The sequence below is a fragment of the Arminella tubonensis genome, assembly GCF_003240585.1.
Lineage (GTDB): Bacteria > Pseudomonadota > Alphaproteobacteria > Rhizobiales > Rhizobiaceae > Rhizobium > Rhizobium tubonense.
The window spans coordinates 54620-111238 of sequence record NZ_PCDP01000061.1 but is presented as its reverse complement, the minus strand read 5'-3'; the positions used below and the strand labels follow the sequence as shown (position 1 = coordinate 111238).

The following is a 56619-nucleotide window of genomic DNA, read 5'->3' as shown; positions in this document are numbered from 1 at the left end:
GCCGATCGCTTCGTCAAGGACCCGCACGAGGTGGTCAAGGCCGGTGACGTGGTGAAAGTCCGTGTCGTCGAGATCGATGCCAAGCGAAAGCGGATCGCCCTGACCATGCGCAAGGACGGCGATGCCGCGACGCCGCCGCCGCCACGTGAACAGCGCGACGCTGCTGCCATGCGCAATGTCGCGCCCAGACGCGAAAGCCAGCCGAAGCCCCAGTCTCAGGGAAGTTTCGGCGCGGCGCTGGCGGATGCCCTTAAACGAAAATAAATACTTAGCATTGGTGATTGCAAGAATGTCACACTCCGGCAAACTTGTTGCCAGCGTACCATTTGGTACCATTTCGTAAGCTTGCCAGCAAACAAGGAGGCGCTAAAGTCCCGTTACAGTCATGTCATCATATGCGAGGCGTCCATGGCGTCGGCACTCTATACAATCGTCAAAAAAATCGTCCGGACGGGTTCGCTGAAGCTGACCCTTGCATCTGGCGACACCCACGTCTTCGGCGACGGTTCGGGGCCGCTGGTGGCGGTACGCGTGGCCGATCAGCAGGCGGAGGACGCGATCGGGCGCGATCCGACCTTGAAGCTCGGCGAAATGTATATGGATGGACGGTTTATCCTTGAGGAGGGGGACATCTATGATTTCCTCTCGCTGGTAAAGCGGAACACCACCAACGAAATCTTCGATGTCCGCATGGCCGCCTTGCTGGTCGGCCGCATCGCCATCCAGCAGCTGAAGAGCCGGATGCCGATCAACCGCAACAAGCACAACGTTGCCCATCACTACGACCTGTCCGCCAAGCTCTTCGACCTCTTTCTCGACGAGGACTGGCAGTATTCCTGCGCCTATTTCGTGCCGCCTGGCATCGGCCTCGATGAGGCACAACTGGCCAAGAAGCGTCACATCGCGGCCAAACTGCAGGTGGAGCCGGGACAGAAGGTGCTGGAAATCGGCTCCGGCTGGGGCGGTATGGGCATGTACCTGGCCGAGTCGGAGCCGAGCATCGACTTCACCGGCATCACGCTCAGCGAAGAACAGCTGAAGATCTCCCGCGAACGCGCCGCCAAGCGCGGGCTGTCCGATCGCGTCCGTTTCGAGCTGCAGGACTACCGCTACATGACCGGTCAGAAGTTCGACCGCATCGTCTCGGTCGGCATGTTCGAGCATGTCGGTATCGGCAACTACGACAAGTTCTTCCGCAAGGTGGCCGAACTGCTCGACGATAACGGCGTCATGGTGCTGCATTCGATCGGCCGCCCGAAGCCGAGCTTCGCGACCAACGCCTTCATCGAGAAGTATATTTTCCCGGGCGGCTACATTCCCTCGGTCGGCGAGACACTGCCGCCGCTGGAGAAAGCCGGGCTCCTGGTCAAGGACGTCGAGATCCTGCCGATGCACTATGCGCATACGCTCCGCCACTGGCGCCAGCGCTTTGTCGCTCGCAAGGAAGAGGCGGTCGCGCTTTACGACGAGCGCTTCTTCCGCATGTGGGAATTCTATCTCGCCGGCTCCGAAATGGGCTTCCGCTGGGACGAGCTTTTCATTTTCCAGATACAGCTATCGAAGAACCAGTTCGCCGTTCCCGACCACCGAAACTACATCGAGGAGCGGGAAGCCAAGCTGAAGGAATTCGAAGCGACCAGGACGCCGCTTGAGAAGATCCTCTTCTGAGAAATTGGACCAATCCGGAAAGTGACCATGACCATGACAAAACTGACGCAGCCGGTCATCACAAGCGCCGCCGAGCGGCCGCGGGAAGAGTGGAATGATCCGGTGCACGGCAGCGTTTCGTGGCACACGCTCTTCAGCAGCGACATAACCCCGACGGACAGCATGAGCGCCGGCATTGCCGAACTCGCGCCCGGCGGCGGCGCGCTGCAAATGCATCGGCATGCCGAGCCTGAGATCTATTTCATCACCGAAGGCACCGGCATCATGATGCTCGAGGGAAGCGAGACGGTTGTGACCGCCGGCTCTGCGGTATTCATACCCGGCAATGCCGAGCATGGATTGCGCAACGAGGGAACGGTCGCTCTCAAGCTTTTCTACGTTTTCCCGACAGGCTGCTTCGCCGACGTGGTCTATCATTTCCCTGAATAGCGCGCGCCAGGGTCGCTCGTTGGATAAATGCCCCGCCGCTGCTCGGATTCGCAAAACATTGGACGTGCTCTTAATCCTTTGTTTTCGATTTCCGAACATTTTGAGCACCTGTCCAGATTATCCGTCACAGGGTTAGCAAACCAATTACGTCTGAAGGATCGGACAGGTGAGTTGCGGGCAGGCGCCATCGCTCATGGCGGCTCTTTTGTATTGCGTATTGTGGGGTATTATCCGTGTTTTCGAAGTCCTCTTCGTTTCTTTCTCTCAGTCTCCTGTTGGCCTCCGCGACGATGGCCAGCGCCCAGCAGAGCCACTCATGGTGGTCGGGCGATTGGTATCTAAGCGTCGGCGCCGCCGGTTTCTCCGGGCCGAAGTTCGAGGGCAGCAAGCATAACAAGCTGCAGTTCGCCCCGCTGATCTCCTTCGGCAAACAGGGGGCAGGACCGCGCTTCACCTCTCGAAATGACAACCCGTCCTTTTCGCTGCTCGACACCGGCGCGATCCGGGCCGGCATCGTCGGCAAATTCGTGCCTAGCCGCGATTCCGGCGACGGTCATGAGCTGAAAGGCCTGAAGCCCGTCAAATGGGGCGCGGAAGTCGGCGGTTTCGTTGAAGTCTACCCGACCGATTGGCTGCGCGCCCGTGCCGAACTCCGCCAGGGCATTCGGGCCCATAGCGGCCTGGTCGCGGACACGGCGATCGATGCATTCACCGATATCGCGCCCAACCTGCGCCTGTCGGGCGGCCCGCGCGCCACATGGGCGACGAGCGATTATTTCGACACCTATTACGGCGTCAACGCCAGCGAATCGGCGGCAAGCGGTCTCAGCCGCTATAATCCGGGCGGCGGCCTGAAGTCTCTCGGCGTCGGCGGAGCGCTCACCTGGCAGGCGACGCAAAACCTCAGCGCCAGCTCGTTTATCGAATATAGCCGACTGCAGGGCCCGGCCGCCGACAGCAGCCTCGTCAAGCAGCGGGGCGATCGCAACCAGCTGCTCGTCGGTGTCTCGGCCACCTACAAGTTCAATTTCACGCTGAATTGAGAAATCGGCGGCGCGTCGGCGCCGCCGCTTGACCTTTGCCGGTGGCGCTCGCTACTACTTGCCCATGCAAAACACTGGCGATATCAATGGCCGCGTCGCCGACGCGCCTTCCGGAAACTGGGTCTACCGCGTGCTTCCCCCCGGTCTCTGGCCCTATGCGCAGCTAGCCCGCTGGGACCGGCCGATCGGATGGCAGCTGTTGATGTGGCCCTGCTTCTGGTCGGCAACCCTTGCCGCGGACGCGGCATCGCAGGCCGGCCTCTTCGTCGGCCAGCTGCTCGTCTATCACCTCCTGCTCTATTTCGTCGGCGCCGTCGCCATGCGTGGCGCCGGATGCACCTATAACGACATCGTCGATTACAAAATCGATATGGAGGTGGCGCGGACACGGTCCCGCCCGCTCCCTTCCGGCCGGGTCAGCCGCCGTCAGGCCAAGATATTCGTCGGCCTCCAGGCGCTGGTCGGGCTCTTTGTCCTGCTGCAGTTCAACTGGTTCACGGTCATCCTCGGCGTGTTGTCCCTTGGCATCGTCGCTCTCTATCCCTTTGCCAAGCGCTTCACCGATTGGCCGCAGTTTTTCCTCGGCCTTGCTTTTTCCTGGGGCGCGCTGATGGGCTGGGCTGGCATCTTCGGTCGTCTTTCGCTGGCCGCCGTGGTGCTTTACGCAGCATCCATCCTCTGGACCATCGGCTACGACACCATTTACGCCCATCAGGACAAGGAGGACGACGAACTCATCGGCGTTCGCTCGACGGCACGGCTATTTGGCGACAAGACCCGCATCTGGCTGGTCGGTCTCTACGGCGTCACGCTCATATTGATGCTGATTGCCTTTGCAATGGCGGGGGCAGGGGTCTTCGCCTATCTCGGTCTTCTGATCGCCGGCGGCATGTTCGCCTACCAGATCCTGGTGCTCGACATCAATGACGGCGCGCAATGCCTGACTTTGTTCAAATCGAACAATAAAGTCGGCGCGTTTATCTTCGGCGGCCTCTTTCTATCGCTGCTGCTTGCTGTTCCCGGATAGCTTTGGACATCCCATGATGAAACACGAAACCCGGCGCTCTCGCGCCGGGTTTTCCAAATCTGGCTGTCTCGTTTCTGAAGTTCAGTTGCGCGCGATGATTTCGCGGCCCTGAATTTTCATCTTTACGCCAAGCTTGCCGGTGGTGCGGCGTACCAAAAAGCGCGGGCGGCGATTGGCGAAGAATGAATGACGCCGGCGCTGCTTTGCTTCGTTGGTGCGCACGCCGCCGAGATGGTCTTCGAGCGGACGTGCCACGCCATCGGCCTCCACCATCATCATCGGGATGTGGAAAGCTTCCGACCAGGACCGCCAGTCCGCTGCAATGTCGCTGAGGTCATGGGCGACGAGAAGCGGGATGCAGAGGTCCGGATCGTCGTGGTGCAGTTCAAGCGTCACGGTGACTTCGCCGTCGCCGTGATCGATGGCTCGTGCCGCGACGCCCTTGAAGGCGCGCTTCGGCAGGGCGATCGACAGCGGCAATCCGCTTGACGGAAGGATCTTGCGCAGCACGGCGCCGCGAGCGTCTATTGTGATGGTGACATCGCCGGTTGCGCCACGCATGGCGTAGCTGACCTGCTGCGGAAAGCGCGTCGGATCGAGCCGCAGTGTGGTTCCTGCCCAATGGGGCTTGAGGACGGTATTTGTCATCTATTTTCTACCCTTGTCTTACCTGAGAGCCGGTTTTCCGGTCTTCTTACGGAGAACTTTTCGTCCTCTCGATGTGGCAAGATTAGGCGGCCGCCCTTCCAGACAGCTTAAAAATTGCGGTTAAGAAAAGTTTGCGTCGTCAGATGGTTAGCAAAAAAGAACCTGTCACGGTTTCCATAATATGAATAAACGAGAATATGCTCCGTCCCGATAAGGCACACGCAAGGCGCGAAGGATTGTAAGTCTCAGGTAAGGTTTAGCTGAGATAATATGGCACAGATTCGCGCGCGCACTTAAGGACTTGCTGAAGGGTCCCCTCAATGATCTCGACTTACCTTGGCTATACGATCGCGTCCCGGGACATGACGACGACGCTCGGCAACATCGCGGCTCAATCCGAGACGAAGCGGCAGGCCGACTACTACAATGCCAATATCGGCAAGGTGAAGACGGTCGACGACCTGCTCGGCAACTACCAGCTCTATAGCTATGCGATGAAGGCCTACGGCCTTGAGGACATGACCTATGCCAAGGGGATGATGAAGGAGGTGCTGACCAGCGACCTCAGCGATTCAAGCAGCTTTGCCAACAAGCTGACCGATCCTCGCTACAAGGCGTTTGCCGCTGCATTCAATTTCGGCGCCACCACGGATGTCCCGCAGACGTCGGACCAGGAGGACGACATGCTCGGCCTCTACACCCAGTCCTTTACCGATGAGGAAACGGCGGCAAAGACCGCGAGCGACGCCTACGCCGCCGGGATGGACACCATCACCAACGTCGACCAGCTACTCAGCAATACCAAGCTGAGGTCGTACGTGCTGAGTGCCTACGGCCTCGATCCGACCGTGACGTCCAACAGCTTCCTGAAGTCCGTATTGACGAGCGACCTCAGCGATCCCAACAGCTTTGTCAATTTGAACGGCAGCGCCACCGACAAGAAGATCGCGGCGCAGTTCAATTTCAACACTGACGGAACGGTGAAGACATCGACCCCGGACGCCGACATCGCCTATTACCAGAGCCAGATCAGCTCGATCACGTCCGTGAAGGACCTGACGTCCAATACGCAGCTGTTCGACTACATCAAGACCGCCTATGGGATATCGAACATCTCGGCGGCCGCATTCAATGCGTCGGCCCGCAGCCCTTCGCTGGCCGCAAGCAACGGCCTGACCGACGTCATGGCGCAGTTCAATTTTCAGCCCGACGGCACCGTCGCTTCCGGCGACGTGGCCCAGAACGCTACGCAGCTGGCAACGGGGGCCGCGGACTATACGGCAAACTTCGTGTCGCATGCGCAGACCGAAACGCAAAAAGCCGCAGTGATGGACCAATACAACACCACGGTCCCATCCTTCATGACCGCAGTGGGCGCAGCCGACAGCGACGCTTATTACAAGGCCACGATCGGGTCGATCACCTCGATTACCGACCTCACCTCGGATACGCAGCTCTTCAACTACGTCAAGACCGCTTATGGCCTCGACTCCAACATGTCGGCGACCGAGTTCCGGTTGGGAATGAGGAACTCGACCAATGCGGCGCTATTTGGCCTCAGCAACGTCATAACGCAGTTCAATTTTCAGTCGGATGGCACCGTTGCCTCGGGTGATCAGGCCCAGACGTCAACCGAGATCGCAGCTGCATCCACCGCGTTCAAGACCAACTACGCGAAGGCCCAGACCGCACTGGTGACCAGCGCCCAGACCAATTACAAGACCAGGATCGCTGATGTCACCGACATCAAGTCGTTCTTCCTCAGCAACGCCGATGCGGATACGGACAAGAGCAACGACAGCCTGCCGGAACTGTATCAGGTCGCTCTGCGCGCCTATGGCATCAGTCCTGACGAAATGTCGACGACGCAGATGAAGAAGGTGCTGGAAAGCGACCCCTATGATCCAAAGAGCTATGTCAGCTCGCTCAAGGACGCTCGTTTCACGAACCTTGCCAAAGCCTTCAACTTCGGCAGCGACGGTAAACTCGAGACCGCCGTTCAGGCGTTGTCCCAGGCCGACATCAATAACTACGTCAACGAATATACCAGCCGTTCCAAGATCGGGCTGACGGGGGCGGCCCTCACGAAGGCAACCACCGATATCAAGACCGCCGCGACCTATTTCGCCACCAACATCACCGGCGTCCACAGCGTCACCGACCTGTTGGCTGATACCAAGCTCACGAACTTCATCCTCACTGCCAGTGGCATCGATCCGAAGAAGGTCACGACCGACACGCTGAAGAAGGCGTTCGCCGCCGATCCATCCGATCCCAAGAGCTTCGTCAACACCGATGCCGGCGCCCAGTTCAAGAATATCGTCGAGGCCTTCAATTTCGATGCCAAAGGCAACCTGACCAACACCAAGCTCGGCACCGCGCAGAATGCAGGCGCAGTTGCCAACACCGACGATCTCTATCTCCACCAGACCCTCGAGAGCCAGCAGGGGGAGACCAGCGACGGCGTTCGCCTGGCGCTCTACTTCCAGCGCAAGGCACCCGATATCTCGTCGATTTACGATATCATGTCGGACAGCGCCCTTTACCAGGTCATCACCACGACCTTCAGCCTGCCGAGCTCGATCTCCAACATGGATGTCGACCAGCAGGCCAAGATGCTCAACAATCTTGTCGACATCAGCGATCTGCAGGACCCTGACAAGGTGACAAAGCTCCTGCAGCGCTTTTCGGCCATGTATGATCTGCAGAACACCTCGACGTCTTCGCCCGCGCTGAGCATCCTTCAGGGCTCCGGCACGGTCGGCATCAGCGCCGATATGCTATTGTCGATCGCGACATTGAAGACCAGCTGATCTCGCCTTCGATAGTCTCTCCATCCATGATGCCCGCCTGCCGCCGACCAAGCGGCAGGCGATTTCATTCCGGTGGCGGCACGCCAGTTTTTCCCACATTTTTTCTCCGTTTGCGAGACGCCCGGAAAGGCCCGGCGCGCCTCGAAACAAGCCCACCGCCACCCTCTCTGCCGTGCGATTTTTGGTCATCGAGGGCGTCTTAACGACCCGTCGGAAGGAACTTGTTAACCGTCCTTGCCCTATCGATTGGGAAAGCTATCGGCATTATTCAATGAGTGGATTGCAGGCCTCATGCGTTTTCCCAGAACAAACTTCTCCAACATGGCAATGGGCTTCCAGCAGGAGGATCAGGGCGACAGGGAGCGGTCGGAAGCAGAGGCCCGCAAGGCCGCTGAAACGGCAGAGCGCCGGGCCTACCTCGAGCAGAAACTGGCAGAGGCCCGCGAAGCCAAGCGCAAGGCCCAGCTGGCCGCCGCCTCTCAGGCTTCGTCGGCAAAGGCCGCGTCCGCACCGCAGCTGAAGCCGCCGCTGGCAAGTGCCGCCGCACGGCCGCAAAAGCCGGCAGCCATGGCGATTTTCCCGGTTCCGGTCGATGCCAACGGATCTCCCATCTGGCAAACAGCCTTTTCGCTGGCGCCGAACGTGCGCTTTACCCGCACGCCCGAGAGCACGCTGACCAAACGCCGTCCGTCCTCGCCGGAAGAGGCGGAGGCGGAGGAGGCGCAGCAGGCCGCGGATGCTACGGAACCCACCCCGGCACCCACAGAGCGGCCTGTCGAGGCGCTTCAATCGATGGTCGAGACCGCCGTAAAATCCATGCAGGCAGCCGCCGAGGAACGCCCTGTTTCCACGAGACCATTGACCTTCAGCCAGCGCGCCGAACGCACGGCAATGGCCGACGCGGAAGCGGCCAACATTGCCTGGGCACGAGCCCAAGGCATAACCGTCGCCCCGGACGCTTCGGCAGCCTCGACTTCGTCAAGCGATGTCGGCACTCTTCCCTCGGTGGACGCCCGGCTGGCAAATGTCTCCGACTTCGCCTTCTGGGACGTCATGCCGTTCGATGGCGACCTCACCACGGTCGCCGGTCCGGTTTTCGTACCGCTCGCCAATGTGATTCGTTCGCGCCCGTGGATTGGCCCCGAATCGATTGCCTCGCTGTTCCGTGTTGTAGAATGCCGTCCGGTCGCCATGGCCGCTAGCCAGCAGATGATTGCCGCCCGGCTGCCGACGCCCCCCGCGGCGCCAGCCGTCCTGCAGCCGATCGCTGTGAAGCAAGTCGAGCCGAAGCCGCTGGTCATCAAGGCTCCGCCCGTCGTCGCACCTCAGCCTGCGCCGGTCGCCGTTACTGCCGCTCCTCTGCCGATCGTCATCCCCGAGCCGCCGAAGGCGACGGCTGTTGCCAAGGCCGTCCGCCCGGCCGTCGAGACGAAAGCCGCCCGGATGATCGATCTGAGGCCGCAGGCCTCTCGCCTTCGCGACAATGCTGTGAGCCCGGCTCCGGTCGAATGGCGCCAGGCGATGAACGGTGAAGTCGAGTACGAGTTTCCGTCGCGCGAACTGCTGCAGGAGCCGGCGGAACGGGTCGGCGTCGTCATGACGCAGGAGACGCTGGAACAGAACGCCGGCCTGCTCGAGAGCGTGCTGGAGGACTTCGGCGTCAAGGGCGAGATCATCCACGTCCGGCCAGGCCCGGTAGTGACCCTCTACGAATTCGAACCGGCTCCCGGCGTCAAGTCATCGCGCGTCATCGGCCTCGCCGACGATATCGCCCGTTCGATGTCGGCACTGTCGGCCCGTGTCGCCGTTGTCCCCGGCCGCAACGTCATCGGCATCGAGTTGCCGAACGTCGTGCGCGAGACGGTGTACTTCCGCGAATTGATCGAGGCGCAGAGCTTCGAGAACACCGATTTCAAACTGGCGCTCTGCCTCGGCAAGAATATCGGCGGCGAACCCATCATCGCCGAGCTCGCCAAGATGCCGCATCTGCTGGTGGCCGGCACCACAGGCTCCGGCAAGTCGGTCGCCATCAACACCATGATCCTGTCGCTGCTCTACAGGCTGACGCCCGAGCAATGCCGCCTGATCATGGTCGATCCGAAGATGCTCGAACTCTCCGTCTATGACGGTATTCCGCATCTCCTGACCCCGGTCGTTACCGACCCGAAGAAGGCGGTTCTGGCGCTCAAATGGGCGGTGCGCGAGATGGAGGATCGCTACCGCAAGATGTCGCGGCTCGGCGTCCGCAATATCGACGGCTATAACGCCCGCACGGCGATCGCCCGCGAAAAGGGCGAAACGATCATGGCCGTCGTCCAGACCGGCTTTGACAAGGGCACCGGCGCTCCGATCGAAGAGAGCCAGGAGATGGACCTGACGCCGATGCCTTATATCGTCGTCATCGTCGACGAGATGGCCGACCTGATGATGGTCGCCGGCAAGGAAATCGAAGGCGCGATCCAGCGGCTGGCGCAGATGGCCCGCGCGGCAGGCATTCACCTGATCATGGCGACGCAGCGTCCCTCCGTCGACGTCATCACCGGCACGATCAAGGCAAACTTCCCCACCCGCATTTCCTTCCAGGTAACGTCGAAGATCGACAGCCGCACGATCCTCGGCGAGCAGGGTGCCGAACAGCTCCTCGGCCAGGGCGACATGCTGCACATGGCCGGCGGCGGCCGCATTTCCCGCGTTCACGGCCCCTTCGTTTCAGACGAGGAAGTCGAGAAGGTCGTCGCCCATCTGAAGACACAGGGCCGCCCCGAATACCTCGACACGGTCACATCAGGCGAGGATGACGAGGAAGAAGAAGAGGACGGCGGCGCCGTCTTCGACAAGGGCGCGATGGCAGCGGAAGACGGAGACGATCACTACGAGCAGGCGATCAAGGTTGTCATGCGCGACAAGAAGTGCTCGACCTCCTACATCCAGCGCCGCCTCGGCATCGGCTACAACCGGGCAGCATCCCTCGTGGAGCGCATGGAAAAGGATGGCCTCGTCGGCCCCGCCAACCATGTCGGCAAACGTGAGATCATCAGCGGCAACCGCGATGCGTCACATCAGGCCCGGCACGAGGACATGGATTAGGAGCCGTCTCGTCGCCCGTTAACTGATCGCGGTCACCACGTGGGCCGTGATCCTGCCCTCGATGACACCGGTTCCAAATCGCTTTCGCAATATCTCGGCGACCTTCCAGGTCGTCGCCTCCAGGCCGGACGGATTGCGCTCCTCGATCTCGTTCCTGAGCGGGGTCCCCTGGCAATAGGTGACGGCGGCTTGCTCCGCGGAGGTCGCTTTGCTCTCGCGTTCCAGGGTCTCTATCGCAATCGAGCGGAAGCCGGCCTCATCCAGTTGCGCCCGGATGATCTCCGTGTCCGAGTAGCCGTGCGGTGTCCTTGCCATGAAACGCGGCGGATCGTTGGGGAAGATATCGGCCAATGTCTCGGTAATCACGCGGGCAAAATCGTTGGTGGCAAGCCCATCCCAGACATTGAAGAAGTAATGTCCTCCCGTCTTCAGGACGCGGAGAGCCTCCCTATACGCTTGGACCTTATCCGGAAAGAACATCACGCCGAACTGGCACGTCACGACATCGAACGCCTGCGCATCGAAGGGGAGGGCCAGGGCATCCGCCTGCTGCCAGGCGATCCGATCGTCCCTTCCCTGCTTTATCATTGCCACATCGAGCATCGGCTGGTTCAGGTCGGACACGACGATCCTCGCGTTTTCATCGAGAAGGGGTGCGGTCGCCCGCGTCAGAGAGCCGGTACCGGCCGCAATTTCCAGCAGGGATTGCGGCTTGAGCCCGGCTGCGCGCGCGGCAAGGTCGCTCGCATATTCCCGAAATATGAGCGGAACCAGCAGTCGATCGTAGAGATCAGGGATTGCACCTGTGAAATGCTTGTCCGATTCCACCACCGTTTCCTCCCGTCAGTCATCCACGGCGTCTGCCCGGTCGCCTCGAAGAAAAGCCGCAAGGAGGCATTGGCCGAACGCCCCAATGATACGCGCTTATGGATAGACGCGATAGCACGCCCTCATGAGCATGGGATGGGGAGGGGCAACGCCGGGCAATGAAACACTGATGCTGGCCAGCAAACGAAGCGCTCCACGACCGGTTTGTTGACTCCCACGGATGATTGAAAGATGCTCGCGATATGGTTGGCGTGTCATGTTCGAGGAATTGCCGCGCCTCTTATTTCGTGCGTTCCGCTTTCACGGAGCCACGTCGCCAGACAGGAAGGAGCCTGCGGCTTATGTTCGATCACATGTCGATTGGCGTGAAGGAATTGGCGCGTGCGCGCAGCTTTTATGACGCTGCTCTGGGGGCTCTCGGATACGAGCGGCTGACCAGCTTCGGCAACATGATGGGATACGGCTCTGAGCGCGCAAGGTTCTGGGTCGGCGAGGTGGAGAAGCCCGTGCCGCCGGACCGGCAGTCCGGCCTGCATTTTTGCTTCGTCGCGCCGAACCAGGCTTCGGTAGATGCGTTCTATGCCGCGGGCCTGGCAAACGGCGGCGAAGACAACGGCGCGCCGGGGATCCGGCCGGAATACGGACAGTTCTACTACGCCGCATTCATCATCGACCCCGACGGCTATCGTCTCGAGGCGTTTTTTCACGTAGGCGAATGAGGGCTGCGCTCCACGGGCAACGAGTTACGAAGCGACCGCGGCAACGATCGTCAGCGCTTGAAGAAAATCAGGCTCGACGGCGATGGCGGCAGGGGTCGGGTGGATATCCCGCCGAAGCCGGCGCGCCGGGCCATTTCTGCGAGGTCTTTCTCCGTATACGCGTCACCCCTCGGGGTACATGCCAGCATCTCAAACGAAAAGGCGGCCGGAAATGGCGGTGAAACGCGGTCCTCATTCGGTATGAACTCGACGGCGATGACGTTGCCTGTTTCGCTCAGGCTGGCGCGGATCTTCTGCAGCAGCGTCACGCAGGTATCGATATCGAAATGATGCAGAAAGTTCGGGAGGAGCACCAGGTCGTAATCGCTGCCCCAATCGACCTCGAAAGCGCTTCCCGGCAAAATCCGATACCTGTCCGCGACGCCGGCGTTCCGGGCATTCGCTTCAGCCAGTTCGAGCACCGATCGCCAGTCGACGGCGACGATTTCCGCTTTCGGAAACGCCTTTGCGACTTCAATGCCAAAGAGGCCATGTCCCGCTGCTATGTCGAGAACGCGCTTCGGTGCCGTTGGCCAACGGGCGACTTCCGCCGCAAGGCTTTCGGCGCTGCTCGCAACAAACGAACCCATGCCGCGGGCGAACCGGACCCAGACAGGATTGTCGGCGGAGACATTCGCCAATCCCACCGATCCGCCGTTGCGAACATAGGCCGAAGGGTCGTCGAGGAACAATCGCGCCATTTCCGGTGCCGCGACAAAGTCGATAGCCGAGCCCAGATAAGCCGGGGATTGACGGTCGAGAAACACCCGACTGGACGGCGTCAGCCCATAGCGATCGCCGGTCTTGGTCAGGAAGCCGCCGACGACCAGATAGTCGCAGAGGATGCGCATGCCGCGCTCGGAAGCCTTTGTGGCCGAGGCGAGGGAAGCCGCGGTGCCTCCGCTACCGCCGATCGCCGTGAAAACATCGAGCTCTATGGCAGCCTTGATCGCGGCCGTCTTCCGGAAGCCGAACATGGCGTCAACCAAAAGCGCCGGTGATATCTCGCCGGAAACCGTTTCGTCTGCATTCAAGGACATGACAACCTCCCCTGGTCAATCGAACAGATCAGCCGTCCGCTCAATTCAGCCTTCGGCAGGATCAATCGCGATCGGACAATACACCACCTCGCCAGACGTTCTGAGCAATCTTTTGGGGTATCTTGCGCGGATACCACTATCGAGGTGCGCCACCGCAACCCAAGTCTTTCGAATTGTCTAAATTAGTATATTGTACAATAATCACGCTGAAGAAATATCTGGGTAACCATTATTCACGGTGGAGGCAGCTATGACTCTTGCAATCAATGATACCGCACCGGATTTCGTGGCAGTAACGACCGAAGGCAAGATCCGGTTCTACGACTGGATCGGCAACTCCTGGGCCGTCCTGTTCTCGCACCCGAAGGATTTCACGCCGGTGTGCACCACCGAACTCGGCTACATGGCCAAGATCAAACCCGAATTCGACAAGCGTGGAGTGAAGCTCATCGGTCTTTCGGTCGATCCGCTCGATCGCCATTCCGGTTGGGCAAGCGACATCAAGGAGACACAGGGCGTTGCGCCGAACTTCCCGATGATTGCCGATGTCGATTTCAACGTATCGAAGCTCTATGGCATGCTGCCGGCAGCAGTATCGGGCGATCCGACCAAGCGCACGCCGAGCGACAATCAGACCGTGCGAAACGTCTTTGTTGTCGGGCCCGACAAGAAGATCAAGTTGATCATGGTCTATCCAATGACCACGGGCCGCAATTTCGATGAAGTTTTGCGCGTGATCGACTCGCTCCAGCTTACCGCCAGACACAGGGTCGCAACCCCGGTGAACTGGAAGCAGGGCGAGAAAGTGATCATCGCCGGTTCGGTGAGCGACGACGAGGCCAGGGCTTTATATCCGAATGGGTGGGACGCACCGAAGCCGTACATCCGGATCGTTCCGCAGCCAAAGGCGTAACAACGACGTCCCCTTGTCAGGGGCAATATTTGCGCAAGGCAGTAGCCGATGATCTTCCGTCAGCTCTTCGACAGCGTGTCCGGAACCTACACCTACCTCATCGCCAGCCGGCAGGGCGGCGAGGCGCTCATCATCGATCCCGTGCTCGAGAAGGTGGATCGCTATCTCAAGCTGGTGGAAGAACTTGATCTCAAGCTGGTCAAGGCCGTGGATACCCATTTGCACGCCGACCACGTCACCGGATTGGCCGCCCTGCGCGATCGCACCCACTGCATCACTGTCATGGGAGAACAGACCCTTGCAGACGTCGTCTCCATGCGGGTGGCGGAGGGCGATCGTGTCGCGATCGAGGGGCTGAGCCTCGATGTGCTCTATACGCCGGGCCATACGGACGATTCCTATTCTTTTCTCATGGGTGGGCGCGTCTTCACAGGCGACACCCTGCTCATTCGCGGCACCGGGCGCACCGATTTTCAAAATGGCAACCCGCACCAGCAATATGATTCGATCTTCAATAAGCTGCTCAAACTGCCTGATGAGACCCTGGTCTATCCGGCCCACGATTACAAAGGCGACACCGTCTCCACCATCGGCGAGGAGAAGCTGTTCAATCCGCGACTGAAGGTTCGGTCTGCGGACGAGTACGCCGACATCATGAACAACCTCAATCTTCCCAACCCGAAGATGATGGACGTGGCGGTGCCGGCCAATGTGCATGTCGGTCTTCATCAGGACGAGATTGCGCGCAAAGGCTGGGCGGTCTCGGCGGCGCAGGCATTGGCACTGCGCGGCCGCGCCGACATTGCGCTTGTCGACCTGCGGGAGAAGAGCGAATGCGAAAAGCATGGAAAGATACCGGGCTCGCTGCACGCCCCCTATACGGATCTGCAGGAAAACATCAGCGCCGGCGGCATGTTGCGTGAGCTAGCCGCGGCAACAGGCAAACGGATCGTGTTCTACTGCGCCTTCGGCGAACGCTCGGCAATGGCGGTGGAGGCCGCGCAGGATGCCGGCCTGATCAGCGCTTGCCATATCGAGGGTGGTATCGACGCCTGGAAGAAGGCGAACGGACCAGTGGTTCGATAGCGGTCCACGCCGACACGGGAGCCAGATCACCGCGGCCGCGCCCAGGCCCCAGGTTGTGCCGAAAACCACTTGCCGGTCTTTTGCGCCGATGGCATGGATGTCGGATGGCAAAGCAATTCACGCATCTTGAACCTCATCATCATCGTTTCATCGCTGAACAGCACATGTTCTTCACCGCGTCGGCGGCAGCCACCGGGCGCGTCAACATCTCGCCGCGCAGCACCGACATGTTTCGTATCCTCGGCGACAATGCGGTGATGTATCTGGACAGGACCGGAAGCGGAAACGAAACCGCCGCGCACATCAAGGCTGATGGTCGCTTGACCATCATGTTCTGCGCCGTTTCGGGACCGCCTCTGATCATGCGCCTTTACGGCCAAGGCCGCGTCATTCGTCGCGACAGCGATGAATTCGCCGACAGGCTACGAGACCTTTTCGATGACCGGGCGCCGCTCGGAGCCCGTCAAATGGTCCATCTCGATTTCGATCTGGTGCAAACCTCGTGTGGTTACGGCGTCCCGCTGTTCGAATACACAGAAGAGCGGCCCCAGATGGATGCATGGGCCAGGGCCAAGGGCGTCGACGGGCTCGAAGCCTATTGGCAGGAGAAGAACCAGGTCAGCATCGACGGTTTCCCGACCGGCTTCTTCGAACAAGCAGCACCGCCTACGGCCTGATTTCCGTATGCCGGCTTCGAACTGGATTACAGCTGACCCTCGATCGCCGCCTTGTCTATGACGGACCAGACCTGATCGATCTTTCCATCCCGAAATTCGTAAAACACATTCTCCGAAAACGAGATCCTTCGCCCGTTCACATCAAGGCCGAGAAACTTGCCCTTCGGTCTGCAATCGAAATCAAGCCGGCTCGCGATAAATGGCGGATCGGCCACCAGCAATCGAATGTTGAAATGTAGGTCCGGGATTTCCCGGAAATCCCGCTCCAGCATTTCGCGGTAGCCGGAAAGCCCGAATTGCCGGCCGTTGTGGCACGCCTCGTCATGAACGAACCGCCCGAGCCTCGCCCAATCCTGCTCGTTCAGGCAGGCGATATAGGCGCGATAGATGCCGGCGAGTTCGCTTTCAATCACGGCATTTGCTCCCTGCTAAACCAGCACGACCTTACCAGGATTCATGATACCTGCCGGATCGAACGACCGCTTGATCCTTTTCATCAATTCGATCTCGATCCCCGGTCTGATCTCCGCCAGTTCATCGCGCTTCAATTGGCCAATCCCATGTTCGGCGGAGATCGACCCTTCATGCTTCAGAACGAGCCCGTGGACGATATGGTTCATTTCCCGCCAGCGGCCGATGAATTGAGCTTTGTCGGCTCCAACCGGCTGGGAGATGTTGTAGTGGATATTGCCGTCGCCCATGTGACCGAAGGCACAGATGCGGGCGCCGGGCATGGCCGCCATCACGGCCTTTTCCGCCTCGTGCATGAATTGCGGTATCTGCGACACCGGCACCGACACGTCATGCTTGATCGATCCGCCCTCCGGCTTCTGAGCATCCGACATGCTCTCGCGCATGTGCCATAGCGCCTGCCGCTGCGCCTCGGAGCTGGCGATCGTCGCGTCCTGCACCAGACCCGCCTCGAAACCCTGCTCCAACAGTGTCGTCATCATCCGCTCGGCAGTCTCGGCTGTGTCAGATGTGGAAATGTCGATCAGCACGTACCACGGATGCGGGGACGCCAGCGGATCACGCACACCTTCGATATTGCGGGCGGTGAATTCGACGCCAATGCGCGGCATCAACTCGAAGCCGGTCAGCGCCCCGGCGCAGAGGCTGGAGGCGTTCTTGAACAGCGTCAGCGCATCCTCGACCGATGCAATTCCGGCAAAGGCCACTTGATGGCCGAGCGGTTGCGGGAAGAGTTTCAGGACCGCACCGGTGATGACGCCGAGCGTGCCTTCCGCGCCGATGAAGAGATCGCGCAGGTCGTAGCCGGTATTGTCCTTCTTCAGGCGTCGCAACCCGTTCCAGATTTCGCCGGTCGGCAACACGACCTCGAGCCCGAGGCAGAGCTGGCGGATGTTGCCATAGGCCAGAACCGCCGTTCCACCGGCATTGGTCGAAAGGTTGCCGCCGATCCGGCAGGAACCTTCGGAGCCGAGCGACAGCGGAAACAAGCGCCCACGCTGCTCGGCCGCCCTCTGCACATCGGCAAGGATGCAGCCGCCATCAACGACGATGACATTGGCGACCGGGTCGATATCGCGGATGCGGTTCATTCGCTCCAGCGACAGGATGATGTCGGAGCCGCCCTCACGCGGCGTCTGGCCACCGACAAGGCCGGTATTGCCCGTCTGCGGCACGATCGCCGTTCCTGTTTCGGTCGCGAGCTTGAGGATTGCCGAGACCTCCTCAACGGTAGCAGGCTTCAGCACCATCGGCGACGCGCCGTGATAAAGCCCCCGGTTCTCGACGAGCCGCGGCGCGATATCGGCGGCCTCCCGCAACACATGCGCCTCGCCGACGATCGATGCGAAGCGGTCGAGAAGGGCAGGGGCGAGGAGAACTGGTGACGATGCGGAACTGCTCATGGCGGGTCCTTGTGATTGACTATTCGCGGGGAGCCGCGGCGCGGCGCAGCCGGTCGTTGATGGCTTCGCCAAGACCTTCGTCGGGAATGGCGGAAAAGGCGATGGTCGATGCACCGCTGGCGTCGGCACGCTTCATGAAATCGAACAGGTTTGCCGCAGCCTCGGACAAATCGCCGGAAGCACTGAGGTCGAGCACAATGGTCGCATTCTTCTCGCCTTCGATTTCAGGCGCGCCGAAACGAATAAGCGCTTCGCCCGAGGAGACATTGTGCGCATCGAGGCGAACTGCAGCGCCGGGTGCATAATGCGAGGCCAGCATGCCGGGCGCCTCGATTGCCGGTGTGGCGCCGGCCTTTCGCTGGAGCGGCTGGCCGGCGACGCGCTCGATATCCTCGGCCGAAAGCCCGCCCGGCCTCAAAAGCCTGACCTCGCCGTCCTCTATCTTGACGATGGTCGATTCCACGCCGACCGCACAGGAGCCGGCATCGAGGATAAGCTCGATCCTGTCGCCGAGATCGGCTTCGACGTGATCGGCGCTTGTGGCGCTGATCTTGCCCGAGGTATTGGCGCTCGGGGCGGCAAGCGGCCGTCCGAAGGCGCGTATCAGATCTCCGGCAAATCCCTTCGGCACCCGGATGCCGACGCTGTCGAGCCCGGCGGTCGCAAGCGGATGGATGGTGCTCCCTGCCTTCAGCGGCAAGACCAGCGTCAGAGGTCCCGGCCAGAACGCCTCCGCCAGCTTGCGCGAGATCGGATCGAACACCGCGTGCCGCTCTGCCATGGCGAGATCGCTCATATGGCAGATCAGCGGGTTGAATTGCGGCCGACCCTTCGTCTCGTAGATCCGCGCGATGGCCTTGGGGTTGGTGGCATCGGCAGCAAGACCGTAGACCGTCTCCGTCGGCAGTGCGACCGGCAGCCCTTGCGAGAGGATCGCCGTTGCCTCCCGGATGCCGCCTTCGGGGTCGCTTAGAATGTCGATATGTCTTGCCATGGCCTGACCGGTTTCAGTTCAGGCTGTCATTATGCCTTTCGGCACGTTCGATCAATGCGGGGAAGCGATCTAAAGCTGGCGGATGATGTCGCGGAGTTGTTCGTTGCGGGCGCCGAGCAGCAGCACGTTGCGGATCGCCACCTGCGGGTCGTGGGTCTGGAACAGCACGCCATTGCCACGGACATTGCGGTTGATCGTCAGCTTGCTGTCTTCCGATTGCGCGTCCGTCTTTACCGCGACGGCAAAATACATCCGGGATGCCCTGCCGTCGATCTCCTCGAAGAAGCTGTCGTTTTCGCCGATCTTCGCAAAGAAGTTGGCGATATAGAAAGCCCAGCTGACCGTCTCGTATTTGGCAAATTGCGTCCGCGAAGCCGTGACGTGGCAATAGCCGAGATGCGGGCTGTCAGCGAGCGTCCGGTGAAAGATCAGCTTCGGAAATTTGATCGAACTGTGGAAGTTGCTCAGCCGACCATGCGTCTGCTCGCCGGCCGCCTGAAGCTTGCGTGCCGTTTTCTCGGCGACTTCATCATAGGAAAGGTAGCGACGCTCGTCCGCCAGCCAATTGGCCGTGCTGTTGCGGATGATGCGGCCCGTCCGCAGGAATTCGCTGTGGACCGCCGCGGGACGCGCAGGCTCGACCGCATTGTTCGGCCTCGCGTCGTAATATCTAAGCTTTGCCATGCGTCGCGCCCTCGGGCCTTGTGATTGTTGGGCGAGAATATGAAACTATGCTTAACCTCCTCTTAAGGCACCCGGTCAAACTGCGGAGGCGTGAAACGACCACCCCCGGAGATTATGTCGCAAACGGGATCGACGACATGCAACGCTTTGCTGCAGCATAGCAAAAGCGCCGTTCTGCACGGCTTTGTGTTCACCTAAATCACTGACGAATATTGACAATGAGCAACGGTCGCCGGCTTATTGCAGTTGCGAGATGGGCTGTCGTCATTTTCGAACTGGATGTCGCATTGTAGCCAAACAGCGGCCCTGCGCGGTGGTTATATGGAGCCGATCTCAAGGTGCCGCCTGCTAGGGGGTGGATAATTGGGAAGCCGGTCAAATTCCGGCGCTGCCCCCGCAACGGTGGTGGAGTTTAAGCATGGCAATAAGACCACTGGGTCGCAAGCCTGGGAAGGTGCCATGTAGTCCCCTTGGGGACGGCTCCAGAGCCCGGAAACCAGCCATTGGGAACATGGTTTTGAACTGGTCGCGGCGGGCGGCCGGAGGCTGCTCGGCATCGGCATTTAGCCGCCACGCCGGCTGTTTCCTTATGCCCCGGACAACGAATTTCGCATGAGGATATGCAGATGGATATTCGCAACAACGTTCTCCGGCAGCTGAAGAACCGCCGCCCGGGTTTCAGCCTGGAACAGCCGTTCTACATCGACCAGGATTACTTCAAGCTCGATATGGAAATGATCTACTATCGCGACTGGCTGTTCATCGGCCATGATTGCGAAGTGCCGCGCGCCGGCAACTACATCACCGTCCAGGTCGGCGAATATCCCGTCGTCATCGTCCGCGGACGCGACCAGGTCATCCGCGCCTTCCACAACAGCTGTCGCCATCGCGGCTCCCGCGTCTGCACGTCGGAGCGCGGATCGTCCGCCAAGCTCGTCTGCCCCTATCACCAGTGGACCTACGAACTCGACGGTTCGCTGCTCTTCGCCCGCCAGATGGCCGAGGATTTCGACAAGACCCAGTTCAACCTGAAGCCGGTCCATTGCGAAAGCGTCGGCGGTTACATCTTCATCTGTCTCGCAAAGACCGCGCCGGATTTCGCAGCCGTCCGCGACATGATCGCGCCATACATGCTGCCGCACCGCATGAGCGAGGCCAAGGTCGCCTTCCAGAGCACCATCATCGAGAAGGGCAACTGGAAGCTGGTCTGGGAAAACAACCGCGAATGCTACCATTGCGCCGCTAACCATCCCGAGCTTTGCCGGACTTTCTCTGAAGCCCCGACGGTCAGCGGCATCCAGGGCGCGATGAACGACCCGGTCATCCAGGCGCATTGGCAGCATTGCGAGGCAGCAGGCCTGCCGAGCAAGTTCCAGCTCTCGGCCGACGGCCAGTACCGCGCCGCCCGCATGCCCCTGATCGAAGGCGCCGAAAGCTACACCATGTCCGGCCAGAATGCCGTCAGGCGTCCGCTATCGGATGACGTTAAAGTCGGGGGCATCGGCACGATGCTGCTGTTCCACTATCCGACCACCTGGAACCACCTGCTGGGAGACCACGCGATCTCGTTCCGCGTACTGCCTCTCAACGCCGAGGAAACCGCTGTCACCACAAAGTGGCTGGTCCACAAGGACGCCGTCGAGGGCGTCGATTACAACCTCGAGGAGCTGACCCACGTCTGGACCGAGACCAACGACCAGGACCGTCGCATCGTCGAGGAAAATGCATTCGGCATCCATTCCCCTGCCTACGAGCCCGGTCCTTATTCGGAACTCCACGAAGGCGGCGTCATGCAGTTCGTCGAATGGTATTCGAACTTCATGGTCAACCGGCTGCAGGGCGAGCAGGGCAAGCTCTCGGCTGTGGCATGAACATGAACATGACGGTCCCTCAGCGCCACCAGCACCTCGACCAGATGCAGCCCTGGAGCGACAGGCAGCATCTGCTTGAATGCCTATCGGTGACACCGGAGGCGCCCGACGTGATGACCTTCACCTTCCGGTCCGACAGGGACAACTGGTTCCGCTATCTGCCGGGCCAGTTCGTCACGCTGGAGCTGCCCGTCGGCCCCGAGCCCGTCATGCGCACCTATACGCTGTCCTCGACGCCATCGCGGCCCTTCTCGGTCGCGGTGACCGTCAAGGCGCAGAAGGACAGCATCGGCACGCGCTGGATGTTCGAGAACCTGAAGCCCGGCATGCGCATCCGCGCCTTCGGCCCGCTCGGCGATTTCACCCATATCCGCCATCCCGGCGAAAAATACCTGTTCATCTCGGCCGGCTCCGGCATCACGCCGATGATGTCGATGACGCGCTACATGAGCGACATCGCGCCGCTCGCCGACATCACCTTCGTCAACTGTTCGCGCGGCCCCTCGGAGATCGTCTTCCGCTCCGAGCTCGAATATCTCGCCCGCTTCATGCCCAATCTCAATCTCGGCTTCATCGTCGAGCAATGCGGGCGCACCGAGCTGTGGTCGGGCCTCAAAGGCCGCATCGACAAGGCCAAGATCGCACTCCTCGCCCACGACTTCCTCGACCGCACGGTGTTCTGCTGCGGCCCCGATATCTTCATGGAGTTCGTCCGCTCGACGCTGGAAGCAAGCGGCTTCGACATGTCGCGCTATCACCAGGAAAGCTTCCGCCCCGCCTCGGCCGAGCTCGTCCCCGAGCCGTCTCCGAACGAGGACGGCGAGGTCGCCACCTCGATCCGCTTCACCATGGCCGGCAAGGACGTCGCCTGCTCTCCAGGCCAGACCGTCCTGCAAGCCGCCCGCAGCGCCGGCGTCCGCATCGGCGCCGCCTGCGAATCCGGCCTCTGCGGCACCTGCAAGGTCATGAAGCTCTCGGGCGACGTCGAAATGAACCACAACGGCGGCATCCTCGACGACGAAATCGACGAAGGCTACATCCTGGCCTGCTGCTCCCGCCCGAAGACGGACGTGCAGATCGAGGCTTGATGCCGGGAGCTTCTCGTCAAAAATCCTGATAATTCAGCGCCGTAATCTCAACCTTCCCCCGCGTCTGCGGCTCCGATTGTGGCGCTGCGGCGATTAGCGACGGCGGCTCCAGCCTTGGTGGCAGCAGGTCGCCCTGCGGCCAGGTCTTGGCAAGCTGCGTCTTGGTCATCGGCGCCAGGTTGACATCGATATCGGTGAGCGTTCCCGGAACGCGGTAGGGGCAACGGCGCAGCGAGCAGTTGTCGGCGGAGGAGAACTGCCACATCGCATAGCCGGTCCAGTTGCCCAATGGGAAAATGCCGTCGACATCGGGCTTGTAGCGGGCATACCAGAGCGGCAGGCGCGACAGGACGGGATAGTCGTTGCCGTGGTCGGCGATATATTTGGCGACGTTATGGTTGGCATAGAGGATCGGATAGCGGCCCGTCCTCTCCTTGATGTGGCCGACGAAGATCTGTGCATCGTCGAGCGATATGAATTGCGTCGGGTCGATGCCGTCTATGTCGAGGATCATCAATTCGTCGGGCTGAGGATCGGCATAGTCGAGGAAGTGGTTGGCCTGGTCGATCGGGTTTCCGGGGCGGCCGAGGTGGTAGGCGCCCCAGAGCAGCCCATTCGCCTTTGCCAGCATCCGGCGGGTGCGGAAAAGCTCGCGGCTGACGGCATATTTGCGCCACATCGTCTTGCAGTGCGCGACGCTGTCGCCCTCGCCGTCGGTGCAGCTGAAGCTTTCAGGCAACCCGTCGGAGGCCTTGGAAACGAAGGCCGCGATGCGCTTGTCCTTGACGAGGAGGTCCCAGTCGATCGTGTTCAGCTCGTAGGCATCGACGATCAGGGCATAGTCGGGATCGTTCCAGGGTTGCCGTTCGCCGGCCGAAACCCTGTTCGCCTGTCCGGTGAGAGCCAGGACGAGCAAGAAACTACAAATCAGCGTGAGAACCTGCCGATATCCCTTCATGGGACGAAAGTAAGGAACCATGGTTAATCCCGCGTTAAGCTTGCGCTCTTTATGAATTAACAGTGAGTTTTCTTAGCCCTCGGACGTCCCCGGAACCTTTGTCAGACCGGAGCGTTATTTTGTAACACAAGATGCCATAGGCAATGGAGACTGAAATGTACAAGTTGAGTACGAGAGTGGCAACTCTCGCCATTTCGGCAGCAGTTGCATTGACGAGTTTCACGCCGTCTTTCGCAATACAAATGCCTGCAACGCCAGCAGCAGTAACGTCTCCAGCAGCTCCTGCGGATGTCCAGCAGGTCCAGTGGCGCCATGGCGGATACTATGGCGGCGGTCCTTATTATCGCCGTGGCGGCTATTATCGCGGTGGCGGCTATTATCGCGGTGGATACTACAACGGCTATCGCGGCTACAACGGCTATCGCTACGGATACCGTCGCTACAATGATGGATACTGGTATCCATTGGCAGCCTTCGGTGCCGGTGCCCTGATCGGCGGCGCGATTGCAAGCCAGCCGCGCTACCATGCGGCTCCATCAAGCGGCATGAATCCGCGCCACTACGAATGGTGTGCAGCTCGCTACCGCTCCTATCGCGGCTACGACAACACCTTCCAGCCTAACAACGGCCCACGCCGTCAGTGCTTGTCGCCCTACTATTGAGGCTGACGCAATCGCGTGAACAAACGCCCGGCTGATGTCGGGCGTTTTTGTTTGCGCCAAGATGTGCCTAAACGATATCCGCGCGCTTCAGCAGCCACCAGGCGATCAGGATCGATGCCGCGATGATTGCGACCGCGTAGCCGGTGCCGCTGCTGCCTGTGGAAAACGGCAGGCTGGACGTGTTCATGCCGAAAAAGCCGGTGACCAGGGTCGGCGGCAGGACGAGCGCCGTCATGATCGACAGGATGTACAAGTGGCGATTGATCTCGGAAGAAAGCTTCGAGTCGATCTCTTCGTGCAGCAGCCGCGCCCTGTCCTGCAGTTCGTAGACATCATGGGAGACCATCTCCAGCCTCCCCATTAGCCGCCCGGCCATCTCGTCAAAGCCGAGCGGCATCTCCTCATCGTCGGAGGCTGCTGCCCGCCGCATCAGCGACAACACCGTGCGAAGATGCCGGTGAACGCCGACGATCGTCCGCCGCACGGGCGCCAGCCGCCGCCGCTCGTCGCGTGGGGCGTTGTCGTAGACATAGTCCTCGATCAGGTTCAGCTCCTCGGTCATCTCGATGACCAGCGAGATCAGCGTCCGCTGGAATTCGATGACCAGAGCCTCGAAGACGTCGAGCGGGCGGAGCAGCTTTGCGGCATTCTTCTCGATCGCCATCCGGGCCCGCTCGACGCTGCGCAGCGGCTGCAGCCGGCTGGTAATGATGAAGCGGTCCGAAATCGCGAAATGCAGCCAGCCGAGATCATGCGTGTCCTGATCGAATTCGCGCTGGAAATCGACCAGCGTGCCGAAGACCATCTGGTCGTCGACGACAACGGCGGCATGGGTCTCGTGCGTGGTCAGCGCCGAGCGGGCGTCGTCGTTAAGCCCCTTGAGCTCTTCCAGAAATGCGCCGACACGGGCATCCACCAGATTGAGATGCAGCCACAGGAAACCATCCTGCGAAAGCAGGGCCGCACGATCAGTGGTCTCGGGCAGGCGCTCCGGGGCGGTTGACCCCGGACGGAAGCGATAGGCCCAAACGAAGCCCGGGATTGTCGGGTTGGATAACTGGTGCATGAACCCATCGCGCATCGTAAAGATCCTGCCTTAGTCGTTGTTGATGACAGTTTTGTTGCACTTGCCCTTTGGATCTTACCGCCCGCGTCGAATGACGGCATCATGCGGTCACCGCTCCGGAAATGCGCTTCGAAAATTGACGTTTACGTCAAAATCAATTAGCCATTGTAGGGAATGAGAGCGACGGGTCGGACGGTCGAGCGTTGTGGAGGCGGGAGCATGTACAAGGCACCGGTGGAGGAGATCATATTCACGCTGGGCCACGTCGCCGGCATGAATGAGGCGATGGCAGGCGGGCTGCTGGGCGACCTTGACGCAGACATGGTCGAGGCGATCCTCTCGGAAGCTGGCCGCTTTGCTGGCAACGAGATCGCACCCCTGGCCGATGTCGGCGATACCGAAGGCGCACGGTGGGTCGACGGCGAGGTGAGGCTGCCCGAGGGCTGGCCGCAGCTCTATCGTGACTGGGCAGCCGGAGGCTGGAATGGCCTGACCGCAAGCGAGGAATTCGGCGGGCAGGGGCTGCCGCACATGCTGAACGTCGCGACGCTGGAGATGTGGAATTCCGGCTCGATGGCCTTCGCGCTGGCGCCGACGCTGACGATGGGTGCGATCGAGGCGCTTTCCGTGCATGGCAGCGACGATCTCAAGCATCGCTACCTCGCCCGGATGATATCGGGCGAATGGACCGGCACCATGAACCTGACGGAACCGCATGCGGGCTCCGATGTCGGCGCACTGAAATCCCGCGCCGAGCGCCGCGACGACGGCAGCTACCGCATCTTCGGCCAGAAGATCTTCATCACCTGGGGCGAACACGACGCGAGCGCCAACATCATCCATCTCGTGCTGGCGCGCCTACCGGATGCACCGGCAGGCACGCGCGGCATATCGCTGTTTCTCGTGCCGAAATTCCTGGTCGGGGCAGACGGTTCGCTCGGGGAGCGCAACGATCTGTTCTGCCACTCGCTGGAGCACAAGCTCGGTATCCACGGCTCGCCGACCTGCACGATGATCTATGGCGACGGACGCTTCGGCGCGGAGAAGGGCGCTGTCGGCTGGCTGATCGGCGAGGAGAACAAGGGCCTCGCCTGCATGTTCACGATGATGAACAATGCGCGCCTCGCCGTCGGCATGCAGGGCGTCGCCATCTGCGAGGCCGCAACCCAGAAGGCCGTCGAATTCGCGCGCGAGCGCACGCAGGGCAGGGCGCCCGGAACGACTGCGTCCGGCATGAGCCCGATCATCGAGCACCCGGATGTCGCCCGCATGCTGCTGACGATGAAGGCTCTGACCCAGGGCTCGCGCGCGATCGCCTACGCCTGCGCCCACGCGATCGACATGTCCAAGCGGACGACCGGGGCGGATGCCAAGCATTGGCAGGACCGTGCCGCCCTGTTGACGCCGATCGCAAAATCCTTCGCCACCGATTGCGGCGTCGACGTCGCCTCGCTGGGTATCCAGGTGCATGGCGGCATGGGCTTCATCGAGGAGACGGGAGCTGCCCGCCTGCTGCGTGACGCAAGGATTGCCCCGATCTACGAAGGCACCAACGGCATCCAGGCGATCGACCTCGTCACCCGCAAACTGCCGCTTGCCGAGGGCGATCACGTCAGAGGGTTCCTCGGTGAATTGAAGGCCGTGGCCGAAGACATAAGCCGGTCGGGCATAGACGGTTTCGGCGAAACGGCGAAACGCCTCAAGGCTGCAATCGCAGATCTTGAAGCGGGGACGGATTGGTTGCTTGCCGAGCAAGCGACGGGCCGGCTATCCCAGGCGCTAGCCGGCGCCACGCCCTATCAGCGATTGTTCGGCCTCGTGCTGACGGGCGCTTATCTTGCCAAGGGCGGGCTTGCCGACGTCGCCGATGGCGCTCGGGAAAAGCGCGTGACCTTGTGCCGGTTCGCGGCAGAGAACATGCTGGCCGAAACCGTGGCGCTGAGGGATTATGTGACCAATGGTGCTGCAAGCCTCGAGGCGGCGAGGATCGCCCTCTTCTGAAGGATAGAACGATGACCGACCACATCCTGATCGAACATCCAGACGCCATGCCGCATGTGCAGGTCATTCGTTTCAACAGGCCGGAGAAGAAGAACGCCATCACCCGCGCCATGTATATCCGCCTGACCGAGGCCCTGCGGATAGCGGACGAAAACCCGGCTATCCGCGTCAATGTTTTTCTCGGCACCGAAGGCTGCTTTTCCGCGGGCAACGACATGGCCGACTTCATGGCCTTTGCCATCGGCGGCGCCATGGGGACCGAAGTCCTGGATTTCCTCAACGCGCTGGCAGCCGCCCGCAAACCGCTGGTGTCGGGTGTCGACGGATTGGCCATCGGTATCGGCACGACCATCCATATGCACTGCGACCTGACGATAGCCTCCGATCGCACGGTGTTCCGGACGCCCTTCGTCGACCTTGCGCTTGTCCCCGAAGCTGCATCGAGCCTGATCGCCCCGCGTGTGATGGGCTATCAGCGCGCCTTTGCGCTCCTTGCCGCTGGCGAGCCCCTCTCGGCGGCAGAAGCAAGGGAAAGCGGCTTGATCTGGCGGGTGACGACACCGGAAGCGCTCGAGGAAGAGACACTGGCCGCGGCCGCCAGGCTCGCGGCAAAACCGCCGGAGGCATTGAAGATCGCCCGCGACCTGCTTCGCGGCTCAAGTCACGATATTCTCTCGCGCATCCACGAGGAGGCCGGCCATTTCGAAGCGCAATTGCGCAGCGCCGAAGCGCGCGCCGCCTTCGAGGCGTTCATGAAACGAAAGTGACGCAAAAGTCATACTATTTTCGATAGTCATGCTTAAGTTTAATCTAAATTATAGATTTCGATGACATGTTCCGCGGAGGCCGCATGATGTCGCCGCTGCTTTGTCACCCCGTAAATCGGCCGTGTGCCAGGCGCTGATCCCCCTGTTTCGCAATATGACGATCGCCGGTTTGCGCCGGGTGAAGACGACTGTCTCGTTTTGCTGTTAGGACCGCAGAATGTTCAATTTCAAGATCAGAACCCTCCTTCCGCTGCTTTTTGTCTCGTTTCTAGGCATCGTCCTGATACAGGGCATCATTGCCGCCAGCTCGCTTTCGAGCCTGGATCAGAACATCAGCCTCATCGGCAGGAACAACATTCCGCGCACTGAAAAGCTCAATAATATCCTGTCGGCCGTGAACGACGTGCGTCGCAGCTACGCGGATTACCTTCTGGCAACGACCAAGACCGATTATCACAATGCAGAGCAGACGCTGAAAATCCGCCGGGCGCGCATGGACGTCGCGCTCAAGGATTTCACGCCGGTCGCGACGACCGATTACATGCGCAGCAATTTCGCTCGGCTGCAGAAGACGCTCACTGACGACGGTGCGCTTGCCGACAAGATCATCGGCCTGTCCCTGCAGAACAAGAAGGGCGACGCGGGCGCGCTATACCGCGGCGAGATGTCGATGTCCTACAACAACATCCGTACCCTTATCGACGGCATGATTGCCAAGGACCACCAGACCACCGACGAACACCTCGGTCAGGCGAGCGCTGACTATAGCTTCAGCATTAGCGCCATCGCCGGCGCCCTGATCGTGGCCTTGATCGCCGCCGCCGGTGCTGCCGTGATTGCGTTGAAGCGCATCTCGCGGCCGATCTCGACGATCACCGCCCGCATGAAGCTGCTGGCAAACGGCGAGCTCGAACAGCAGATCCCCTTTGCCGAGCGCCACGACGAAATCGGCGAGATGGCGGCCGCCGTCTCGGTGTTCCGCCAGAACGCCATCGATCGCGTAGCGCTGGAACGCCAGGCCGTCGAGACGAGGACCGAGGCCGAACAGGAACGCGCCGGCCGCGAGGCTGACAAGGCGCACGACGATGCCGAAATCCGGGCCGCAGTCGAAGCACTTGCCGGTGCGCTCGACGCGCTGTCCGAAGGTGATCTCGGCCACCGCATCGAGCAACCCTTTGCCGGCCACCTCGACCGGCTGCGCTCGGACTACAATTCGGCCATCGCCAAGCTCGACGCGGCGCTCCAGGCCGTCGGCAACAATGCCCATGCAATCGACGCCGGTGCCGACGAAATCCGCAACGCGGCGGATGGTCTTGCAAGGCGCACGGAACAGCAGGCCGCCTCCGTCGAGGAAACCGCAGCAGCGCTGGAACAGATCACCACCACGGTCAAGGATACCGCGCATCGCGCCGAAGAGGCGGGAGCGCTCGTCACCCGGACCCGTGCCGGAGCAGAGCATTCCGGCGAGGTCGTCCGCAAGGCCGTCGGTGCCATGACCGAGATCCAGCAGTCATCTGAAAAGATATCCGACATCATCGGCGTGATCGACGAGATCGCCTTCCAGACCAACCTCCTGGCGCTGAACGCCGGCGTCGAGGCGGCCCGTGCCGGCGAGGCGGGCAAGGGTTTTGCAGTGGTGGCACAGGAAGTCCGCGAACTTGCCCAGCGTTCCGCCAAGGCCGCCAAGGAGATCGAAGCCTTGATCTCAGCGTCGAACAGCCAGGTTCGCAATGGCGTCGCGTTAGTTGGCGATACCGGCAAGGCACTGGACGCGATTGTGGCGCAGGTTCAGGAAATCAGCACCCATGTCGGCGCAATCGTCACGGCCACCCGCGAACAGTCGACCGGTCTCCACGAGATCAACAAGGCCGTCAACGCCATGGACCAGGGCACCCAGCAGAACGCCGCCATGGTCGAGGAACAGACGGCCGCCAGCCACGGTCTGGCCGGCGAAGCGGAAAAGCTGATGCAATTGCTCGCACAGTTCAACATCGCCTCGAATCGTCAGGCGGCGCCGGTGTCCCGCGGCCGTCGCGCGGCTTAATGGACTGAATTGTATAAAGAAATGAAGATGCCCGCGTTCGCCGCGGGCATTTTTGTATCCGGATGGCTATTTCTCGAGCGCCACGACGACTTCGACATGCGAGGTCCAGAGGAACTGGTCAATTGGCGTCACCCGGGTAATGCGATAGCCGCCTTCGACGAGGATGGCGAGGTCCCGCGCCAGCGACAGCGGGTTGCAGGAAACCGCGACGATCTTCTTCACAGCGGAGCGCGCGAGTTCCTTGCTCTGGAATTCGGCCCCGGCCCTCGGCGGGTCGAAGACGACCGCATCGAAATGCTTCAGCTCCAACGTCATCAGCGGCCGGCGGAACAGGTCGCGCCTCTCGACGGTGACGGGTTTCAGGCCCTGAGAATTACGAGCAGCGCTATCGAGTGAGGCCAGCGCTTTTTCATCAGCCTCCACGGCGGTGACGCGGCCGATGCGTGCAAGCCGCAGCGAGAACGTGCCTGTGCCGGCGAAGAGGTCCGCAATGCGCTTGGCCTTGCCGACATGCGAAACCACCAGCTCGGCCATCGCATCCTCGGCGGGCTTGGTCGCCTGGGTGAACGCACCGGGCGATGGCGAAACCTGGATGCCACCGAAGTCGATCAGTGGCTTGTACGGCTCGACGAGAACCTCGCCGTTGAAGGACACTCGGGCGATGCTTCGAAGGCTGAGCACAGTATCGATCACGGCTCGACGCTGCTTGTCGGAAATGGTCTTGATGCCCTCGACCGCCAGATCGAGACCGGCAAGCGTTTCGAGAACGCTGATGCGGAAACCTTCGGCATTGATGGCGACGGCCTTGGCAACGGCCCTGATCGCCGGCAGCCGGGCGACGATCGCCGCCGACGAGATGGGACATTCCTCGATGGCGACGATGTGGTGGCTTTCGGCCTGGCTGAAGCCGATCAGCATGTCCTTCTCGGTGCGTCGCGCCGAGAATACGACACGGCGGCGCTCGCCTGGATGTGCGGCGAAAAGTTCGTCGACCTCAGGTGTCAGCCCCTTGGATTTCAGCGCGTCGATCACCAGCTGCCGCTTGAAGGCGCGGTAGGGCAGGTCGGCATAGTGCTGCAGCGTGCAGCCGCCGCAGGTGCCGTTGACGCCATCAGGGCCGAAGTGCCGACAGGCCGGTTCCTGGCGATCCGGCGAAGGCGTACCGATCGACATCAGGGTGCCTTCGCTTTTGACGCGAGCGATCGAAACCGTCTCGCCGGGCAGTGCGAATGGAACATAAACCGGACCGTCCGCATCATAGGCGATGCCGTCGCCCTGGCCGCCGAGTTTGCTGATCGTAACCGTTTCCGCGCTCATGGCTTTCGCCCGCCAAGAAGATATTCCTGATTTCCATCGCCGCCGACGATCGGCGAGGGGATGAGTCCGAGGCTCGTCCAACCCATGTCCTCGACCAGCCAGCGCTCCAGCTCGGCCGCAACATCAGGGGCAGTTTCGGGATCCTTCAGCAGCCCCGCTTTGCTGATCGCCTCGCGACCGGCTTCGAACTGCGGCTTGACGAGAAGTACCGCAATGGCCTCCGGCTCGGCAATTTCAAGCGCCGGCACGAGGGCCAGCTTCAGCGAGATGAATGACACGTCGGAAACGATGAAAGTGATCTCGCGGTTATTGATATCGTCAGCCGTGAGATAGCGGGCGTTCAGCCCTTCGATATTGGTGACCCGCTCATCGCCGGAAACACGCGGATGGATCTGCCCGTGGCCGACGTCGATAGCGGTGACATGCGCGGCGCCCCGCTGCAACAACACCTCGGTAAACCCGCCGGCGGAAGCGCCGACGTCGAGACAGTCATGGCCTGCAGGATCGAGCTTGAAGTGATCGAGCGCTGCGACCAGCTTCAATGCTGCGCGCGAGACATAGTCCTGCGCCGGGTCGTCGATCGTGACCTCTGCGTTGTCCCAGAATACGAGGCTGGGCTTGATGACGACCTTGCCGTCGACCTTGACGGTGCCGCGCTGAATGGCATCGCGCGCCCGTGATCGGCTGGCGACGAGGCCAAGCGATAGGACAAGCTGGTCGAGACGTTGTTGTGTTGGCTCTTGGGACATGGCCTGTCCATGACCGCCAATGCAGGGAGTTGCAAGCTTTTTATGGCGTGGAGGGGGATGAAAGGGGTTTCAAGCGGGAAAGGGCGGGCGGAGGAAGAAATTTGGAAGATGAAGAAAAACCCCCTCTGGCCTGTCGGCCATCTCCCCCACAAGGGGGGAGAGCACCAGCCACGAGCCTCGCTTCAAGTTGACAGCGGTGCGGCAAACTAAGCCCCTCCCCCTTGTGGGGAGGGGTTGGGGAGGGGTTTTCTTTATTGAAGTCTACCCTACCCAGCCGCCCCAACAATCCGGCTGCGGCCAAGCGCCTTGAAGACCGTCGAGACGATGCCGGCGCGATCTAGTCCGGCGCGGGCGTTCATGGCTTCCGGCTTTGCCTGCTCCACCCAGATGTCGGGCATGGCAAGCGTACGGATTTTCAGGCCGTTGTCGAGCAGACCTTCCATCGCCAGGAACTGCATCACATGGCTGCCGAAGCCGCCGATTGAGCCTTCCTCGATGGTGATCAGCACTTCATGGTGGCTCGCCAGCTGCCGGATGAGATCGTGGTCCAGCGGCTTGGCGAAGCGGGCGTCGGCAACCGTGGTCGAAAGACCTGCTGCATCGAGGTCCTCGGCGGCGAGCAGGCTATCGGCCAGCCGCGTGCCGAAGGAAAGCAGCGCCACCTTGGAGCCCTGCTTGACGATCCGTCCCTTGCCGATCTCGAGTATCTGGCCGCGCTCGGGCATTTCGATGCCGATGCCTTCGCCGCGCGGGTAACGGAACGAGATCGGGCCTGCGTCGTAAGCCGCCGCAGTGCGCACCATGTGCTTCAGTTCCGCCTCGTCAGCCGCCGCCATCACCACGAAGCCGGGGAGGGTGGCGAGAAACGTGGTGTCGAACGAACCCGCATGGGTCGGCCCATCGGCGCCGACGAAGCCGGCGCGGTCGATCGGGAAACGCACCGGCAACCCCTGGATCGCCACGTCGTGGACGACCTGGTCGTAGGCTCGCTGCAGAAAGGTCGAATAGAGTGCGGCAAAGGGCTTGAAACCTTCTGCGGCAAGACCGGCGGCGAAGGTTACGGCATGCTGTTCGGCAATGCCGACATCGAAACAGCGTGACGGAAAAAGGTCGGCGAGCTTGTCGAGCCCGGTGCCGTTCGGCATCGCGGCGGTGATGCCGACGATCTTCTCGTCGAAGGCTGCTTCCTGCGCCAGGCTTTCGGCAAAGACGCTGGTGTAGCTCGGCGCATTCGGCTTCACCTTCGCCTGCGCGCCGGTGATGACGTCGAACTTGTTGACGCCGTGATACTTGTCGGCAGCTGCTTCCGCAGGCGCGTAACCCTTGCCCTTCTGCGTCACCACATGGATCAGAACAGGACCCTGCTGATTGTCGCGAACGTTACGCAGCACCGGCAAAAGGTGATCGAAGGAATGCCCGTCGATCGGGCCGATATGATAGAAGCCCAGCTCCTCGAACATCGTGCCGCCGGTTACATAGCCGCGGGCATGTTCGACGGCTCGGGTAATGGCGCGGTCGACGCGCTTGCCGAGATAGGCTGTCAGCTTCTTGCCGAACTCGCGGAAGCCCATATAGCTGCGACCGGAGGCCAGGCGTGCCAGATAGGCGCTCATGGCCCCCGTCGGCGGCGCGATCGACATGTCGTTGTCGTTGAGGATGACGATCAACCGCGCGTCGAGTGCGCCGGCGTTGTTCAGCGCCTCATAGGCCATGCCAGCCGACATGGCTCCATCGCCGATGACCGCGATCACCTTGCGGTTGGTCTTGGCAAGATCGGTCGCGACCGCCATGCCGAGGCCGGCCGAGATCGAGGTCGACGAATGGGCAGCTCCGAAGGGGTCGTATTCGCTTTCGGCGCGGCGGGTGAACCCCGATAGGCCGCCTTCCTGGCGCAGCGTGCGGATACGGTCGCGTCGGCCGGTCAGGATCTTGTGCGGATAACACTGGTGCCCGACATCGAAGATCAGCCGATCATCAGGCGTGTTGAAAACCTTGTGGATGGCGATGGTCAATTCGACGACGCCAAGGCCGGCGCCCAGATGACCGCCCGTGCGCGACACGGCATCGATCATCTCGTCGCGCAGTTCGCGGGCGAGCTGCGGCATGTCGCGATCGTCAAGCTTTCTGAGGTCTGAGGGAAAGTCGACCTGGTCCAGCAGGGGCGTCTCTGGCATTGATGTCACGGGCTGGAGCCTCTTTCTTGCTGTTCTTGGGCGGGCCGCCCGCCTTACTCCAAAATAGATCGCGGCGAAAGAAGACGAATTCAAGGATTGAATGACACTATGCTAAACAACTTCGATTTTGGACCCTAGCCTTCCGGCAGCGGGATGAATTCTTCCTCATCCCCCGGCACGATATCGAAGCGCCCGCTGCGCCATTCTTCCTTCGCCTGCTCGATCCGCTCTTTTGAAGAGGACACGAAATTCCACCAGATATAGCGCTTTGAGTTCAGCGCAGCACCCCCAAAAAGCATGAGATGACAGCCTTTTTCCCCGGCTGTGAGCGCAATTGCATCTCCGGGCCGAAATACGAGCAGCTGATCTGCCTCGAAACGATCGCCCGCGACCATCAGCGAGCCCGACAGAATATAGACGGCGCGTTCTTCATGCCCTGCTCCGAACGGGAAGGAACGGTTCGCCGCAAGTTGGAGATCGACGTAGAGCGTATCGGAAAACACCTTCACCGGCGAAGAAAGCCCCTCGAAATTGCCGATGATGACGCGCCCCGTCGCCCCGTCGCTGTCGATCAGCGGCATATCGTGTTGTTCCGCATGCGAAAAGGAAGGATCGATCTCTTCCAGGTGGTCGGGAAGGGCAAGCCACGTCTGCAGGCCCGATATCGCCAGCGGATGCCCGCGCAGATTATCAGGCGTGCGCTCCGAATGGACGATCCCGCGTCCTGCCGTCATCAGGTTGAGATCCCCAGGACGAATGACCTTCTCCGTGCCGAGGCTGTCGAGATGGCGGATTTCGCCGTCGAAAAGATAGGTCACGGTCGACAGCCCGATATGCGGATGCGGCCGGACATCCACCGCCTGATCGGGCCTGAGCACCGCCGGCCCCATCCTGTCGAAAAAGATAAACGGCCCGACCAGCCGCCGCCGGCTGCTCGGCAAAGCCCGCCGCACCGAAAACCCACCAAGATCCGCCGTCCTCGGAATGATGAGGTTTTCGATAGCATCGCAGGCAAAGACATCGCCTGGGACGGGATCTTTTCCGGGGAAGAAGGACATGGGGGTTCTTCCTAAATGGTTTCCTCGCCGTCGGGAAAAGGCAAAACGAAACTTTCCACTTCAGTCAACAATGAAGGGAGACGCTCCGTCAGAATTTTCCAAACAACTTCGGCATCGACGCGCTCATACTCGTGACGCAAAATATTACCGAAATCGCGAATGCTTCGCCAATCATGGTTTGGCAACCGATCTTCGGCAAATGCGCCAAGCTTGGAGGCAGCTTCAGAAATTCTTGAAAGACATCGTTCGACTGCATCACGTACCAGCTTATTGCGTTCGAAGCTTTCAAGATTCAACCCGCTTGCATATCCGAAGATAAGTTTGATATTTTCCTCGATATCTCGCAGTCGCGTGATGGGCCGTTTAGAAGGCAACGGCGCGATCCCGTTCTATCTCCCGGCGCAGCCGATCGCTCTGAATGGGCTCCGAAACGATATCAACGGATTTTCCGACAATCGATTCTAATTTCTCCTTGAGTCGTGCCAGGGCTCCGAAATATCCGAAGCCCGAAAGCCTTACGCTTTCCTCGAGCTTTACGACAACATCAAGATCCGATTCAGCATCGTTGTCTTCGCGGGCAACCGAACCGAAGATCGCGAGATGAACCGCCCCCTCTGCTTCCAGCTCTGACCGGTGTCGGCGCAGCATCTCTAGGACGATATTTTTTTCCATTGCTCGAGCCTACACCTATTCCGAGTAACAGTCGACCCCTCAGCCCCCGTCCAGCGGCTCCACGCCCTGTGGTTTCCCGGCGCGATCCAGCCTGATCTTCTCGATCCGGTTTTCAGCTGCTGATAGCAATGTCTCGCAATGCTTCTTCAGCGCTTCACCGCGCTCGTAGATCTCGATGGATTCGTCCAGCGCCACGTCGCCCCGTTCGAGCCGTGCGACGATGCTCTCGAGTTCGGCCACGGCCTTTTCGAAGGAATAGCCTGAAACCTCAGGCTTGGCGCTCTCACTCATCTTCAACCCTTCATCATGCGCAGAATGTGCAGGCCCGCCGACTCGGCAAGCCCCTCCAGATCATAGCCGCCTTCGAGCAGGCTGACGACCCGGTTGTTGGCGCTGCGGTCTGCCGCCTCGAGAACGCGGCCGGTCGCCCAGTCGAAGTCCTCGCCGGTCAGGTTGATCTGCGCCAGGGGATCGCGGTGATGGGCGTCGAAGCCGGCCGAGATGATGATGAGGTCGGGGCGAAATTCCTCGAGCGCCGGCAGCACGCGGGATTTGAACGCCTCGCGAAAATGGTCGCTGCCGGTATTGGCCGAGAGCGGCGCGTTGACGACGTTGCCGCTCGCCCCTTTTTCCGTCTTGGCGCCGGTGCCGGGGTAAAGCGGCATCTGGTGCGTCGAACAGAACAGCACGGATGGGTCGTCCCAGAAGATGTCCTGCGTACCGTTGCCGTGGTGGACGTCCCAGTCGACGATGGCGACACGCTCGGCGCCGTGCTTCCTCTGGGCATGGCGTGCAGCGATCGCGGCGTTGTTGAAAAAGCAGAAGCCCATCGCCTTGTTCTTCTCGGCGTGGTGGCCCGGCGGACGGGCGGCGACGAAGACATTGTCCGCAGCGCCCGAGAAGACGTCGTCGACCGCGGCCATCGCGCCGCCGACGCCGGTCAGCGCCGCCTGCAGGCTTTTCGGGCTCGCATAGGTGTCGGCCTCGAGCTGGTTGATCTGGCCTTCGCCATCCTCGTCGTCGGGGATCGAGCGCATCACGAAAGTCAGGTGCTCTTCCGGATGGGCAAGCAGCACGGCATCCTCGTTTGCCTGCGGCGCTTGTCGCCGGTCAAGCCGGGCGAAGTTCGGATGCTCCAGCGCAATGTTGATCGAACGCAGTCGATCGGAGCGCTCGGGATGACCGGGCGGGGTGATATGCTCAAGGAAGATGGGGTGTTCGTATAGACGTGTGCTCATGGGGGTAACCTATAGATGAGACAGGTCAAGTACCACTCCACATGGAGCACATCACTATAATGTCAACAATTGGTCTTAACCACGACACAAGAGCACCCGTTTACATCAGAAGGGCCAATGCTTAAGCTTTTGTTAAGATTGTGGCGCCCGGGCAGGGTTTTGTGATGAGTAGAGTACAGCGATCCGAAATCACCGAAGTGCGGGTTCCCCCGCGAGATGTCGACCGACATGGCCAGATGTTCATAGCATCCTACATCTCGGAAGCCGAGACGGCTCTGTCGAATTTCTGGCGCGCCCGCCCATCTGTTAACGACGAGCCGGCCTATATCGCCACCCGTGCCTCCTGCTCGCTGCACCGCGGATTGCACTATGACGATCTCGCCCGCTTTTCCGTCAGCGTCAACAAGATCGGCGGCAAGTCGGTTGGCTTCATGGTCATGGTCGAGACGGGAAACGAGCTTGCGGCCGAGGTTGAAATCCTCTGGCTGGCCGTCCGAGGCGAAGAGCATGATCCGGCACCGCTGCCGGAAGACACCCGCGACTGGCTGTACAAATATCTGGACTGACGTTTCAGGTCCGCTGTGGCAATAGCGGATATCCCGCCATGACCGCGCGGCCGACCAGGGCTGCAACCACAGCCTTCACCACATCGCCTGGAACGAAGCCGAGCGAGCCGAAGAAGGCCTTGGCAAAACCTGTCTGTGCGGCAACCGCAAGATAGGCGATACCGAACGCATATTCGACGACGACGCCACCGATAAAGGCGGCAAGGAAGAAACCGACGCCCTGCACGAGGCCCGATTGTTCTGGCCGCACCAGCAGTTCCGAGAGATAACCGGTCACGAGGGCTGCAAATACCCAGCCGATGAAGAAGCCTGCCGTCGGCCCGACGAAAACGGCAAGCCCGCCACGCCCGCCCGACAGGACCGGCAGGCCGATCGCTACCAGCACCACCACAATGAGCACCGCGACTGCGCCGCGCTTTGCGCCAAGGACGACGCCCGCCATCATCACGCCAAGCGACTGCGCGGTGATCGGCACTGGAATGATCCCGAGCGAAATCGGCGGAAGCAGCCCAAGCGCCACGATGATCGCGGCAAAGAGCGAGGACAGGACGAGGTCGCGGGTGGTCATTGCATGCTCCGAATAAAACCGCACTCAGCGAGTCACGGAAGGCCCGATTCGCTGCGTGAGAGTATCATGCTCGTTCAATGCCGCCGAATGCCGCGGGCGTCAATTGCCGCGGCGATGCTGTCCGCATCTCGAAGCGTCAGGATGATGAGCGGCACAAGGGTCGTGCTCAATCGGATCTTCAATCCACGCGCTTCGTGCGCCTCGCGGATCGCGCCGTAGCGATCGACGATCTCCGGCACGAAGCGCACGACAAGGCCGACCGCAAGGCCGATATCTGCCGCGCGGACAAGCCCGATCTTCTCGAGAGGACCGGCCAGGAATGTGATCTCGTCGATGAAAGCGCTGATCGTTGTGGTCGCCGTGACCATGGCGGCAAAAAGCATCAGCGTGATCAGCCGCAGCACCGTCGTCATGGCGTCATGCAGCGGATTGAAAAGGAGACTGAACAGCGCAACGAATAGAATGACGAGAAATACCGGCCTCAGCCGCACCAACGCCTCGCGCAGCGACATGCCGACCGCGAAGTAGAGGACGGAGCCGACAACTGCGGCGAGGGCGAGCAGCGAAATGCGGTCGGTGAGAAACAGGATGACGCCGAGCAGCGCCAGCACGATCAGCTTGATGCGCGGCGAGAGCTTGTGCATCCGTGTATCGCCATCGACATAGAGCGATTGCATCAGAGCGCGATCTCCCGGTAGCGGGCGATAACCTCCGGCGGCAAGCCATCGGCGACAAGGCATCCCTGATCGAAGAGCAGCACCCGCTCGAAATCCTCGACCAGCTCCAGGTCATGGCTGATGACGATGACGTTTTCGTCGAGCCTGCCGATGGTCGACTGAACGCGGGCGCGGTTCTTGAGGTCGAGCTGGTTGGTCGGCTCATCGAGGATGAGAATGTCGGGGCCGGTGACCAGCACGGAGCAGAGCGCCGCCATCTGAAGTTCTCCGCCGGAAAGCTCATGCGCCCGCCGGTCCGCCAGATGACGCACGTCGAAGCGGTCGAGAACGGCGTCGACGGCAGCGTCGATCGCGTTCTTTCCAAGCCTGCGGCTTTTCAGCCCGAAGGCAATGTCGTCGCGGACAACAGGCAGGATGATCTGGTTCTGCGGCGACTGGAAGATGAACCCGACCTTGCCGAGCACCGAGTCCGTATCGACTGATGTGTCCAGCCCGTCGACGGTGACGCGACCGGTGGTCGGTTTGGCCAGCCCGTTGATGAGCCGCGCGAAGGTGGTCTTGCCCGAGCCGTTGAGACCGATCACGCCGATCCGCCGCTCGGAAAGCGTCAGGCTCAAAGGCTGAAGCGCTATCCGCTTCCCGAAGCTTAAGCCGGCTTCCTCGAAGCGGATATCCAATTTGGGCCCCTGTCCAGTCGCAACTCGCGGTCCTATAGACCCTAATTCGGCCAAGGGAAATCTCAATCCGGATCGATTTGAAAATGTGGGAATAAAAGCCTATGTTCCCAGAATGACGAATCTCATCTCGAATCGTGACGCTCGCCGTGTCTTCCTCGCCAAGCAGGGACTGTCCACTCCGCCGAACCGCGCCTTGACCAAGGCGGGGCTGCTGCAACTGATCCACGATATCGGCTTCGTCCAGGTCGACAGCATCGGAACGGTCGAGCGGGCGCACCACCAAATCTTGTTCTCGCGCAACCAGACCTATCGCCGCGAACACCTGACCGAGCTGCTCGAAAAGGATGGCGCGCTGTTCGAGCACTGGACCCACGACGCGTCGATCCTTCCGAGCGCCTTCTTCGTCTATTGGAAGCATAAGTTCCGTCGCGAGGAGCAGTTGATCATCGAGCGCTGGCGCAAGTGGCGTGGCGAGGGTTTCGAATCAGCCTTCGACGAAACCTACGAGCGGGTGCTGCAGGGCGGCCCCATCATGGCCCGGGAGATCAAGGCCGATGGCCACGTCTCCGGCGGTTGGTGGAACTGGCATCCAAACAAGACGGCGCTCGAATATCACTGGCGAACCGGCAAGTTCGCCATCGCCGGGCGCACCAATTTCCAGAAGATCTATGATCTCGTCGAGCGCGTCATCCCCGCCGAGTTCCACGCGCCGGAAGTGGACCACGACGTGTTCGTCGACTGGGCCTGCCGCAGCGCGCTCCAGCGTCTGGGCTTTGCCACCTCGGGCGAGATCGCCGCCTTCTGGGACCTGATCACGCCGCAGGAGGCGAAGACCTGGGTGGATGTCCACCGCGACGAGCTTTGCGAGGTCCTGATCGAGCCGGCGCTGGATGGCAAGCCGCGCCCGTCCTTTGCCTTCGCCGATTTCCCGGCAACGCTGGATAATTACCCCGAAGCGCCGGCTAGGCTGCGTGTGCTCAGCCCGTTCGACCCGACGCTCCGCGACCGCAATCGTAGCGAACGACTGTTCGGCTTCTTCTATCGCATCGAGATTTTCGTGCCCGAGCCGAAACGGGAATATGGCTACTATGTATTTCCGCTGCTCGAAGGCGACCGCCTCATCGGCCGCATCGACATGAAAGCCGACCGCAAGGCGGGCACCCTCGATGTCAAGCGCCTCTGGCTGGAACCCGGCATCAAGCCATCAGCCGGCCGTCTCGAAAAGCTGGAAGCCGAGCTGCAACGAGTAGCGCGCTTCACCGGCGTCGAGAAGGTGGTGCTGATGGACGGCTGGCGGGGGTGATTGCCTACCTCCCCCTTGATGGGGGAGGTCGCGCGAATGCGCGGGTGGGGGTGATCATCGGGTGTCACAAAGGGTCACCCCACCCCGGCACTTTGTGCCGACCCTCCCCATCAAGGGGAGGGTGGATCTCACCAGATCTCGGTCTTGGCGATCTTGATGCCGAAGCCCTCGAGGCCGACATAGTGCCTGGCGCGGGTGGTCAGCAGCTTGATCGAGGTGACGCCGAGGTCCTTCAGGATCTGTGCGCCGAGGCCGATCTCCAGCCACTCGCTTTCGCGGCTCTGCGCTTCGGCATGGGCTTCGCGGTCCTGCCGCGTCTTGCGGCCATTGTCGTGATGACCCACGCCGACCGAGCCCTCGCGGAGATAGACGATGATGCCGCGGCCCTCTTCGGCGATCTTCTGCATGTAGTGGTCGACCGGACGCTGCTTGCCGAAGACATCGCCGGCAACATTTTCCGGATGGAGGCGAACCGGCACGTCGACGCCGTCGCGGATGTCGCCGAAGACGACTGCCAGATGCTGCATCGGATCCCAGGGCAGCGAATAGGTGTGGGCGCGGGCCTTGCCAAAGGCGGTCTCGACATCGAAGCTCGAGCCGAGCTCGATCAGCGTCTCCTTGCGCTGGCGATAGGCGATGAGGTCGGCCACCGAGATGGCCTTCAGCCCGTTGCTTTCGGCAAAGGCGGTAACCTGCGGGCCGCGCATGACCGTGCCGTCATCATTGACCAGTTCGCTGATGACGCCGATCGGCGGCAGGTTGGCAAGGCGGCAGAGATCGACCGCAGCCTCGGTATGGCCGGAGCGCATCAGCACGCCGCCTTCGCGCGAGACCAGCGGGAAGATATGGCCGGGACGTACGAAATCGGAGGGCCCGACATTCGGGTTGGCGAGGTTCCTGACCGTCAACGTCCGGTCGTCGGCGGAAATACCCGTCGTGGTGCCATGCTTGAAGTCGACCGAAACGGTAAAGGCGGTTGTATGCGCCGAATCGTTTTCAGCCACCATTGCGTTGAGGTTCAGGCGCTTGGCCTCTTCGCGCGGCATCGGCGTGCAGACGATCCCCGACGTGTGGCGGACGATGAAGGCCATCTTTTCCGGTGTGCAGTGGACGGCGGCGACGATCAGGTCGCCTTCGTTCTCGCGGTCGTCATCGTCCATGACGACGACGATCTCTCCGGCCTCGAAAGCCCGGAGGGCATCCACGACGCGCTTCTGGTCATAGGGCATGAGGATAGTCCTTATTTCAGGCGGCCGGTCTGGCCCCGGTCTCGGAGATAATGATCGGCGATCGCGCAGGCAACCATCGCTTCGCCGATCGGCACGGCGCGGATGCCGACGCAGGGGTCGTGGCGGCCCTTGGTGCGCAGATCGACATTGTGGCCGTCGACATCGATGCTGCGGCGCTCAGTGAGGATGGACGACGTCGGCTTGATGGCAAAGCGGGCGATGACGGGTTCGCCGGTCGAGATGCCGCCGAGGATGCCGCCGGCATGGTTCGACAGGAATATTCGGTTGCCGTCATTGCCCATCCGCATCTCGTCGGCATTTTCCTCGCCGCTGAGTTCAGCGGCAGCAAAACCGTTGCCGATCTCGACGCCCTTGACCGCATTGATAGACATCAGCAACGAGGCGATATCCTGGTCGAGCTTGCCGTAGATCGGCGCGCCGAGACCTGCCGGAACGCCTTCTGCCACGACTTCGACGACGGCGCCGATCGAGGAGCCGGCCTTGCGTATGCCGTCGAGATACTCTTCCCAGACGGGCACGATTTCGGGATCGGGGGCAAAGAACGGGTTCTGGTCGACCTGCGCCCAGTCCCAGTTGGCGCGGTTGATCTTGTGCTTGCCGATCTGGACGAGGGCGGCGCGCACGGTGGCGCCGGGCACGACGAGACGGGCGATGCCGCCGGCGGCGACCCGTGCCGCCGTCTCGCGCGCCGAGGAGCGCCCGCCGCCACGATAGTCGCGTATGCCGTATTTGACGTCATAGGTATAGTCGGCATGGCCGGGGCGGTATTGCCGGGCGATCTCGCCGTAGTCCTTGGAGCGCTGGTCGGTATTCTCGATCATCATCGAGATCGGCGTGCCGGTGGTGGTCATCGTCACGCCGTCCTCGTCGAGCATGACGCCGGAGAGAACCTTGACGAGATCGTCCTCGCGCCGCTGCGTGACGAACCGCGATTGTCCAGGCTTCCGCTTGTTCAGCCAGGCCTGAATTTCATCGAGGGTAAAGCGAAGGCCTGGAGGGCAGCCGTCGACGACGCAGCCAAGCGAAGGACCGTGGCTTTCGCCCCAGGTGGTAACGCGGAACAGATGACCGAATGTATTGTGCGACATGGGAAACGACCGGATTGCCTTTTTGGCCCGACCGGTCCCGCAGGCGGGCCGCGCCTTTACTTGAATTGCGGCACACTCATAGGCCAAAAACAGCCTAAGGCAAAAGCCTTTATTTTCCTCATGCGACCGGGCGCCGGAGAATGGATTTCCTGTGGCGTCTCGCCTATGGGGGAAGCTGTCGCTAGGATGCCAGCCGCCACGTTGCCGCAGTTGCCGCCTCCGTAAAGTTCTCGAACGAGAGTGGTCGGCCAAAGGCATAGCCCTGCAGCACGTCGCAACCGAGCGCCCGCAATCGCGCCGCGTGTTCAAGGGTCTCCACGCCTTCGGCAACGGTCTCGATGTCGAGCGAGCGGGCGATCTCGATGATCGAGCGAACCAGGGCACGTTCCTTCAGCGAGGTCAGGATCGGCATCACCAGCTGGCGATCGATCTTCAGTCGCTTCGGCTTGGTTTTCAGGAGACTGACGATCGAGGTGTGGCCGGTGCCGAAATCGTCGATCTCGATGTCGATCCCCAGCGCTTTGATGCGTTCCAGATTGTGCGAGACGATGTCCTCGCTCTCGTCGAGGAAAATCGATTCCACCAGTTCGAAGGATATTTCGCCGGGCACGATCTGCAGCCCCGTCAGCGTTTCGATCAGCCCCTCGTCGTGGAGGCGGCGGGATGAGACGTTGACCGATATCTTCGGAACGACGACCCCGCGCGCTGCCCAGCGCATCTTGTCCTTCAGCGCAGTCTCCAAGACGACCCGGTCGAGCTGCTGCACCACGTTCAGGTCATCGGCGATGCGCAGGAACTGATCGGGCGTCAGCAACCCGCGTGTCGGATGGTTCCAGCGCACCAACGCCTCGACACCAGTCAGCTCCATCGTCCGGGCGCAGAACTGCGGCTGATACCAGGCCGTGAACTCGCCGTTGTCGATGCCGGCAAGAATGGCATCGGCGGTGCGCTTGTTGTTGATGACTTCTGCCTGAAGATTTTGACTGAAAAACTCGTAGCGGTTGCGGCCGAGGTTCTTGGCGCGATAAAGCGCGATGTCGGCGTTGATCAGCACCTTGTGGGCGTCGATATCGCCGCCAATTGCCTGTGCTATGCCGATGGAGACGCCGCAGCGGCAGGAAAATCCCTGAAAGTCGATAGGCTGCCGGGTCTCGGCGATTATGCGATTGGCAAGAGCCGCCATGTTCGCCGGCTCGCTGGCTCCGATGGCGACGATGACGAACTCGTCCCCACCGATCCTCGCCACGATGTCGCCCCGACGTATGCTGTCGGCAAGGATTTTCGAGACATGAACCAGCATGGCATCTCCGGCAGCATGCCCGAGCGTGTCGTTGATATCCTTGAAACGATCGAGGTCGATGTGGAGTATCGCGAAGGTCTGCGGCTCGGACCGGCTGTTGAGCGTGAGGTCCTCCAATGCGAGGTCGAGCTTGCGGCGATTGGCGAGCGAGGTCAGCGGATCGTGGAGAGAGTTGTGCTCGATACGGTTTTTGGCGATTTCGAGTTCGACGTTCTTGGCGACCGCCTCGTCCTTGGCGGACTTGAGCTCCGCGGTCATGAGAGCATCTTCCGTGACGTCGAATGCGATGCCGATGACCTTGCGCTCGCCGTCCCTGGTTTCGTGTAGCTTGCCGACGGAACGGACGAAGCGTGTCTGCCCGTCCGGCAGGAGAATGCGGCGCACTGATGCCCCGGTATCACCAACGCGTGCAAAGGTCTTGATGAAGGAGACGGAGGTCGAGCGATCTTCCGGATGGACGCAGCTCAGCCATGCCTTGTCGTCGACGAAGCTGCTGCTGAACGGCAGGCCGTAAAGCTGGTGCATGCGCAGATCCCAGACAAAATTCTCTGTCCCCAGCACCACTTCCCATATGCCGCAGCGATTGGCATCCAGCGCCAGGTTCAGTCGCTCGGAAACCTCCAGGAGTCTTGCTTCGCGGCTCTCGAGCTGGTCGACGTTGCGATTGCGCTCGACCAACAGCAGGGTCGAAAGAAAGAAGGGAATGACGATAATGCAACCGGCAGCAAAGATAACCAGCGGCAATGCTGTCTGATTGCTCGGCGACACATCCCATCCGACTTTTGGGACAGCCGATAATTCCCATTCGCCACCGGGGAGCCGGAAGGCTGCCGCATTCACTCGGTCCAATATCAGTCCGACGAAGATGACCACCAGCGCGACGAGCAAGGACGCCACAACGCATTGAAAGTTGTTCTTGAAAGCCTTTTTCAAAGGTCGCGAAAAATATGCCCCGGTGCTCACGCCATGCTCCCTGCTACTATGGGAAGAAAATAGCAACCGCAGGTTAATTTTACCTTGTGCTCCCGGATGCTGTGCAATGCCGGGATTCAAATGATCGCGACGGTCAACAAGACTTGATCAAGGGTAAAAATGTGTTCATTAATTGGGCGTGAAAAGCCATTGTTGCGGGCGATTTCCGCCATATTCCGGGAGCTATCTGTGCTTAACGACACGTTAGTCATGAAGTTTGTGAGGGTTGTCCGGATGCGGTTCTTTGTCGCCACTTTGCTGGCCACTGCGGCTCTTCTTGCGCCCGTTGTAGGCTTTGCCGAAAGCGCCGATGTCGAGGCGACCATCAAGCGGGTCGACACCAAGAACCTCAACATCACCCTTGACGATGGCAAGACCTATGCGACGCCGGACGATTTCGACTTCAATGGCCTTGAGGCCGGGGTCAAGGTGATCGTGTTTTACACCGAGGTCGACGGAAAGCGCGTCATCAACGACCTAGATATCGTTCACTGAGGCACTAGCCTCAGTCGACCCAGCGTATGGTTTTCAACGTCAGATCGATTTTCAGAATGCGGTCCTGGGGTATCTCGCCCTCGGCCGCTTCGTCCTTGGCAACGTCTGCAATCAGCCGGAACAGCGCCCGGATGACGCCGCCATGGGTGACGCATACCGTCGGGCCATCGACGGATTGCAACCAGGAGCCGACGCGCCACGACATGATCTCATAGCTTTCCGCGTCGTCGCCGGGCGGTATGAAATCCCATTTCGCGGTGTTGCGCTCCTTCAGTCGCTCAGGCTCGGTAAGCCTCAATTCCTTGAGCGTAGAGCCTTCCCAGTCGCCGAATGAAACCTCGACGAGCCGTTCGTCGGTGCGGTAGTCCTTGGGCGGCAGGCCCATTGCCGCGCGGGCAATTTCCATCGTCGCGCGAGTGCGGGCAAGGGGGCTCGCCACAAAGTCGAAATCCGCGACGCTCTCGCCGAGGATCTCCGCCAGCATTACGCCGTTCGCGCGCGCCTGCTCGCGACCGATGATGTTGAGGTCGATGTCCTTCTGCCCCTGCAGCCGGCGCTCGGCATTCCAGTCCGTCTGTCCGTGGCGGATCACATAAAGCAGCACGGATTTTCTTGTCCTGTGAAAGTCAGTCCTTGATGACGGAAATATCCGGCGCATCGACGGCCTTCATGCCGACCACGTGATAACCGCTGTCGGCGTGATGAATTTCGCCGGTGACGGAGCGCGACAGGTCCGAGAGCAGGTAGAGGCCGACGTCGCCCACTTCCTCGATGGTAACGGTACGGCGCAACGGCGCATTATACTCGTTCCACTTGAGGATGTAGCGGAAGTCGCCGATACCGGACGCCGCCAGCGTCTTGATCGGTCCGGCCGAAACCGCGTTGACGCGGATGTTCTTCGGGCCGAGGTCGACTGCCAGATACTTCACGCTTGCTTCGAGAGCAGCCTTCGCGACGCCCATGACGTTATAGTTCGGCATGACCTTCTCGGCGCCGTAATAGGTCAGCGTCAGCATCGCGCCGCCGTCCGTCATCAGCTTTTCCGCGCGTCGCGCGACCGAGGTGAAGGAATAGACCGATATCTGCATCGTCTTTGCAAAATTGTCCGGCGAGGTGTCGACATAGCGACCCGTCAGCTCGTCCTTGTCGGAGAAGCCGATTGCGTGAACGATGAAATCGATCTTGCCCCAGAGCTTCTCGACGTTTTCGAATACTGCGTCGATGGTGGATTCGTCGCCGACGTCGCAATGGCCGACCAGATGCCCGCCGATTTCGGCAGCCAGCGGCTCGACCCGCTTCTTCAGCGCGTCGCCCTGATAGGTGAAGGCGACTTCGCCGCCCTGCGCATGAATGGCCTTGGCAATACCCCATGCGATGGAACGGTTGTTTGCGACGCCCATGATGACGCCGCGCTTGCCGGACATGAGGCCTGTTGCTTGAGCCATATTCTGCTCCCTTGAACTTGTCGTTGACCCTGCCTATGGCATAGGCCGTTGCGCCGTTCAAGCACGGGTTGGATCATCAACTGTTAGGGAACGTAATAAAGGGTGCGCTTGTTACCGAAATTTCACAAAAACAGCCCGTCTTTCCTGATGCGCATCAAATCCGTGATGCGATCGTCGGGCTTTTCCCACAACATCAGGCGCAATTCGACGACAAGATCGCCTTTTCCGCCATCACCGTTCGGCAGCCCTTCGTTGGGGATACGGATGACGTGATCCGATCCCGACCATGCCGGAACCGTAACGTCGACGCTGCCGCTCAAGCCCTCGACGTGAGTCCTGCAGCCGAGAACCGCGTTCTCGATCGTCACTGGCAAGGCAGTGTGAAGATCGAAACCACGGATCGCGAAGCGGTCGTCGGGGGTGAGATGGACGGTAATCGCCACGTCGCCCCGCTGCATGCCCTGCAGCTTGAGGCCCTGGCCCTTGAGGTGAACCACATGGCCGTCGCTCATTCCGGGCATTGCCTGGAAGCGCTGTTCACGCCCGTCGGACAGCATCACGGATATCCAGTTCCCTTTCAGAATGTCCTCAAGGGTGATGCTTGCTTCGGCGGCGATATCGGGCGCCTTCTCGAGGGTCGGGGCCGCTCCGGTGATGCGACGGACGAGCGAGCTTAGAATGCCGAACGGCGGCAGCGATATGATCGAGCCGATGCCGGAGGCGGCAACCGGTTCGGCTTCCTCGGTCTCGCCGCGGGCCGCCCCGTCCTGATAGCCGCTGTCAGGACGCTTGTCTGCGCCGGCGCCCTGTTCGGTGTTCGGAGCACTCGCGCGAGCCTGCGCGCCAAAGATGCGTTCGACCATATCCTCGGGAGATTCGTTGGCGGGTGCGCTCTGCGCCGCCGAGGCTTGCGATTTGCCCGCTGATGCGTTGCCGGCCTGGGTCTGCGCCGCGCCGGCGGCAGCCGCGTTCGAAGCTTTCTGCGCCTTCTGGGCGTTGGCGCGGGCAAGTTCCTCCAGCACCTTTTCGGCGTTGGCGCGGGCGACCTTTGCCCGTGCCTCGGCCTCGTGCTGAGCCTGGCGCTGCTGCATGATCGTCTGCTCGCGGCTCTTGGCCGCCGCCATGCCGAGCACCTGGTCGTAGCGGCTCCGCTTCTTCGGATCTTTCAGCGTGTCGTACGCCCGGCCGATTTCGGCAAAGCGCTCCGTCGCCGTCGGGTCGTTGAGGTTGTGGTCGGGATGAACGGCCTTGGCCATGTTGCGCCACGCTGCCTTGATTTCATCCACCCCTGCATCCCGCTTCACGCCCAATGTCTTATAAGGATCGCGCATAACTTGTGACCGCCGCTTTTTCGACCGGTGTGCCTGACCTGTTTCCCGGCACGCCGTAGCTCGAATAGAGAACACACATCGCGCGCATTCGTTTCGCCCCTGAAGAAGCTAATTTAGCGCGCATATAGGGTGATCTTGCGGGACAGTTGCTAATCAGTCCTTACGCAGTGGAACCACACGCCTAGTGATCGCTGGCAATGGTTAGTCATTCGCTAAATATTGGCGAATGAGCGATGGATAATATTAAGGATGTGCGCCCTTCCGTTCGTCGACGGCACAGGTCGCCTGGGCGGCGAATTCGCCTTGACAATAAGTATAGACAAATCTTTCATGGCCCGATCCCGGCGGGCGGCGCAGCCGCTCCGCAATCTCTGGCAGCGGACGCGCCGGGCACATCAATATCGAACGAACGGGAAGGCCGAGGCGGCGTATGCAGGAAATCTGGATCGACTATCTGAATGCCATCGATGCCAAGGCATTGGCCCTCACCAACGACGAAATCCTCGACGCGGTGACCCTGGCGCTGGATGCGCAGGGGCGCGGCGAAACGGTTATTGAGCCCCGTGTTCACCTCGTCCCCGAAAGCTCCGACAAGGGCCACTTCAACGTGCTGCGCGGCTATGTCAAATCGCTCGGCTATGCCGGCGTCAAGGTCGTTGGCGATTTCGTCGATAACTACAAGCAGGGCCTGCCCTCGGAGCTGGCCGTGCTGAACCTGTTCGATCCACATACCGGTGTGCCGAAGGCGATTATCGATGCGACCGCGATCACCGACATGCGCACCGGCGCGGTCACCGCGATCGGCGCCCGTCATCTCGCCCGCAAGGATAGCAAGATCCTCGGTCATATCGGCGCGCGCGGCACGTCCTATTGGAATGTCCGGCTGCTCGACCACATCTTCGATTTCGATGAAATTCGCGTCCATTCCCGCCGGCCTGAGAGCCGCGACGCCTTCGCCGCCAGGCTGGAGCAGGACCTCGGCAAGAAGATCATCGTCACAGACAATTGGGAAGATTGCCTCAAGGGCGCCGACATCATGATCGAGGCAAGCCGCTTGCCCGAGCCAACGCCACTCTTCAAGACCGCCTGGGTGAAGAAGGGTGCCTTCGTCGTACCCTACGGCACGATGAGCGCGCTGGAATTCGACCTGACCGATATAATGGACAAGGTCGTGGTCGACGATTGGGGCCAGTGCGGCCCGGGTCGGCCCTATGGCGCGCTGCGCCGCCATGTCGACGAAGGCAAGGTGACGGCCGAAAACCTACATGCCGAGATCGGCCAGATCGTCTGCGGTGCAAAACCCGGCCGCGAGAGCGACGAAGAGACCATCCTGTTCTGGCACCGCGGCCTCAGCACCACAGACGTCGCGCTCGGCGCGGCCATGGTCGACAAGGCGCGGCGAATGAACATCGGCCAACGCCTGCGTTTTGCCTGAGGCCCGATTTTTCCAAGGAGTCTGAAATCATGCCATCGGATGATGCGGCAAAACGGATAGTCTTCGGTGCATCCGGCGCCGGCGTCGAGGCGATCTGTGCCATTGCCCGTGGCGGTCCGGAGGTCGCAATCGGCGAAGATGCCCTTGCCGGCATCGATGCGGCCTATGATTGCCTCGTTCGCCATGCTGCAGGAGGCGAAGCGATCTATGGCGTCAGCACAGACCTTGGCGCAGGTGTAGGCACCCGTGTCGATCCTTCCGACAGTGCCCGCCAGTACCGCATCCCGCACGCCCGCGCCGTTGGCGTCGGCCGATTGGCGACGACGAGCGAAGTCCGCGCCATGATGGCGGCGCGCCTTGCCCGCTTCTGCCTCGGCTTTTCAGGCGTTTCCAAGCCCGTGGTCATTGCGCTCGCCGACATGCTCAACAGCCACATCCACCCCGACGTGCCGATGACCGGTTCGATCAGCGAGGCAGATCTCGCACCGCTGGCCCACATCGCCGTCGTCCTGACCGGGCAGGGCAGTGTTTCGCTCGAAGATGGCCGTATCGTTTCGGGAACGGAGGCGTTTGCCGCCGCCGGCCTGGCATTGCCAACCTTCGGCATCAAGGATGGCCTCTCGCTCATCTCCTCCAACGCCGCATCCGTCGGTCTTGCCTGCCTGCTGCTCGAGGACGCCAGGCGCGTGCTTGATGCGCATGTCGGTGCCGTCGCCTTGTCCTTCGAAGGCTTCCGCGCCAGCATCGCCCCGCTCGATCCGCTGGCAAGTCGGCTCCGACCCGCGCCGGGGCAGGGGGAAGCTGCCGCCGCGATCCGCGCGTTCATCGAGGGCGGCGATCTTATCGCGCCGGGTGCTGCTAGGCGCCTGCAGGATCCGCTCAGCCTGCGCTGCGCGCCCTCCGTCGTCGGCGCTGCCTTCGAGGCATTGAAGGCCGCATGGGCGGCGACCGAGCTGGAACTGCGCTCCAGCGACGACAATCCTGCCGTCATGGCTGCCGAGGACATCGTCCTGCCGACCGGCAATTTCGACGCGACCCATCTGGCTCTGGCCTTCGACACGCTCGGCCTTTCGCTTGCGCGCCTCGCCGCGATGGCGGCCGAACGCATCATGAAGCTTTTGTCTCCCGGCTTTTCAGACCTTCCACGTTTCCTGGCCCCGGCTGGCCCAGGTGCGAACGGTTTTGGCGCCCTGCAGAAAACGGTTGCGGCCCTGACGGCTGAAATAGCCCATCTCGCCATGCCGATGCCTTTCGTCGTCACGCCGGTCGCCGACAGGGTGGAGGACTATGCTTCGCTGGCGATGTCGGTGATCGACAAGTCGCAGCGGCTGATCGAGAAGCTGCGCTATCTGACGTCGATCGAGCTGATCGTTGCCGCCCGCGCCATCGATCTGCGCGGTGATATCAAGCTCGGAGAGAGAGGAAGGATGCTGTTCGACGCGGTGCGTTCCGTCGTTCCGCCGCTCGAGGCGGACCGCTCGTCGAGCGCCGATGTCTACGCGCTGGCGCAAAGGATCGACGAAGGGATGCTGCTGGAGCCGGTGCTCGAAATCGGATGACGTGCTGACGTTTCAGCCGGCCTGCTGGAAGCTCAGCAATTGCCAGTCGCTGCCGTCGACAAGGCAGGTCTTGCCGTAGAAGTTGGCAACGCCGTCATAGGCATGGCGGGTCGTGCGGAACTGGCGGCACACTTGCCCCGAAGAATTGTTCTCGACAATGGTGTCGATGACGCCGGCGCTTCCGGTGGAGGCATTGGCCCAGGGAAGCGGCTGGCCCTGGGTCTTGCTGAGATCGGCTGAGGTCACCGCGTTGCGCACCGTGGTCTCGTCGGAAACGCTGTCGGTGGTCACGGCTGCCTGCGGGACCGTCCCAGTCGTCACCGAACGATCTACCTTGGCGGTGCTGAGGAAATCCATGCCACCGGCAACGCAACCGGTCAGCGAGAGGAGCACGATGCCTGACATCACCAATATGCCGCTCTTTGCCCGCAAACCCTTTGTCTCAACCGTCGACTTTGATATGACTTCCACCGTGTATCCTGTCCAGTCGCCAAAAGACCTGGGCAAAGGTTTTTGCCATACGGCAAAATACCTCATCTGTTTAATATCGGGGCACTTGGACCAATATGTCGGAAAACGAGTTAACAAGCGGTGACTTCACCGAACAGAATGAGCCATTCGCGTTGTTCGCGGCCTGGCTGAAAGACGCCGAGGCCTCGGAGGTCAATGATCCCAATGCGGTAGCGCTCGCAACGGTGGATGAAGATGGCTTGCCGAACGTCCGCATGGTCCTCCTGAAGGGTTTCGATCATGAAGGATTCGTATTCTATACAAATTTCGAGAGTCAGAAAGGCCAAGAACTGCTTTCTCATAAAAAAGCGGCCATGTGTTTTCATTGGAAATCGCTGAGGCGCCAAATCCGTCTGCGCGGTCTGGTTGAAGTCGTCACCGACCAGGAAGCCGACGAATACTTCCGCCAGCGCCCGCGCGGCAGCCGCATAGGGGCCTGGGCATCCAAGCAATCCCGGCCGCTGGAGAGCCGTTTTGCCCTTGAGAAGGCCGTGGCTGAATACACGGCCCGGTATGCTCTCGGCGAAATCCCGCGCCCGGATTACTGGTCTGGGTTTCGTATTCGGCCGCTGTCGATCGAATTCTGGCACGACCGCAAATTCCGCCTGCACGACCGCGTGGAATTCCGCCGTAGCGTGCCAGACGGGGCCTGGGAAAAGGTCCGAATGTATCCGTGATTCGTCTCGGAGGCGGGATACCGGAAATGCGTCACCAGAGAGGCAGTCCCGTCTCCCCGCTTTACTAGGAGAGGGGACCGCCCCTGTGACGACGCGCTTTTTCGAGCCACATCGGAATTCCCGATGCGAGCGCCGAGGCGTAGCGCGGCTTCTGATAGAATCCATTGAGTGATAGCCGCGGTAGCAACGTCGGCGCTGGCCCCATCGCCGGCGTGATCGTGCCCGGTTGGGTCGTCACTCCGATCGTGAAACCGAGCTCAATCGCAATCCTCGCGTCCCGCACTGACACTGCGTCGCGCGTCCCATAAGGATAGGCAATCGCCGTTGGGTGCGTGCCCGTGATCGAGGCGATATAGTCGGCGGATGCCGACATCTCGGCTGCGGCCTCCGTATCGCTCAACCTGCTCAACGCGCGATGGCTCACGGTATGCGCTCCGAGCGACGCCAGGGGATTGGCGGCCAAAACCTTCAATTCTTCGGCGTCCATGATCAGCGACCGGACGATGTCGAGCGGTTCCAGGCCATGGCTGCGGGCAAGCGCGTCGATCTTGCCGACAGCAGCTGCCTCGTCGGATCGATGGACCAAGGCCGCAAAACGGTCGAACGCCTGTTGTCTTTGCCCGGCTCCGGCAAGGTCCACACTTTCGATACCCGCACCGAAATCGAAGCTGATCCGATCCAGCCTGCCAAACAATTCCGCAAGCGTTTCCCACCACATCGTATGCGTTCGCTCCGACAGGCCTTGCGTGACGAAAACCGTGAACGGCACGTCGTGGCGGGCGAAGACGGGGAGGGCGTACTCAAGATTGTTACGATTGGCGTCGTCGAGGGTAAAGGCGACGAAGCGCGGCGTACTCTTGCCGGCCGCCATCAGGCCCGGCAGCTCGTTGAGCGGCACGAAGACGTAACCTTCCTGCCTCAGCCGTCGGATCGCAAGGTCGAGAAATTCCGGCGAGATTTCGAGGTGGCGGTTCGGCTCGAACGGCCGGGGCACGAAGGGTCGCACGTGGTGCAGCGTGAAGACCGCGCCCAGCCCGCCGGCTTGGCGCAGCAAGCCGAGCCTGTCGAGGACGAATGACGCCTCGAGCCCGCCCGTGATCAGCGCGTGCTTGAGATGGTTGCGCAGGCTGCTGCCGATGCCCTGTTCCATGAAACCCGTATCGTCGAACCTGGTCGAGCCCTGGCGAAATTGCGGCCCCGATTTAGCCTGTGCGACGTTAAGTCTTGCTGAATCCAGTTAATATTTCAGATCCTTAATGCTTCATTTACCAGCAACAGCAAAATTAGATGTTCATCGAGGCAGTTGCCTCAAGTTCGCATTAAATCTCCGCTTCTGTCGCAAAAGCGCACATCGCGCCACGCGACGCATTTGCATTTGTTTCGGTTGGGGACAGAGATGAAGAAAATATTGGTGGCCTTTTCGGCGGCCCTCGTGCTGCTGAATTCGACCGTGGCCACATTCGCCGGCAGCGCCTATTTCGTCATGGACGCGAAAACGGGCAGGGTCCTGACCTCGGACAGCGCCGACCAGCTCAACCACCCGGCATCGCTGACGAAGATGATGACGCTCTATCTGGCCTTCGACGCGATCCATCGCGGCAAGATCGGCTGGGACACCAAGCTCAAGGTCTCCAGCAACGCCGCCAACAAGCACCCGACGAAGCTCGGCCTGAAAGCCGGGACGACCGTCACCGTCCGCGAGGCGGTCAACGGCATGATCATCAAGTCGGCAAACGACGCCGCAACCGTCATGGGCGAAGCGCTCGGCGGCAGCGAAAGCGGCTTCGGCCGGATCATGACGCAGAAGGCCCGCGCGCTCGGCATGAGCCGGACCGTCTTCGTCAATCCGTCGGGCCTGCCCGATCCGCGCCAGATCACCACCGCGCGCGACATGTCGACGCTGGCCGTCGCCCTCATCAATGATTACCCCAGCGAATACCGCTTGTTCTCGCAGACGGGCTTCGTCTATCGTGGCCGCCCCATCCGCGGTCACAACAACCTGATGTACCGGTACCAGGGCATGGACGGCATCAAGACCGGCTATACCGACGCTTCCGGCTTCAATATCGTCAGCGCCGTGCGACAGGGCAATCGCCGTGTCATCGGCGTCGTTTTGGGCGGGGCGACTGCCCGCAGCCGCGACGACAGGATGGCGGGCCTGCTGAACCGCTACGTCAAGGAAGCGGCTTCCACCGGCAACACGCGCCTCATGGCCAGCATCGGCAATCGCAACAGCAGGAATGTCGAAGTTGCCTCAGTTGCACCTGATATCGAAATTCCGACCCGGACAGCACCGCACCACGTCGACGCCGTCATTACACAGAGCATAGCCCAGGCCACCACGAAGAGCGTCACGCCGACGCAAGGCACCCTTGGAACACTGACGACCCGCACCGGCATTGCTACCGAAAGCGGGGTCGACATGGCCATCCCGCTGGATCGTCCGCAGGCCCAGGAAGAAATTCTGAACGCCGGAAAGCCGCAAGCCGGTAGCTGGCAGGTGCAGATCGCCGCTACACCAAGCGCAAAGGCCGCAAAGGACATCCTCGCCGATGCGCAGTCCAAGACTGGCAAGGCATTGCGCAAGGCATCGCCTTACACGGAAGCGGTGGGACAGGGCGGATCGAAGGTCTATCGAGCCCGCTTCGTCGGCTTCGACAGCCGCGATGCCGCAAACTCTGCCTGCACGGCCCTGAAGAAGCACGATTTCGACTGCCTGCTGCTTCCTAGCCAGGGCTGAACAGCGCCCGATCGCGAATAACCCCGACTGGCCTCGACGCCGGTCGGGAATCGCTGCATAGCTCCATAGAACGTATGGAGAACATCAATGCTGCGCAATTTGATCGGAAAGTTCGAAGCGGCCTCCGCGGATTACGCGACGGCCAACGACATCACGCGAGACCCCGACTGGTTCCTGCTGAAGCTGCAGGAGGAACTGGGCGAACTGACCCAGGTTTCAAACAGGCTGACGGGCAGGGGCCGGAAAAAAGGCCTCTCGAACGACCATCTCCGCCTGTCGCTTGCCGACGAAGCCGCCGACGTCCTCGGCCACATCCTCCTCTTCGCCCACCACCACAATCTCGATCTTGTCGCGGCAGTCGAGCGGAAATGGCGGTTTGGGGTGGATGGTATTTGACGATTGGCGCTATCGCTGATCGACTGCCTTGCGGGGACGTCCGCCCTTGGCGCCATTCGCGCGCGCGGCCGCCGCTTTTGAAGGCGAGGTTGCCTGTCCGGCGCGGCGGGCCATGTAAGTCCTAGTCCCAAAAATACCGGCGAGCAACCCGGGGACAGAAAAATCAACGTCCAAGGCTTCCCAATGCAGGCCGAGACCTGTTCCGAGAATTTCCACTTGCGACAGTTCGTCGTCCGTTGCCATCTCCAACCCTTGCGCAATCCGCGGCGGAAAGGCGAATGTGCACCCATTGGTAAGGTCGACAATCAGCCGGCCGGTCTGCCGGTCATAGCGGACTGCTGCGGCGCGAGGCTCGGTCTCACGCAGGATCTTTCCGCGTTCGATTGCCGCGTCTAC

53 protein-coding genes, 1 pseudogene and 1 riboswitch (2 of these 55 only partly in view) are annotated in these 56619 nt (G+C 61.1%); of the genes and pseudogenes, 25 read left to right on the top strand and 29 right to left on the bottom strand.

Translation table 11 applies throughout. The features are described 5' to 3' along the window. The 5 genes from CPY51_RS27230 to ubiA all read left to right on the top strand — a co-directional run. On the top strand, window positions 1–264 hold the end of the coding sequence (locus CPY51_RS27230) for a Tex family protein (protein WP_111163348.1). It extends 2046 nt beyond the left edge of the window; 264 of the gene's 2310 nt are visible here — the last part of the coding sequence; its start codon lies off the left edge, out of view; its stop codon occupies window positions 262–264. A gap of 144 nt (window positions 265–408) precedes the next feature. Further along, window positions 409–1668 (top strand): SAM-dependent methyltransferase, encoded by a 1260-nt coding sequence (locus CPY51_RS27225; RefSeq protein WP_111163347.1) that lies wholly within the window; start codon window positions 409–411, stop codon window positions 1666–1668. A gap of 27 nt (window positions 1669–1695) precedes the next feature. Further along, window positions 1696–2097 carry a cupin domain-containing protein gene (locus tag CPY51_RS27220; RefSeq protein WP_244598795.1) on the top strand — a complete coding sequence of 134 codons (402 nt, stop codon included), beginning with the start codon at window positions 1696–1698 and terminating at the stop codon, window positions 2095–2097. Between the two features lie 290 nt (window positions 2098–2387). Then, window positions 2388–3140, top strand: coding sequence for a MipA/OmpV family protein (locus CPY51_RS27215; RefSeq protein ID WP_111163365.1), 753 nt, complete (start codon window positions 2388–2390; stop codon window positions 3138–3140). A 64-nt stretch (window positions 3141–3204) separates the two neighbouring features. Then, window positions 3205–4167, top strand: coding sequence for a 4-hydroxybenzoate octaprenyltransferase (ubiA, locus tag CPY51_RS27210; RefSeq protein ID WP_111163364.1), 963 nt, complete (start codon window positions 3205–3207; stop codon window positions 4165–4167). Between the two features lie 81 nt (window positions 4168–4248). Here ubiA and CPY51_RS27205 read toward each other — a convergent pair whose 3' ends face one another. Next, entirely contained in the window at window positions 4249–4815 is a 567-nt protein-coding gene (locus CPY51_RS27205; protein ID WP_111163346.1) for a DUF6101 family protein, read from the bottom strand. Between the two features lie 320 nt (window positions 4816–5135). On the opposite strand from CPY51_RS27205, the gene CPY51_RS27200 reads away from it, so the two are divergent. Continuing rightward, window positions 5136–7628: a DUF1217 domain-containing protein gene (locus CPY51_RS27200; protein WP_111163345.1), complete on the top strand. Its 2493-nt coding sequence runs from the start codon at window positions 5136–5138 to the stop codon at window positions 7626–7628. Between the two features lie 291 nt (window positions 7629–7919). Beyond that, complete coding sequence (locus CPY51_RS27195) at window positions 7920–10715, top strand: DNA translocase FtsK (protein ID WP_111163344.1); 2796 nt, start codon at window positions 7920–7922, stop codon at window positions 10713–10715. A gap of 18 nt (window positions 10716–10733) precedes the next feature. On the opposite strand, the gene CPY51_RS27190 is transcribed toward CPY51_RS27195, so the two are convergent. Further along, entirely contained in the window at window positions 10734–11546 is an 813-nt protein-coding gene (locus CPY51_RS27190; protein WP_111163343.1) for a class I SAM-dependent methyltransferase, read from the bottom strand. Between the two features lie 338 nt (window positions 11547–11884). On the opposite strand from CPY51_RS27190, the gene CPY51_RS27185 reads away from it, so the two are divergent. Continuing rightward, window positions 11885–12262 (top strand): VOC family protein, encoded by a 378-nt coding sequence (locus CPY51_RS27185; RefSeq protein WP_111163342.1) that lies wholly within the window; start codon window positions 11885–11887, stop codon window positions 12260–12262. Window positions 12263–12312: 50 nt separating this feature from the next. Here CPY51_RS27185 and CPY51_RS27180 read toward each other — a convergent pair whose 3' ends face one another. Continuing rightward, complete coding sequence (locus tag CPY51_RS27180) at window positions 12313–13341, bottom strand: class I SAM-dependent methyltransferase (protein WP_111163341.1); 1029 nt, start codon at window positions 13339–13341, stop codon at window positions 12313–12315. Window positions 13342–13591: 250 nt separating this feature from the next. Between CPY51_RS27180 and CPY51_RS27175 the strand changes: the two genes are divergently transcribed. The 3 genes from CPY51_RS27175 (at window position 13592) to CPY51_RS27165 (ending at window position 16017) form a co-directional block, all read left to right on the top strand. Next, window positions 13592–14254: a peroxiredoxin gene (locus CPY51_RS27175; protein WP_111163340.1), complete on the top strand. Its 663-nt coding sequence runs from the start codon at window positions 13592–13594 to the stop codon at window positions 14252–14254. Window positions 14255–14302: 48 nt separating this feature from the next. After that, the gene (locus CPY51_RS27170; protein ID WP_111163339.1) at window positions 14303–15340 is read left to right on the top strand and encodes an MBL fold metallo-hydrolase; all 1038 of its coding nucleotides are present in this window, start codon (window positions 14303–14305) and stop codon (window positions 15338–15340) included. 104 nt (window positions 15341–15444) lie between these two features. Next, on the top strand, window positions 15445–16017 hold the full coding sequence (locus CPY51_RS27165; RefSeq protein WP_111163338.1) for a pyridoxamine 5'-phosphate oxidase family protein: 573 nt from the start codon (window positions 15445–15447) through the stop codon (window positions 16015–16017). 26 nt (window positions 16018–16043) lie between these two features. Here the strand turns inward: CPY51_RS27165 and CPY51_RS27160 are convergent, their stop codons facing one another. The 4 genes from CPY51_RS27160 to CPY51_RS27145 all read right to left on the bottom strand — a co-directional run bounded on the left by CPY51_RS27160 (window position 16044) and on the right by CPY51_RS27145 (window position 19569). Continuing rightward, window positions 16044–16430, bottom strand: coding sequence for an ester cyclase (locus tag CPY51_RS27160; protein WP_111163337.1), 387 nt, complete (start codon window positions 16428–16430; stop codon window positions 16044–16046). Between the two features lie 15 nt (window positions 16431–16445). Continuing rightward, the gene (locus CPY51_RS27155) at window positions 16446–17891 is read right to left on the bottom strand and encodes an FAD-binding oxidoreductase (RefSeq protein ID WP_111163336.1); all 1446 of its coding nucleotides are present in this window, start codon (window positions 17889–17891) and stop codon (window positions 16446–16448) included. A gap of 19 nt (window positions 17892–17910) precedes the next feature. After that, window positions 17911–18885, bottom strand: a complete 975-nt coding sequence (locus CPY51_RS27150) for an L-threonylcarbamoyladenylate synthase (RefSeq protein ID WP_111163335.1) — start codon at window positions 18883–18885, stop codon at window positions 17911–17913. A 69-nt stretch (window positions 18886–18954) separates the two neighbouring features. Beyond that, the gene (locus tag CPY51_RS27145; protein ID WP_111163334.1) at window positions 18955–19569 is read right to left on the bottom strand and encodes a DUF6656 family protein; all 615 of its coding nucleotides are present in this window, start codon (window positions 19567–19569) and stop codon (window positions 18955–18957) included. Window positions 19570–19888: 319 nt separating this feature from the next. After that, a riboswitch (cobalamin riboswitch) is annotated at window positions 19889–20088 on the top strand. Window positions 20089–20195: 107 nt separating this feature from the next. On the opposite strand from CPY51_RS27145, the gene CPY51_RS27140 reads away from it, so the two are divergent. Then, window positions 20196–21440, top strand: a complete 1245-nt coding sequence (locus CPY51_RS27140) for an aromatic ring-hydroxylating oxygenase subunit alpha (RefSeq protein WP_111163333.1) — start codon at window positions 20196–20198, stop codon at window positions 21438–21440. Between the two features lie 2 nt (window positions 21441–21442). After that, window positions 21443–22528 (top strand): FAD-binding oxidoreductase, encoded by a 1086-nt coding sequence (locus CPY51_RS27135; RefSeq protein ID WP_111163363.1) that lies wholly within the window; start codon window positions 21443–21445, stop codon window positions 22526–22528. A 16-nt stretch (window positions 22529–22544) separates the two neighbouring features. Here CPY51_RS27135 and CPY51_RS27130 read toward each other — a convergent pair whose 3' ends face one another. Continuing rightward, entirely contained in the window at window positions 22545–23507 is a 963-nt protein-coding gene (locus tag CPY51_RS27130; RefSeq protein WP_338049447.1) for a glycoside hydrolase family 25 protein, read from the bottom strand. A gap of 134 nt (window positions 23508–23641) precedes the next feature. Here CPY51_RS27130 and CPY51_RS27125 point away from each other — a divergent pair, with 134 nt between their 5' ends. Continuing rightward, window positions 23642–24148, top strand: a complete 507-nt coding sequence (locus CPY51_RS27125) for a BA14K family protein (protein ID WP_111163331.1) — start codon at window positions 23642–23644, stop codon at window positions 24146–24148. Between the two features lie 67 nt (window positions 24149–24215). Here CPY51_RS27125 and CPY51_RS27120 read toward each other — a convergent pair whose 3' ends face one another. After that, window positions 24216–25229, bottom strand: coding sequence for a CorA family divalent cation transporter (locus tag CPY51_RS27120; protein WP_420820743.1), 1014 nt, complete (start codon window positions 25227–25229; stop codon window positions 24216–24218). 204 nt (window positions 25230–25433) lie between these two features. Here CPY51_RS27120 and CPY51_RS27115 point away from each other — a divergent pair, with 204 nt between their 5' ends. From CPY51_RS27115 to CPY51_RS27105, 3 genes are all read left to right on the top strand, one after another. Then, window positions 25434–27215, top strand: coding sequence for an acyl-CoA dehydrogenase family protein (locus tag CPY51_RS27115; RefSeq protein ID WP_111163330.1), 1782 nt, complete (start codon window positions 25434–25436; stop codon window positions 27213–27215). Window positions 27216–27226: 11 nt separating this feature from the next. Continuing rightward, window positions 27227–27982 (top strand): crotonase/enoyl-CoA hydratase family protein, encoded by a 756-nt coding sequence (locus CPY51_RS27110; protein ID WP_111163329.1) that lies wholly within the window; start codon window positions 27227–27229, stop codon window positions 27980–27982. A 217-nt stretch (window positions 27983–28199) separates the two neighbouring features. Then, window positions 28200–30026: a methyl-accepting chemotaxis protein gene (locus CPY51_RS27105; protein ID WP_111163328.1), complete on the top strand. Its 1827-nt coding sequence runs from the start codon at window positions 28200–28202 to the stop codon at window positions 30024–30026. Between the two features lie 66 nt (window positions 30027–30092). Here CPY51_RS27105 and CPY51_RS27100 read toward each other — a convergent pair whose 3' ends face one another. The 8 genes from CPY51_RS27100 to CPY51_RS27060 all read right to left on the bottom strand — a co-directional run bounded on the left by CPY51_RS27100 (window position 30093) and on the right by CPY51_RS27060 (window position 37234). Continuing rightward, complete coding sequence (locus tag CPY51_RS27100) at window positions 30093–31343, bottom strand: class I SAM-dependent RNA methyltransferase (protein ID WP_111163327.1); 1251 nt, start codon at window positions 31341–31343, stop codon at window positions 30093–30095. After that, complete coding sequence (locus tag CPY51_RS27095; RefSeq protein WP_111163326.1) at window positions 31340–32092, bottom strand: TlyA family RNA methyltransferase; 753 nt, start codon at window positions 32090–32092, stop codon at window positions 31340–31342. The genes CPY51_RS27100 and CPY51_RS27095 overlap by 4 nt, the downstream gene beginning before the upstream one ends. Before the next feature lie 266 nt (window positions 32093–32358). Further along, complete coding sequence (gene dxs / locus CPY51_RS27085; RefSeq protein WP_111163324.1) at window positions 32359–34275, bottom strand: 1-deoxy-D-xylulose-5-phosphate synthase; 1917 nt, start codon at window positions 34273–34275, stop codon at window positions 32359–32361. 125 nt (window positions 34276–34400) lie between these two features. Further along, complete coding sequence (locus tag CPY51_RS27080) at window positions 34401–35324, bottom strand: pirin family protein (protein WP_111163323.1); 924 nt, start codon at window positions 35322–35324, stop codon at window positions 34401–34403. Between the two features lie 11 nt (window positions 35325–35335). Then, window positions 35336–35698, bottom strand: coding sequence for a HepT-like ribonuclease domain-containing protein (locus tag CPY51_RS27075; protein WP_244598794.1), 363 nt, complete (start codon window positions 35696–35698; stop codon window positions 35336–35338). Continuing rightward, window positions 35688–35996 (bottom strand): nucleotidyltransferase family protein, encoded by a 309-nt coding sequence (locus CPY51_RS27070; RefSeq protein WP_111163322.1) that lies wholly within the window; start codon window positions 35994–35996, stop codon window positions 35688–35690. The genes CPY51_RS27075 and CPY51_RS27070 overlap by 11 nt, the downstream gene beginning before the upstream one ends. 39 nt (window positions 35997–36035) lie before the next feature. Further along, on the bottom strand, window positions 36036–36287 hold the full coding sequence (locus tag CPY51_RS27065) for an exodeoxyribonuclease VII small subunit (RefSeq protein ID WP_111163321.1): 252 nt from the start codon (window positions 36285–36287) through the stop codon (window positions 36036–36038). Window positions 36288–36289: 2 nt separating this feature from the next. Then, the gene (locus tag CPY51_RS27060; protein ID WP_111163320.1) at window positions 36290–37234 is read right to left on the bottom strand and encodes a histone deacetylase family protein; all 945 of its coding nucleotides are present in this window, start codon (window positions 37232–37234) and stop codon (window positions 36290–36292) included. 164 nt (window positions 37235–37398) lie between these two features. On the opposite strand from CPY51_RS27060, the gene CPY51_RS27055 reads away from it, so the two are divergent. Next, a complete protein-coding gene (locus CPY51_RS27055; RefSeq protein WP_111163319.1) occupies window positions 37399–37800 on the top strand; it encodes an acyl-CoA thioesterase in 402 nt (133 codons plus the stop codon). Between the two features lie 4 nt (window positions 37801–37804). Here CPY51_RS27055 and CPY51_RS27050 read toward each other — a convergent pair whose 3' ends face one another. The 3 genes from CPY51_RS27050 to CPY51_RS27040 form a co-directional block, all read right to left on the bottom strand. Then, a complete protein-coding gene (locus CPY51_RS27050; protein WP_111163318.1) occupies window positions 37805–38368 on the bottom strand; it encodes a biotin transporter BioY in 564 nt (187 codons plus the stop codon). A 74-nt stretch (window positions 38369–38442) separates the two neighbouring features. Next, window positions 38443–39045, bottom strand: a complete 603-nt coding sequence (locus CPY51_RS27045; protein WP_111163317.1) for an energy-coupling factor transporter transmembrane component T family protein — start codon at window positions 39043–39045, stop codon at window positions 38443–38445. Beyond that, window positions 39045–39722 carry an energy-coupling factor ABC transporter ATP-binding protein gene (locus CPY51_RS27040; protein ID WP_111163316.1) on the bottom strand — a complete coding sequence of 226 codons (678 nt, stop codon included), beginning with the start codon at window positions 39720–39722 and terminating at the stop codon, window positions 39045–39047. The genes CPY51_RS27045 and CPY51_RS27040 overlap by 1 nt, the downstream gene beginning before the upstream one ends. A gap of 112 nt (window positions 39723–39834) precedes the next feature. Here CPY51_RS27040 and CPY51_RS27035 point away from each other — a divergent pair, with 112 nt between their 5' ends. Next, entirely contained in the window at window positions 39835–41025 is a 1191-nt protein-coding gene (locus tag CPY51_RS27035) for a winged helix-turn-helix domain-containing protein (protein ID WP_111163315.1), read from the top strand. Window positions 41026–41153: 128 nt separating this feature from the next. Here CPY51_RS27035 and ribB read toward each other — a convergent pair whose 3' ends face one another. The 3 genes and pseudogenes from ribB to CPY51_RS27020 all read right to left on the bottom strand — a co-directional run. After that, window positions 41154–42254: a 3,4-dihydroxy-2-butanone-4-phosphate synthase gene (gene ribB, locus CPY51_RS27030; RefSeq protein ID WP_111163314.1), complete on the bottom strand. Its 1101-nt coding sequence runs from the start codon at window positions 42252–42254 to the stop codon at window positions 41154–41156. Between the two features lie 11 nt (window positions 42255–42265). After that, window positions 42266–43363 carry a chorismate synthase gene (gene aroC, locus CPY51_RS27025; protein WP_111163313.1) on the bottom strand — a complete coding sequence of 366 codons (1098 nt, stop codon included), beginning with the start codon at window positions 43361–43363 and terminating at the stop codon, window positions 42266–42268. A gap of 181 nt (window positions 43364–43544) precedes the next feature. Continuing rightward, window positions 43545–45476 (bottom strand): annotated as a pseudogene (locus CPY51_RS27020) (sensor domain-containing protein); the annotation flags it as partial. Window positions 45477–45869: 393 nt separating this feature from the next. On the opposite strand from CPY51_RS27020, the gene CPY51_RS27015 reads away from it, so the two are divergent. Next, window positions 45870–46130 (top strand): DUF1344 domain-containing protein, encoded by a 261-nt coding sequence (locus CPY51_RS27015; protein WP_111163360.1) that lies wholly within the window; start codon window positions 45870–45872, stop codon window positions 46128–46130. Between the two features lie 10 nt (window positions 46131–46140). Here CPY51_RS27015 and CPY51_RS27010 read toward each other — a convergent pair whose 3' ends face one another. The 3 genes from CPY51_RS27010 to CPY51_RS27000 form a co-directional block, all read right to left on the bottom strand. Next, window positions 46141–46734 carry a histidine phosphatase family protein gene (locus CPY51_RS27010; RefSeq protein WP_111163311.1) on the bottom strand — a complete coding sequence of 198 codons (594 nt, stop codon included), beginning with the start codon at window positions 46732–46734 and terminating at the stop codon, window positions 46141–46143. A 22-nt stretch (window positions 46735–46756) separates the two neighbouring features. Continuing rightward, the gene (gene fabI, locus CPY51_RS27005; protein WP_111163310.1) at window positions 46757–47575 is read right to left on the bottom strand and encodes an enoyl-ACP reductase FabI; all 819 of its coding nucleotides are present in this window, start codon (window positions 47573–47575) and stop codon (window positions 46757–46759) included. Between the two features lie 122 nt (window positions 47576–47697). Further along, window positions 47698–48906 (bottom strand): DnaJ C-terminal domain-containing protein, encoded by a 1209-nt coding sequence (locus CPY51_RS27000; RefSeq protein WP_111163309.1) that lies wholly within the window; start codon window positions 48904–48906, stop codon window positions 47698–47700. 430 nt (window positions 48907–49336) lie between these two features. Here CPY51_RS27000 and CPY51_RS26995 point away from each other — a divergent pair, with 430 nt between their 5' ends. Together CPY51_RS26995 and CPY51_RS26990 are read left to right on the top strand one after the other, a co-directional pair. Continuing rightward, entirely contained in the window at window positions 49337–50341 is a 1005-nt protein-coding gene (locus tag CPY51_RS26995) for an ornithine cyclodeaminase family protein (protein WP_111163308.1), read from the top strand. Window positions 50342–50370: 29 nt separating this feature from the next. Next, entirely contained in the window at window positions 50371–51900 is a 1530-nt protein-coding gene (locus CPY51_RS26990) for an HAL/PAL/TAL family ammonia-lyase (protein ID WP_111163307.1), read from the top strand. Between the two features lie 12 nt (window positions 51901–51912). Here CPY51_RS26990 and CPY51_RS26985 read toward each other — a convergent pair whose 3' ends face one another. Then, a complete protein-coding gene (locus CPY51_RS26985; RefSeq protein WP_111163306.1) occupies window positions 51913–52371 on the bottom strand; it encodes an RT0821/Lpp0805 family surface protein in 459 nt (152 codons plus the stop codon). Between the two features lie 95 nt (window positions 52372–52466). Here CPY51_RS26985 and pdxH point away from each other — a divergent pair, with 95 nt between their 5' ends. After that, on the top strand, window positions 52467–53087 hold the full coding sequence (gene pdxH, locus CPY51_RS26980; protein WP_111163305.1) for a pyridoxamine 5'-phosphate oxidase: 621 nt from the start codon (window positions 52467–52469) through the stop codon (window positions 53085–53087). Window positions 53088–53151: 64 nt separating this feature from the next. Here pdxH and CPY51_RS26975 read toward each other — a convergent pair whose 3' ends face one another. Continuing rightward, window positions 53152–54225, bottom strand: a complete 1074-nt coding sequence (locus CPY51_RS26975) for a polysaccharide deacetylase family protein (protein ID WP_420820745.1) — start codon at window positions 54223–54225, stop codon at window positions 53152–53154. 258 nt (window positions 54226–54483) lie between these two features. On the opposite strand from CPY51_RS26975, the gene CPY51_RS26970 reads away from it, so the two are divergent. Next, window positions 54484–55827, top strand: a complete 1344-nt coding sequence (locus tag CPY51_RS26970; RefSeq protein ID WP_111163303.1) for a D-alanyl-D-alanine carboxypeptidase — start codon at window positions 54484–54486, stop codon at window positions 55825–55827. A gap of 87 nt (window positions 55828–55914) precedes the next feature. Then, entirely contained in the window at window positions 55915–56223 is a 309-nt protein-coding gene (locus CPY51_RS26965; RefSeq protein ID WP_111163302.1) for a nucleoside triphosphate pyrophosphohydrolase family protein, read from the top strand. 9 nt (window positions 56224–56232) lie between these two features. On the opposite strand, the gene CPY51_RS26960 is transcribed toward CPY51_RS26965, so the two are convergent. Next, window positions 56233–56619: the 3' portion of a DUF2442 domain-containing protein gene (locus CPY51_RS26960; RefSeq protein WP_111163301.1), read on the bottom strand. Its footprint extends 24 nt past the window's final position; the window shows 387 of its 411 coding nt (coding positions 25–411); its start codon lies off the right edge, out of view; it ends in the stop codon at window positions 56233–56235.

Bases quoted from the DNA above. Each gene is read 5' to 3' on its own strand.
- CPY51_RS27225 (WP_111163347.1), top strand. From the start codon at position 409: ATGGCGTCGGCACTCTATACAATCGTCAAAAAAATCGTCCGGACGGGT.
- CPY51_RS27220 (WP_244598795.1), top strand. From the start codon at position 1,696: ATGACCATGACAAAACTGACGCAGCCGGTCATCACAAGCGCCGCCGAG.
- CPY51_RS27215 (WP_111163365.1), top strand. From the start codon at position 2,388: ATGGCCAGCGCCCAGCAGAGCCACTCATGGTGGTCGGGCGATTGGTAT.
- ubiA (WP_111163364.1), top strand. From the start codon at position 3,205: ATGCAAAACACTGGCGATATCAATGGCCGCGTCGCCGACGCGCCTTCC.
- CPY51_RS27205 (WP_111163346.1), bottom strand. From the start codon at position 4,815: ATGACAAATACCGTCCTCAAGCCCCATTGGGCAGGAACCACACTGCGG.
- CPY51_RS27200 (WP_111163345.1), top strand. From the start codon at position 5,136: ATGATCTCGACTTACCTTGGCTATACGATCGCGTCCCGGGACATGACG.
- CPY51_RS27195 (WP_111163344.1), top strand. From the start codon at position 7,920: ATGCGTTTTCCCAGAACAAACTTCTCCAACATGGCAATGGGCTTCCAG.
- CPY51_RS27185 (WP_111163342.1), top strand. From the start codon at position 11,885: ATGTTCGATCACATGTCGATTGGCGTGAAGGAATTGGCGCGTGCGCGC.
- CPY51_RS27180 (WP_111163341.1), bottom strand. From the start codon at position 13,341: ATGTCCTTGAATGCAGACGAAACGGTTTCCGGCGAGATATCACCGGCG.
- CPY51_RS27175 (WP_111163340.1), top strand. From the start codon at position 13,592: ATGACTCTTGCAATCAATGATACCGCACCGGATTTCGTGGCAGTAACG.
- CPY51_RS27170 (WP_111163339.1), top strand. From the start codon at position 14,303: ATGATCTTCCGTCAGCTCTTCGACAGCGTGTCCGGAACCTACACCTAC.
- CPY51_RS27165 (WP_111163338.1), top strand. From the start codon at position 15,445: ATGGCAAAGCAATTCACGCATCTTGAACCTCATCATCATCGTTTCATC.
- CPY51_RS27155 (WP_111163336.1), bottom strand. From the start codon at position 17,891: ATGAGCAGTTCCGCATCGTCACCAGTTCTCCTCGCCCCTGCCCTTCTC.
- CPY51_RS27150 (WP_111163335.1), bottom strand. From the start codon at position 18,885: ATGGCAAGACATATCGACATTCTAAGCGACCCCGAAGGCGGCATCCGG.
- CPY51_RS27145 (WP_111163334.1), bottom strand. From the start codon at position 19,569: ATGGCAAAGCTTAGATATTACGACGCGAGGCCGAACAATGCGGTCGAG.
- CPY51_RS27140 (WP_111163333.1), top strand. From the start codon at position 20,196: ATGGATATTCGCAACAACGTTCTCCGGCAGCTGAAGAACCGCCGCCCG.
- CPY51_RS27135 (WP_111163363.1), top strand. From the start codon at position 21,443: ATGAACATGACGGTCCCTCAGCGCCACCAGCACCTCGACCAGATGCAG.
- CPY51_RS27130 (WP_338049447.1), bottom strand. From the start codon at position 23,507: ATGGTTCCTTACTTTCGTCCCATGAAGGGATATCGGCAGGTTCTCACG.
- CPY51_RS27125 (WP_111163331.1), top strand. From the start codon at position 23,642: ATGTACAAGTTGAGTACGAGAGTGGCAACTCTCGCCATTTCGGCAGCA.
- CPY51_RS27120 (WP_420820743.1), bottom strand. From the start codon at position 25,229: ATGCGCGATGGGTTCATGCACCAGTTATCCAACCCGACAATCCCGGGC.
- CPY51_RS27115 (WP_111163330.1), top strand. From the start codon at position 25,434: ATGTACAAGGCACCGGTGGAGGAGATCATATTCACGCTGGGCCACGTC.
- CPY51_RS27110 (WP_111163329.1), top strand. From the start codon at position 27,227: ATGACCGACCACATCCTGATCGAACATCCAGACGCCATGCCGCATGTG.
- CPY51_RS27105 (WP_111163328.1), top strand. From the start codon at position 28,200: ATGTTCAATTTCAAGATCAGAACCCTCCTTCCGCTGCTTTTTGTCTCG.
- CPY51_RS27100 (WP_111163327.1), bottom strand. From the start codon at position 31,343: ATGAGCGCGGAAACGGTTACGATCAGCAAACTCGGCGGCCAGGGCGAC.
- CPY51_RS27095 (WP_111163326.1), bottom strand. From the start codon at position 32,092: ATGTCCCAAGAGCCAACACAACAACGTCTCGACCAGCTTGTCCTATCG.
- CPY51_RS27080 (WP_111163323.1), bottom strand. From the start codon at position 35,324: ATGTCCTTCTTCCCCGGAAAAGATCCCGTCCCAGGCGATGTCTTTGCC.
- CPY51_RS27070 (WP_111163322.1), bottom strand. From the start codon at position 35,996: ATGGAAAAAAATATCGTCCTAGAGATGCTGCGCCGACACCGGTCAGAG.
- CPY51_RS27065 (WP_111163321.1), bottom strand. From the start codon at position 36,287: ATGAGTGAGAGCGCCAAGCCTGAGGTTTCAGGCTATTCCTTCGAAAAG.
- CPY51_RS27060 (WP_111163320.1), bottom strand. From the start codon at position 37,234: ATGAGCACACGTCTATACGAACACCCCATCTTCCTTGAGCATATCACC.
- CPY51_RS27055 (WP_111163319.1), top strand. From the start codon at position 37,399: ATGAGTAGAGTACAGCGATCCGAAATCACCGAAGTGCGGGTTCCCCCG.
- CPY51_RS27050 (WP_111163318.1), bottom strand. From the start codon at position 38,368: ATGACCACCCGCGACCTCGTCCTGTCCTCGCTCTTTGCCGCGATCATC.
- CPY51_RS27045 (WP_111163317.1), bottom strand. From the start codon at position 39,045: ATGCAATCGCTCTATGTCGATGGCGATACACGGATGCACAAGCTCTCG.
- CPY51_RS27035 (WP_111163315.1), top strand. From the start codon at position 39,835: ATGACGAATCTCATCTCGAATCGTGACGCTCGCCGTGTCTTCCTCGCC.
- ribB (WP_111163314.1), bottom strand. From the start codon at position 42,254: ATGCCCTATGACCAGAAGCGCGTCGTGGATGCCCTCCGGGCTTTCGAG.
- aroC (WP_111163313.1), bottom strand. From the start codon at position 43,363: ATGTCGCACAATACATTCGGTCATCTGTTCCGCGTTACCACCTGGGGC.
- CPY51_RS27015 (WP_111163360.1), top strand. From the start codon at position 45,870: ATGCGGTTCTTTGTCGCCACTTTGCTGGCCACTGCGGCTCTTCTTGCG.
- fabI (WP_111163310.1), bottom strand. From the start codon at position 47,575: ATGGCTCAAGCAACAGGCCTCATGTCCGGCAAGCGCGGCGTCATCATG.
- CPY51_RS27000 (WP_111163309.1), bottom strand. From the start codon at position 48,906: ATGCGCGATCCTTATAAGACATTGGGCGTGAAGCGGGATGCAGGGGTG.
- CPY51_RS26995 (WP_111163308.1), top strand. From the start codon at position 49,337: ATGCAGGAAATCTGGATCGACTATCTGAATGCCATCGATGCCAAGGCA.
- CPY51_RS26990 (WP_111163307.1), top strand. From the start codon at position 50,371: ATGCCATCGGATGATGCGGCAAAACGGATAGTCTTCGGTGCATCCGGC.
- pdxH (WP_111163305.1), top strand. From the start codon at position 52,467: ATGTCGGAAAACGAGTTAACAAGCGGTGACTTCACCGAACAGAATGAG.
- CPY51_RS26970 (WP_111163303.1), top strand. From the start codon at position 54,484: ATGAAGAAAATATTGGTGGCCTTTTCGGCGGCCCTCGTGCTGCTGAAT.
- CPY51_RS26965 (WP_111163302.1), top strand. From the start codon at position 55,915: ATGCTGCGCAATTTGATCGGAAAGTTCGAAGCGGCCTCCGCGGATTAC.